The organism is Streptomyces sp. Da 82-17 (assembly GCF_046098215.1).
In the GTDB taxonomy this organism is placed as follows: domain Bacteria; phylum Actinomycetota; class Actinomycetes; order Streptomycetales; family Streptomycetaceae; genus Streptomyces.
This window is the reverse complement of the sequence record NZ_JBJURH010000022.1, coordinates 111,428-158,960: the sequence shown is the minus strand read 5'-3', so window position 1 is coordinate 158,960 and position 47,533 is coordinate 111,428. Positions and strand designations below refer to the sequence as shown.

Here is a 47,533-nt window from a genome sequence, read left to right as displayed (position 1 = left end):
AGTGAGACTTTAGCGGAATCCTCGTCCCGAACCTAATCGGGGCTGCGTCCTTTCGAACGCGGATTCCACATTCCGCAAAAGCGCACGAAAAGAAGACCGCGACGATGCGCGGTTCGATCCTTGGGTTCTTGCTGAATGGCTGTCCGGGGACCAACCGAAGTCGGCGCTCACGTCGGACAACTCGAAGGACTCTACGTAGGCCGTATGGCCCTGTCAACCTCGGGCCGCGGTCGCTATGGTGGCTCTGTGACTACGCACGCGTGCACCCAGCAGTGGTGGGCCGCCTGACGGCGGCCGTACTCACGTGTGCATCAACGGCCGCCGCCTCGGCGGCCGTTTGCGTATCCCCTTCCTGAGGACCGCGGCTCGGCCGGCGGACGGCGGCGGCCACGACTCAGGAGGACGAAGACAAGTGACGCGGATCTTCAGCGGCATCAAGCCGACCGGGCACCTGACGTTGGGCAACTACCTGGGCGCGCTGCGCCAGTGGGTCGAGGTGGACCAGCACCGCGCGGAGTCCCTGTTCTGTGTGGTGGACCTGCACGCGCTGACGATCGAGCACGATCCCGCGCGGGTGCGCCGGCTCAGTCGGCAGGCCGCGACGCTGATGCTCGCGGCGGGGCTCGACCCGGAGAAGTGCGCGGTGTTCGTGCAGAGCCATGTCGACGAGCATGCGCGGCTCTCGTATCTCCTGGAGTGCGTCGCCAACGACGGGGAGATGCGGCGGATGATCCAGTACAAGGAGAAGTCCGTCCTGGAGCGGGAGCGGGGCGGGAGTGTGCGGCTTTCGCTGCTCACGTATCCCGTGCTGATGGCGGCGGACATCCTGGCCTACGGGGCCGACGAGGTGCCCGTGGGTGAGGACCAGACGCAGCACGTCGAGCTCACCCGGGATCTGGCGGTGCGGTTCAACCAGCGGTACGGGCACACCTTCGTGGTGCCGCGGGCCACGCCGCCGAAGGTCGCCGCGCGGGTGATGGATCTGCAGGACCCGACGTCGAAGATGGGCAAGTCGCACGACTCGACCGCAGGGATCGTCTATCTGCTCGACGAGCCCGAAGTCGTACGCAAGAAGGTGCTGCGGGCCGTGACCGACAGTGGGCGGGAGGTCGTGTACGACCGGGAGGCCAAGCCCGGGGTGTCGAATCTGCTGGAGATTCTGGCGGCCTGTGAAGGGCGCGGGCCCGAGGAGTTGAGCGGGGCCTTCGATTCGTACGGGGAGTTGAAGAAGGCGGCCGCCGAGGCCGTGGTCGAAGTGCTGCGGCCGGTGCGGGAGCGGCATCGGGAGCTGTGCGCCGATCCGGCCGGGGTCGATGCCGTGCTGCGGGCCGGGGCCGAGCGGGCGCGGGCGATGGCGCGGCCGACGGTCGATGCCGCGTACCGGGCGATGGGGCTGATGCCTGCCTGAGGCGGCGGGCGCGGCGCCGTTCTACACGTACGTGGAACGGCGCCGCGGCTGTCCTCAGCCGTTGCCGGAGGCGAGCTCGCGGCTGCGGTCGCGGGCCGCTTCGAGAGCGGCGATCAGGGCCGCGCGTACGCCGTGGTTCTCCAGCTCGCGGATGGCGTTGATGGTGGTGCCCGCGGGGGACGTGACGTTCTCGCGGAGCTTGACCGGGTGTTCGCCGCTGTCGCGGAGCATCACGGCGGCGCCGATGGCGGCCTGGACGATGAGGTCGTGGGCCTTGTCGCGGGGCAGGCCGAGGAGGATGCCGGCGTCGGTCATGGCCTCGACGAGGAAGTAGAAGTACGCCGGGCCCGAGCCGGACAGGGCCGTGCAGGCGTCCTGCTGGGCCTCGGGGACGCGGAGGGTCTTGCCGACGGCGCCGAAGATGGCCTCGGCGTGGGCCAGGTCGTCCGCGCTGGCGTGGGAGCCGGCGGAGATGACGCTCATGCCCTCGTCGACGAGGACCGGGGTGTTCGGCATGACGCGGACGACCGGGGTGCTGCCGGGGAGGCGTTCCTCGATGAACGCCGTCGTGATGCCGGCCGCGGCGCTGATGACCAGGCGGTCCGCGGTGACGTGCGGGGCGAGTTCGTCGAGGAGTGCGCCCATGTCCTGCGGCTTGCAGGCGAGGATCAGGGTGTCGGCCCGCTTGGCGGCGTCGGCGTTGCTGACCGGGTCGACGCCGTAGCGGGTGCGGAGTTCCTCGGCGCGTTCGGCGCGGCGGGTGGTGACCAGCAGGTCGGCGGGGGCCCAGCCGGCCCGGATCATTCCGCTGAGCAGGGCCTCACCGATCTTGCCGGTGCCGAGGACTGCGACTTTCTGGGTCATGAGCGGGTGCCTTCCGGTGAGTCGTCCACCGTCATCCTCGCATCGCGGCCGCACGCCCGGCCCGGCTGTCCGATGGGCGGTACGGCTCAGGGGGTGCGGCGGCGGAGGGTGGCTGCGCCGAGGGCGAGGACCAGGAGGGCGCAGGCGGCGACGACGAGGACGTCACGGATGAAGTCGGCGGTGACGTCGGTGTGCGCGAGGACTTCGTTCATGCCGTCGACCGCGTACGACATGGGGAGGACGTTCGAGATCGCCTCCAGGACCGGGTGCATGGTGTCGCGCGGGGCGAAGAGGCCGCAGAGCAGGAGCTGCGGGAAGATCACCGCCGGCATGAACTGGACGGCCTGGAACTCGGAGTTCGCGAACGCGGAGACGAACAGTCCGAGTGCCGTGCCGAGCAGCGCGTCCAGGAGGGCGACCAGGAGCAGCAGCCAGGGCGAGCCGACGACGTCGAGGCCGAGCACCCACAGGGCGAGGCCGGTCGCGAGGGCGGACTGGACGACGGCGAGGAGGCCGAAGGCCAGGGCGTACCCGAGGATCAGGTCGGCCTTGCCGAGGGGCATGGCGAGGAGGCGTTCCAGGGTGCCGGAGGTGCGCTCGCGGAGGGTGGCGATGGACGTCACCAGGAACATCGTGATCAGCGGGAAGATGCCGAGCAGGGAGGCGCCGATGGTGTCGAACGTGCGCTGGCTGCCGTCGAAGACGTAGCGCAGCAGGAGCAGCATCACGCACGGCACGAACAGCATCAGTGCGATCGAGCGCGGGTCGTGGCGGAGTTGGCGCAGCACGCGCGCGGTGGTGGCGAACGTACGGGGCGCGGAGAAGGCGGTGACGCGGGCGGGGGCGGTTTGAGGGGCTCGGGTCGTCATCGCGCCTGCTCCTGTCGGTCGGGGGTCGTACGGTCCGTGCCCGCGCGGGCGTCGGGCCCGGCGCCGGACTCGGCGTGCGCCCGGGCGTCGGCCTCGTCGACCAGGCGGAGGAAGGCGGACTCGACGCTTCCGGTGGTGCCGCTCAGGGCGTCCGGGGTGTCGTCGGCGAGGATCGCGCCCTCGCGCATGAGGAGGAGGCGGTGGCAGCGCTCGGCCTCGTCCATGACGTGCGAGGAGACGAGGAGGGTGGTGCCGCGGTCGGCGATGGTGTGGAAGAGGTTCCACAGGTCGCGCCTGAGCACCGGGTCGAGGCCGACGGTGGGCTCGTCGAGCACGAGGAGTTCGGGGCTGCCGAGCAGGGCGACGGCCAGCGAGACGCGGCTGCGCTGCCCGCCGGAGAGGGTGCCGGCGAGGGCGTCGCGGTGCGAGGTGAGGTCGACGTCTTCGATGACGCGGGCGACGTCGGCGCGGCGGCGGGCGGCGGACGCGCGGCCCGGGTCGAGGACGGCGGCGAAGTAGTCCAGGTTCTGGCGGACCGTCAGGTCGTCGTAGACGGACGGGTCCTGCGTGACGTACCCGATGCGGGAGCGGAGGTCGGGGGCGCCGGCGGGGCGGCCGAGGGCCTGGAGCGTGCCGGTGACCTTGGCCTGGGTGCCGACGATCGCGCGCATCAGGGTCGTCTTGCCGCAGCCGGAGGGGCCGAGGAGGCCGGTGATCTGGCCGCGCGGCACGTCGAAGGCGAGGTCGCGCAGGACGGTGCGGCCGCCGCGTACGACGGAGAGGGCGGTGGCGTGGACTGCGGCGTGGCTTGCGGTGGGCACGGGGGCGTCACCTCCGGAACGACGGCTACGAGTACCGAGAGACGTAATTCATCACGTGATGAATAATCCTCCCGGCCGGGCCGGGGCGTCAAGGGAGGGGACCGGTCGGCCGCCGGCGGCTACGTGTGCTTCTTGGTGCGGTTGGCCGGGTTGCCCGCGCGGCGCGAGGTGCGGCGCGCGTACTGCTTGCGGGCCGTCTCGTACTCGGCGCGGCGGAGCTGTTCGCCGGGGGCCTCGGTGAAGGTGCGCAGGAAGTACGCGAGCAGGGCGCCGATGAAGCCGATGGCGAGCATCGAGCGGAGGGACTGCTGGGTCTGCGGGTCCGGGCGGCGGCTGTACCCGTCCCAGGTGCGGCGGAAGGCGAGCGCGCCGCAGATCGCGAAGACGGCCACGACCAGTACGTCGACGAAGGCGCCGACCTGCGCGATCTCCAGGCCCTGGTACGCGAAGCGGAGCAGCAGGCAGCCGCCGAACGCGAGGGAGAGCGAGCCGAGGGCGACGGCGGCGCGGCGCAGGCCGTACTTGCCCGAGTGGTCCACCCAGGTCGTGCCGAAGAAGCGGATGGGCTCGGGCTCGGGGCCGCCGGAGGACGCGGTGGCGGGGCGGGGCGCCGGTTCGGGTGTGTCGCTCACGGTGCCGATTATCGCCCGCGGCGGCGGTCGCTGCCGGTGCACGGCGGTGAGTCTGTCGTGGCCCGGCTGTCAGTCCGTCGTGGCTGCCCGTTGGTGGCGCGCGGCGGCGGTGGTATGCGGAGCACGCGCTACCGCCCCCGAGGGCGGCCGTTGTCGGCGCGGCGCGCTAGTTTGGTCGGGCGGCCGGGCGCGAACGGCCGGGGGCGACTGGGGGAGGTCGGCGGCAGTGCGGCTGCGGTCAGGGGATCCGGAGGCGATCGGCGGCTATCCGCTGGAGGCACGGCTCGGCGCGGGCGGCATGGGCACGGTCTATCTGGCGCGTACGGCGTCGGGGCGGCGGATCGCGATCAAGCTGATCCACCAGCAGTTCGCGGACGACGAGGAGTTCAGGACCCGGTTCCGGCAGGAGGTCTCGGCGGCCCGGCAGGTCAGCGGCGCGTTCACGGCGGCCGTGGTCGACGCCGACCCCGAGGGCGCGCACCCCTGGATGGCCACGGCGTACATCGAGGGCCCCACGCTCACCGAACGGATCGCGGCGGGCGGGCCGTTGGGCGGCGCCGAGCTGCGCACCCTCGCCGTCGGCCTGGCCGAGGCGCTGCGGGACATCCACCGGGTCGGCGTGGTCCACCGCGACCTCAAGCCGTCCAACGTGGTGCTCTCGGCGGAGGGCCCCAGGGTGATCGACTTCGGCATCTCACGCGCCGCCGACCACCAGACGCTGACGATGACGGGGCGGGTCATCGGCACGCCGCCGTTCATGTCGCCGGAGCAGCTGCAGTCGCCGCGGGACGTCGGCCCGGAGTCGGACGTGTTCTCGCTGGCGACGCTGCTCGTGTACGCGGCGACGGGGCAGGCGCCCTTCGACGCGGACAGCCCGTACCTGACGGCGTACCAAGTGGTGCACGAAGAGCCGGAGTTGGGTGCCGTGCCCACCGCGGTGCGGGCCCTGGTCGAGCCCTGCCTGGCGAAGGACCCGGCGCGGCGGCCGTCCACGGACGAGCTGCTCGGACAACTCCTGGCGCTGCCGGAGGACTTCGGCGAGAGCGGCGGTACGGGCACGGCTGCCGCGGGAACGGCCGCGGGACTTTCCGTGGACTCGGCGACGCGGGTGCTGGGCGGGGCTCGGGGGCTCGCGGCGGACGGGACGCGCGGGCTCGCGGAGGGCGGCGGGGGTCCGGGGCGGCTGCCGGACGAGGTGGAGCGGCGTACGGGTTCGCGGACGCTGACCGGCATCGGGCCCGGCCTGCGCAGGCGTTGGCGGTCCGTGCTCGCCGCCGCCGTCGCCGTGGCGGCCGTCGCGAGCGGCGTCGCCCTGCTCGGCCCGGACCGCGGCGCGGGCACGCAGAACGCGGCGCGGGGCGAGGACGGCGGTGCGGGGGCGCCCGGGAAGCCGCTGCCCGAGGGGTTCGAGCCGTGGCAGGTGGCCGTGCCCGGCGGCAAGAACATCCCGGACGAGCTGCGCTGCGTGACGCGCGGCGCGGATGTGTACTGCGGGGGCGGCGGGGTCGTCGCCACCCGGCTGCGGGCGGCCGACGGCAAGCGGCTGTGGGCGGTGCGGAGCCCGGGAGTGCCGGTCTCCGGGATGCACTTCGTGGGGGTTTCGGGGGCGTCCGACGCGAAGGGGGCCGCCGAGGGGGCCGACCCGAAGGGGGCCGACGGCGAGGGCGCCGACTCGACGGGCGCCGGCAGCGAGGGCACCGCCGCCGACAGCACCGCTTCCGCCAAGAGCAACAGCCGGAGCGGAAGCGGCAGTTCAGATCTCACCGTGATCGGCTACCGCGTCCCCGCCGGATCCGGCTCCGCCCAGGCCGTCGCGCTGACCGAGGGCGGCGAGGAGCGCTGGTCGGCGCCGCTCGGCGGGGAGTCGACGCTGCTGACGGGCCGTACGCAGAGCGCGGAGCTGTACCGCGGGGACGTGCTGAGCGTGGACCCGGCCGGCACCCGGATCGAGGCGCGCCGGGCGGGCGGGCACGGCGAGCTCCGCTGGTCCCGCGCCTTCCCGCCGGGCACGCAGTGCGCGCCGTACGCGCCGAACCCGCGCGCGGAGCGGCTCTACGCGCTCTGCGCCTCGACGGCCGAGGTGGAGTCCGTGCAGGTCACGCGGCCGACGCTGCGGCTGATCGACCCGGCGGACGGCCGGCTCGGCGAGCCCGTGCAGCTGCGCGGCCGGTGGCGTCCGGCCGGTGAGGCGGACGGCAGGCTGGTCCTCGTGGAGGAGCGGATGGAGGGCCTCGACTTCGCCGGGTACGGGGCGGTGGCGCTGTTCGACCCGCGCACCGGCAAGGTCACCGAGCATCCGCTGCGCGGACCGTCCGGTGACCCCGTCGAGGTGACCGAGGGCGCCGACCCGACGGTGGTCGCGGGCGCGCTGCACCTCGTGGAGCGAAGCGGACGGGCGCACTCCGTGGACCCGGCGACGGGTCGGGTGCGGTGGTCCCGGCAGACCGGCGTCGAGTGGGCCTCGGCGCCCGTCGCGGCGGACGGAGTGCTGTACTTCGGCTCGGCCAGCGGACGCGTCGCCGCCCTCGACGCGGAGGACGGCGAGCCGCTGTGGGCCACGCAGCCCCGCGTCGAGAGCCCGGGCAACGAGATGGGCGCGACGGCCCGGATCACCCCGGCCGGCCGCGCCGTGATCGTGAGCGCGGGCGGCAACACGCTCTTCGGCTTCGACACGAAGAGACCGCCGCAGGACGACTGACCGGAACCGGAGCGGGAGCGGGAGCGGAACCGGAGCGGGGCCGGAACCGACCCCGGGCCGGCAGACCCCGGCCGCCCGGAGCCTCAGCAGCGCGGCGCCACGTACCCGTCGCTGCCCGTCCGCACGTACGCGTCCGAGACGTACCGCCCGCTGCCTATCCGGTCCCAGATGGCCGTGGTCCCCATCGGGCCCGTGACCGTCTGGCCGGAGGCCTGGCACATCAGCGTGACGCGGGTACCCGCGCTGAGGGTGCCGACCTTGGCGTACGAAGTGCCGGGCCCCGAGCGGACGTTGACGTCGGCGACGACCGTGTACGTACGCGTGCTCGCCGCGGCGGTCTGCATCGCCGAGACCGAGTCTCTGATCGTGACCTGCTCACTCATGCTGCTCTCCCCCGTGTGAACCCGTGAACCCGTGAACCGTGTCCGCGGCACGCCTCTGCGCGTGCCGTCCCCCATGACGACGAACGGTGGGCCCCCGCCAGTTCCCTGGAGGGGGCCCACCGCAACAGGCAGAGATTCAGCCGAGCTTGCTGACGTCCCGCACCGCGCCCTTGTCGGCGCTGGTCGCCATCGCCGCGTACGCCCGCAGCGCGGCCGAGACCTTGCGCTCGCGGCCCTTCGGGGCGTACGTGCCGCCGAGCGCGGCCTCGCGACGGCTCAACTCGTCCTCGGCGACGAGGAGTTCGATCTGCCGGTTGGGGATGTCGATGCGGATGCGGTCGCCGTCCTCGACCAGGGCGATCGTGCCGCCGGAGGCCGCCTCGGGCGAGGCGTGACCGATGGACAGGCCCGAAGTGCCGCCGGAGAAGCGGCCGTCGGTGATCAGCGCGCAGGCCTTCCCGAGCCCGCGGCCCTTGAGGTACGAGGTCGGGTAGAGCATCTCCTGCATGCCCGGGCCGCCCTTCGGGCCCTCGTACCGGATGACGACGACGTCGCCCTCCTTGACCTGCTGCGTGAGGATCTTCTCGACGGCCTGCTCCTGCGACTCGCAGACCACGGCCGGGCCCTCGAACGTCCAGATCGACTCGTCGACGCCGGCGGTCTTCACGACGCAGCCGTCCACCGCCAGGTTGCCCTTGAGGACGGCGAGGCCGCCGTCCTTCGAGTAGGCGTGGGCGACGGAGCGGATGCAGCCGCCCTCGGCGTCCGTGTCCAGGGTGTCCCAGCGCTCGGACTGCGAGAAGGCCTCGGCGGAACGCTTGCAGCCGGGCGCCGCGTGCCACAGCTCCAGGGCCTCGGCGGAGGCGGTGCCGGAGCGGACGTCCCACTCGGCCAGCCAGCCGTCGAGGTCGGCGGAGTGCACCGAGTGCACGTCCTTGTTGAGCAGCCCGCCGCGGTTCAGCTCACCGAGCAGCGCGGGGATGCCGCCGGCGCGGTGCACGTCCTCCATGTAGTACGTGCGGCTGCCCGCGACGTTCGGCGCGACCTTGGACAGGCAGGGCACCCGGCGCGAGACGGCGTCGATCGCGTCGAGCCCGAACGGAACCTCGGCCTCCTGGGCGGCGGCGAGCAGGTGCAGGATCGTGTTGGTCGAACCGCCCATGGCGATGTCGAGCGCCATGGCGTTCTCGAACGCGTTGTACGTGGCGATGTTGCGCGGCAGGACGGACGCGTCGTCCTCGTCGTAGTACCGCTTGGTGAGCTCGACGACCGTGCGGCCGGCGCGCTCGTACAGCTCCTTGCGGGCCGTGTGCGTGGCGAGGACGGAGCCGTTGCCCGGCAGGGACAGGCCGATGGCCTCGGTCAGGCAGTTCATGGAGTTGGCCGTGAACATGCCGGAACAGGAGCCGCAGGTCGGGCAGGCGTTCTCCTCGATGCGGAGCATGTCCGCGTCGGAGACGTTCTCGTTGACGGCCTCCGACATGGCGTCGACCAGGTCGAGCGTGCGGACCGTGCCGTCGACGAGGGTGGCGCGGCCGGACTCCATCGGGCCGCCGGAGACGAAGACCGTCGGGATGTTCAGGCGCAGGGCGGCGTTGAGCATGCCCGGGGTGATCTTGTCGCAGTTGGAGATGCAGATCAGGGCGTCGGCGCAGTGCGCCTCCACCATGTACTCCACGCTGTCGGCGATCAGGTCGCGGGAGGGCAGCGAGTAGAGCATGCCGCCGTGGCCCATCGCGATGCCGTCGTCGACGGCGATCGTGTTGAACTCGCGCGGGATGCCGCCCGCCTCCTTGATCGCCTCGGAGACGATCCGGCCGACCGGCTGCAGATGCGTGTGGCCCGGCACGAACTCGGTGAAGGAGTTGGCCACGGCGATGACCGGCTTCCGGCCGATGTCCGCGCCGGGTACACCGGAGGCCCGCATAAGGGCGCGGGCGCCCGCCATGTTGCGGCCGTGGGTGACAGTGCGCGACCTCAGCTCGGGCATCGCCGCTCGCTTCCTTCTCCAGGCCCCGCGGCACATCGGCGGGACCTACTACGGGTCAGACTCATTCGAGAGTACGCCCAAGATCCAAGATCCGGACAGCCTGTCCGGATTGCGGGACGCCGCGCTCACGTACCGGGCAGGCTCGGGCTCACGTACCGGACAGCCCGCGCGGCCGTGCGTGCGCGCTCACTCCTGGGTCAGATAGCGCTGCAGCGTCGGCGCGACCTGGGCGATGATCTCCTCCTGGTCCACGGACGCCAGCGGCTCCACCTTGATCACGTACCGCACGAAGGCGATCCCGATCATGTGCGAGGCGGCGAGCTCGGCGCGGAACTTGGGGTCCGGCACGTCGAGGTCGCCCGCGACGCGCTCCAGGACCCGGCGCAGCACGAAGGAGCGCAGCGCCTTGGCGGCCGCCTCGTGCGTCACCGCGGAGCGGATCACGGCGAGCAGCGGGGCGCGCGTGGCCGGGTTCTCCCACACCGAGAAGAAGAACCGGGCGAGCCGCTCACCGACCTGCTCGGGCCCTTCGGCGAGCACGGCGGGGACGACCAGGGCGGGCTCGAAGCTGACCTCGATCGCGGCGGCGAAGACCTCGTCCTTGCTGCCGAAGTAGTGGTGCACGAGCGCCGCGTCGACCCCGGCGACCTTGGCGATGCCGCGTACGGAGGTCTTGTCGTAGCCGCGCGCCGCGAACTCGGAGCGGGCCGCCTGCAGGATCCGCTCGCGGGCCGCGGGCCCCTGCTCCCGCTCGGTGCGCGAGGGCCGGCCGCGGCGCCGCGGAGGCTCGGCGGGCCCGGAGGACCCGGAGGACCCGGAGGACCCGGAAGACCCGGCCGACCCGGAGGACCCGGCCGACCCGGCGGTCACGCGTGCTCCGACGACGCCTGCGGGGCCCGGTTCAGCGCGGACGCGAGGTGGAGCCGGGTGAACGCGAGGGCCTCGGCGAGGTCGGCCTCCCGCTCGGCGCTGGACATCGCGCGGCGGGTGTTGACCTCGATGACCACGTGCCCGTCGAAGCCGCCCAGGGCGAGCCGTTCGAGGAGCTCGGCGCAGGGCTGGGTGCCGCGCCCCGGCACGAGGTGCTCGTCCTTGCCGGAGCCGCGGCCGTCGGCGAGGTGGACGTGGGCGAGCCGGTCGCCCATGCGGTCCACCATCTCCAGGGCCTCGGCGCGGGCGGTCGCGGTGTGCGAGAGGTCGACGGTGAAGTGCCGGTAGTCGTCCTTGGTGACGTCCCACTCCGGGGCGTACGCGAGCATCTCGCGGTCGCGGTAGCGCCACGGGTACATGTTCTCCACCGCGAACCGCACGTCCGTCTCGTCGGCCATCCGCCACAGTCCGCTGACGAAGTCGCGCGCGTACTGCCGCTGCCAGCGGAACGGCGGGTGCACGACGACGGTGGACGCGCCCAGCTTCTCCGCGGCGGCCTGCGCGCGCTGCAGCTTGACCCACGGGTCGGTGGTCCAGACGCGCTGCGTGATCAGCAGGCAGGGCGCGTGCACGGCGAGGATCGGGATGCCGTGGTAGTCGGAGAGGCGGCGCAGGGCCTCGATGTCCTGGCTGACGGGGTCCGTCCAGACCATGACCTCGACGCCGTCGTACCCGAGGCGCGCGGCGATCTCGAAGGCCGTCGCCGTCGACTCCGGGTAGACGGAGGCCGTGGACAGGGCGACCTTCGCATCCGGGATGCGCACCACTGGTTCTGCCACGAAGGACAGGGTACGGGCCGCGGCGCCCCGCCCGGCAGGCGACCTCCGGCCGTGCCGCGCCGCCTTCCCGGCGCTCGCGCGGCCGGGCCAGGACGGGTCAGGCCGTGGTCGTGACCGCGCTCTCGTCCAGCTGGGGGCCCTCCGGGAGGTGGTCGAGGCGGCGCAGGATGACGCCCTCGCGCAGCGCCCAGGGGCAGATCTCCAGGGTCTCGACGCCGAACAGGTCCATCGCCCCCTCGGCGACGAGCGCGCCCGCGAGCAGCTGGGCGGCGCGGCCCTCGGAGACGCCGGGCAGTTCGCCGCGCTCCTCCGCGGTCATCGCGGCGAGCTGCGGAACCCAGTCCTCCAGGGACTTCCGCTTCAGCTCCCGCTGCACGTACAGCCCCTCGGCGGAGCGCGCGGCCCCGGCGAGCCTGGCCAGCTGCTTGAAGGTCTTCGACGTGGCGACCACGTGGTCCGGCTTCCCGAACCGGCTGAACTCGCCGACGGTACGGGCGATCTGGGCCCGCACATGGCGCCGCAGCGCCTTCACGTCCTGCGGGTCGGCGGGGTCGTCGGGCAGCCAGGCGGAGGTGAGCCGGCCGGCGCCGAGGGGCAGCGAGACGGCCGCGTCCGGGTCCTCGTCGATGCCGTACGCGATCTCCAGGGAGCCGCCGCCGATGTCGAGGACGAGGAGCTTGCCCGCGGACCAGCCGAACCAGCGGCGGGCCGCGAGGAACGTGAGCCGGGCCTCGTCCTCGCCGCTGAGCACCTGCAGCTCGACGCCGGTGGCCTCCTTGACGCGGCGCAGCACGTCGTCGGCGTTGCTCGCCTCGCGGACCGCGGAGGTCGCGAAGGAGAGCACTTCCTCGCAGCCCTTGTCCTCGGCGGCCTCCAGCGCGTCCCGCACCGTCGTGATCAGCCGGTCGACGCCCTCGGGGCCGATGGCGCCGGCGGGGTCGAGGAGTTGCGCGAGCCGCAGCTCCGCCTTGTGCGAGTGCGCGGGCAGGGGGCGCGCGCCGGGGTGGGCGTCGACCACCAGCAGATGCACCGTGTTCGAACCCACGTCGAGGACACCGAGTCTCATACGGAAAACGCTACTGCCCTCCGAAGGCCCGCCGGTCCCCTCCACCAGGTCCGCACGCATACCCTGGATTCGTGGCCAAGACGAAAAAGGCGAAGACCGACAAACCCGCCAAGGCGCCCAAGAAGAACGGGAAGAACGCCGAGGACGCCAACGCCAAGAACGCCAAGCACGGCAAGAACGGCAAGAAGGCCGCCGCCGCGGTGCCGGACGAGCAGGGCCTCGACTTCGCCCGCGCCTGGGTCGAGTTCCCCGATCCCGCCGACGACGAGCAGGTGTTCCGCTGCGACCTGACGTGGCTGACCTCGCGCTGGACGTGCATCTTCGGCAGCGGCTGCCAGGGCATCCAGGCGGGCCGCGCCGACGACGGCTGCTGCACGCTCGGGGCGCACTTCTCGGACGAGGACGACGAGAAGCGCGTGGCGAAGCATGTGGCCAAGCTCACCCCGGAGATCTGGCAGCACCACGACGTGGGCACGCAGACCGGCTGGATCCAGGAGGACGAGGACGGCGAGCGCCAGACCCGCCGCTTCGAGGGCTCCTGCATCTTCCAGAACCGCCCCGGCTTCTCCGGCGGCGCGGGCTGCTCGCTGCACATCCTGGCGCTCCGCGAGGGCCGCGAGCCCCTGGAGACCAAGCCGGACGTCTGCTGGCAGCTCCCGGTCCGCAGGACGTACGAGTGGATCGACCGGCCGGACGACACCCGGGTGCTGCAGATCTCCATCGGCGAGTACGACCGCCGCGGCTGGGGCCCGGGCGGCCACGACCTGCACTGGTGGTGCACGTCGGCGACGTCGGCGCACGGCGCGGGCGAGCCGGTGTACGTCTCGTACCGCCCGGAGCTGATCGAGCTGATGGGCAAGGAGGGGTACGAGCGCCTGGAGCAGCTCTGCGAGGAGCGGCTCGCTTCCCAGCTCCCGCTGGTGGCCCCGCACCCGGCGGACCCGTCCTGAGGTCTTGGGCGCGCAGCGTTGAGCGCGCGGCGGCCCCGGCAGGACTGCTGAACCGTCACTGCCGGGGCTGCTGAACCGTCTCTGCTCAGCCCGACTGGCTGGGCGATCCCGATCCCGTGCCCGTAGGACTCGTCGTCGGCTCGGTGGGCGACGGGTCGGTGGGGCTCGGGTCCGTCGGGCTCGGGTCCGTCGGCGTGGGTGACGGGTCGGTCGGGCTCGGGTCCGTCGGCGTGGGCGTCGGGTCGGTGGGGCCGGGGTCGGTCGGCGAGGGGTCCGTGGGCGTCGGCGAGGTCGGGCGGCCCGGGTCGCTGGGCGAGGGCGAACCCGCGCCGCGGCCGTCGATCACGACCACCGAGTTCCCGGGGCCGATCCGCACGCGCGCGTGCCACGTGCCCGCCGGCTCCCGGCTCTCGTCGACGTACACCCGGAGCGTCGTCGACTCCCCCGGTTCGAGCACTCCGGACGTCCGGCTCAGCCACAGCCAGGACGCGCCCTCGAACGCCGACCAGCGCACCGGGGCGCCGCCGGACGCGGTCAGCGTGATCAGCGTCGAGTCGCCGCCGCCGGGCTGCGCGTCCACGGTGAGGCGGCCGGGGCCCACGCCCGTGCGCGACGGGGCGGCGCCGGGGCTGATCACCTCGACCGACACGTCCGGCGTCGAACTCCCTTCCGTGAAGCGGGAGTCGGGCTCGCTGCGCGCGTTGCCCGCGTTCTCGTAGTGGTCCGCGCGGTCGCCGTCGGCGCCCGCGCCGCCCTCCTCGCTCGCGGTGACCGAGCGGCCGTCCATGCCCTCGCCGGTCAGCGGCGCGCCCCGGTACGCCGCCCACAGGGCGAGCACGGGCGCCGCGACGACCGTGGCCACCACCGTCGTCGTCACCGCGCGGGCGCGCATCCGGTCGCGGCGGGCGGCGTGGTCCTTCGGGTCCATCGGGAAGCCCCGCCGGTCGAACCGCGGAGCGTGCGCACGCGCGCGTGGCGCCTGCGCCATCGCCCCGTGCACGGCCGCGCGCGGCGCCGGGACGACGGGCAGCGCGGCGGGCGCGGCCGCGGTGCCCGGCCAGGCGGCGGCGCCGGCCCGCTCGGCGGTGCGCCGGCAGCGCGGGCAGTCGTCGACGTGCCGGACGAGCTCGCGGCGCAGCGCCGCGCCCAGGAACACCTGCTTGTCGCCGGTGAGCCGGACGATGCCCTGGCAGGCGCCGGTCTCGACGACGGCGAGCGCGGCCCGGGTGCGCTCCACCTCGCAGGCAGCGGCGGCGAGCAACTCCCGCGCGGCGTCCCCTTCCAGCCCGAGCACGGCGGCCACCTCGCCCGCCGACAGGCCGTGCCGCACCGCGAGTTCGAGCGCCTCCCGCTGCTCCGGGGTGGTGCCGGCGGCCTCCGGCCAGGCGAGCAGCGCGAGTTCGCGGCGCCGCTCGCCGTCCACCTCGTCGGAGACGGCCGCCTTCCCGGTGCCGCTCTGCGCGGCCCGGCCCGCCACGTGCGCGCCGCCCTGGCGTTTCCGTTTGGCCTCCGCCAGACGGCGCAGGCAGGACCAGCGCGCGAGCGCGTACAGCCAGGAGCGGAGGGCGGCCGGCTTCTCCGGCGCGCGTGACGACCGCCGCTCGGCGAGCGCGAGGACGTCGCCGAGCGCGGCGGTCGCGGCGTCGTGGTCGCACAGCACGGACAGGCAGTACGTGAACAGGCCGTCCAGATAGGGCTCGTAGCGGAACGAAGGTTCCTGCTGGACGGTCCTGGGCGCACGACGGTGCGCCCGGTGTGCGCCGGTGGTCTTGGTGGGATGCTCCGGGCTACTGGTCGTCACGCGTGCGACCGTAGGGGCCGCGGCCGGTAGCAGTCCGCCCGCTTCCGCACCTTTAATCCTTACGGGTGAACAGATCCCTCGAAAGGGGACAGGAACCCCTCATTCCGTCGCGCCGGTCGAGCAGGGGCGCAAAGGAGCACGCGCCGGTGCACACCCCACCCCCGCCACGACCGCGACGCCCCACCCCGGACAAGATCCACGGACCGGCCCCGGGCCCAGAACCCGCGTTGTCAGTGGCCCCCGCTACGGTTTCGCACATGGCTGCCCGTACGAAATCCACCAAGGACCGTCCGTCGTACCGCTGCACGGAGTGCGGCTGGCAGACGGCCAAGTGGCTCGGCCGCTGCCCCGAGTGCCAGGCCTGGGGCACCGTCGAGGAGTACGGCGCGCCCGCGGTCCGCACGACGGCCCCCGGCCGCGTCACCAACTCCGCCCTGCCCATCGGCCAGGTCGACGGCCGCCAGGCCACGGCCCGATCCACCGGTGTGGACGAGCTGGACCGTGTGCTCGGCGGCGGCCTCGTGCCCGGCGCCGTGGTGCTGCTCGCGGGGGAGCCCGGCGTCGGCAAGTCCACGCTGCTGCTCGACGTCGCGGCGAAGGCGGCGAGCGACGACCACCGCACGCTCTATGTGACGGGCGAGGAGTCCGCGAGCCAGGTCCGCCTCCGCGCCGACCGCATCAACGCCCTGAACGACCACCTGTACCTGGCGGCGGAGACCGATCTCGCCGCCGTCCTGGGCCACTTGGACGCGGTGAAGCCCTCGCTCCTGATCCTGGACTCGGTGCAGACCGTCGCCTCGCCGGAGATCGACGGCGCCCCCGGCGGCATGGCCCAGGTGCGCGAGGTCGCGGGCGCCCTGATCCGCGCCTCCAAGGAACGCGGCATGTCCACGCTCCTCGTCGGCCACGTCACGAAGGACGGCAACATCGCGGGCCCCCGCCTCCTGGAACACCTGGTGGACGTGGTCCTCTCCTTCGAGGGCGACCGGCACGCGCGCCTGCGCCTGGTCCGCGGCGTCAAGAACCGGTACGGGGCGACGGACGAGGTCGGCTGCTTCGAGCTGCACGACGAGGGCATCACCGGACTCGCCGACCCCAGCGGGCTGTTCCTCACCCGCCGCGCCGAGGCCGTGCCCGGCACCTGTCTGACCGTCACCCTCGAAGGCCGCCGCCCGCTGGTGGCCGAGGTCCAGGCACTGACGGTCGACTCCCAGATCCCCTCCCCGCGGCGGACGACGTCGGGCCTGGAGACCTCCCGCGTCTCGATGATGCTCGCCGTGCTCGAACAGCGCGGTCGTATCACCGCCCTGGGCAAACGCGACATCTACAGCGCGACGGTCGGCGGCGTGAAGCTCTCCGAGCCCGCCGCCGACCTGGCCGTGGCCCTCGCCCTGGCCAGCGCGGCGAGCGACACCCCGCTGCCGAAGAACCTGGTCGCGATCGGCGAGGTCGGCCTCGCGGGCGAGGTCAGAAGGGTCACCGGCGTCCAGCGCAGGCTCGCCGAGGCGCACCGCCTGGGCTTCACGCACGCGCTCGTACCGAGCGATCCGGGCAAGGTCCCGCCCGGTATGAAGGTCACCGAAGTCGCCGACATGGGGGACGCGCTGCGCGTCCTGCCGAGGTCCCGTCGCAGAGAGGCCCCACGGGAGGCGGAGAACCGCCGGTAGACTTTGCCCCGGTCTCGCCCATCCGTACGAACCAGGGGCCGTACGAGCAGGGGCTGTACGGCACCGCGCACCAGGCGTTGCGTACACACCGAGGGCAAGGAAACCGCGACCGGAGGAGTGCAGTGGCAGCCAATGACCGGGCGGCAGCTCCCGGCAAGTCGGGTGGGGGCACCGGCGCTGACGGGCTGATGCGCGCCTCGCTGAGCGCGGTCGCGCCCGGCACGGCGCTGCGCGACGGCCTGGAGCGCATCCTCCGCGGCAACACCGGCGGACTCATCGTGCTCGGCTCGGACAAGACCGTCGAGGCGATGTGCACCGGCGGCTTCGTGCTGGACGTGGAGTTCACCTCGACCCGGCTGCGCGAGCTGTGCAAGCTCGACGGCGGCATCGTGGTCTCGTCGGACCTCTCCAAGATCCTGCGGGCCGGTGTGCAGCTGGTGCCGGACCCGACGATCCCGACGGAGGAGACCGGCACCCGGCACCGCACGGCGGACCGCGTCAGCAAGCAGGTCGGCTTCCCGGTGGTCTCGGTCTCCCAGTCGATGCGCCTGATCGCGCTGTACGTCGACGGGCAGCGCCGCGTCCTGGAGGACTCCGCCGCGATCCTGTCCCGCGCCAACCAGGCCCTGGCCACCCTCGAGCGGTACAAGCTGCGCCTGGACGAGGTCGCGGGCACGCTCTCCGCGCTGGAGATCGAGGACCTGGTGACGGTCCGGGACGTGACGGCGGTCGCGCAGCGCCTGGAGATGGTCCGCCGCATCGCCACGGAGATCGCCGAGTACGTGGTGGAGCTCGGCACCGACGGCCGCCTCCTCGCCCTGCAGCTCGACGAGTTGATCGCGGGCGTCGAGCCGGAGCGCGAACTCGTCGTACGCGACTATGTGCCGGCGCCGACGGCGAAGCGTTCCCGCACGGTCGAGGAAGCGCTGCACGAACTGAACGAGCTGACCCACCCCGAGCTGCTCGAACTGCCCATAGTGGCAAGGGCGTTGGGGTACACGGGCTCGCCCGAGACGCTCGACTCGGCGGTCTCGCCGCGCGGCTTCCGGCTCCTCGCGAAGGTGCCGCGGCTGCCCGGCGCGATCATCGACCGCCTGGTGGAGCACTTCGGCGGCCTGCAGAAGCTGCTCGCCGCGAGCGTGGACGACCTGCAGACGGTCGACGGCGTCGGCGAGGCCCGAGCCCGCAGCGTCCGCGAGGGCCTCTCCCGCCTGGCGGAGTCCTCGATCCTGGAGCGGTACGTCTAGGCGGGCCGGGTCTTACGCCGACCGCGCACTGCCGCTGTCCGGGGCTCGGTCGCTTCCGGGGCTGCGCCCCGGGCCCCTGCCGGGCAGTCGTCGTTCGTCCGACCCACCGTCGTGGCTGAGGCTTGCGCAGTTCCCCGCGCCCCTGTCGGGCGCCCCTACGCCTCCTTCAGCACGAACGACGCCCGTACCGTCGGCATGCCCGGGGTCTTCGCCTCGACCAGGTACGTGCCGGGCTTGGCGGAGCCGGGGCGCGGGGTCGCGCACTCCTTCTCGCTCGGCTTGCGGTCCCACGTGACCGTGTGCGTGAACTTCCCGCCCTGCGCCACCTTCAGGAACACATGGCGAGGGCCCTTCGGGCAGTCGTCCGAGGCGAACAGGACGTCCCCGCCCTCCGCCTGAGAGATCGTCAGGACCGTGCCCTCGGGGCCGACGTCGAGCTTGCAGGGCGAGCCCGAGGTGTTCTCGGCGACCAGCTCGAACTTCGGCTTCTGGCCGGGCTCGTACTCGTTACGGACGCTGCGCATGGTCCACATCACCTGCGCCGGCGTGCAGTTGGCGAGCGCCGAGCCGGCCGGCACCTGCGAACCGGAGCCGTCCTGGACGCCGTTCTCGCCCACGTCGCCCGTGGCGCCGCCGGTGCCGCCGGCCGTTCCGCCCGTGCCGTCACCGGCTCCCGAACCGTCTCCCGAGCCCTCGCCCGCGCCCGATCCGGAACCGCCGCCGTCGCTCGACTCGTCGCGCCCGCCCGGCTGTTCACTGATCGCGGGGCCGGAACCGGAAGGTCCGGGAGTGATGGAGGGCGCGGGCGCCTTGCCGTCGGGCGTACCGGATCCGTCGCCGCCGCTGCCGCCACCGCCGGTCACGGCCCACACCACGAGGAGCGCGAGCACCGCGACCACGGACAGCAGAACTGCCCTCCGGCGCCAGTAGATGGAGGAGGGAAGCGGCCCGATCGGATTGCGCAGAGATCCCACGGCCCAAACCTTACGAGAGATCGGCCCCGACTCGGCCCCCACCCGCCGCCCCGGGCCCGGACTTTTACGGATCATCAGCCCGCAGACCGACCTTGCGGCGGACCGGACCCTGACTTTCGTCAGGTGCGTTTCTGGACGTTCGCGAGATGTGGGCTGGTCGGAGCGGTCCGTAGCGTCCACGACCATGGATGGCATGGAAAGCAACACTCCGGTCGACACCTCCGACCTCTACCGCGACATCATCGGCTTCGCCCACGACACCCCCGCCTGGCTGCAGACCGTGGCCGAAGTCTGGACCGAGGCCGGGCTGTTGCTCTTCGGCGTGCTCTTCGTGGCCGCCTGGTGGCGCGCCCGCCGCGGCGACCAACGCGCCCTCGCGATAGCCGTGCTCGCGCCGCTCGGCACCGCTTTCGCCTATGTGGTCAGCGAGTTGTTCAAGTCGGTCGTGGACGAGGAGCGGCCGTGCCGGGCGGTCGCGGGTGCGGCGGCGCCGCTCGTGGACTGCCCGCCGGTCGGCGACTGGTCCTTCCCCAGCAACCACTCGACGATCGCGGGCGCCGCCGCCGTCGCCCTGCTGCTCGCCTGGCGCGGGCTCGGCTGGCTGACGTTGCCGATGGCGGTCCTGATGGCCTTCTCCCGGGTCTTCGTCGGCGTCCACTACCCGCACGACGTGGCGATCGGCCTGCTGCTCGGCGCGCTCGTGGCCGCCCTCGTGGTGCTGCTCGCCGCCCGCCCCGGCGCCCGGGTCGTCGCGGCGATGCGGGGTTCGTCAACGGACGTGGTCCGCTGGTTCGCCGGTCCCGGTGACACGGCGACGCGGGCTGACGTCCCCGCGTACCCGGCTGCTTCCCCGCAGCCCGGGGCGTACCAGGGGGAGCGCACGCACTGAGGCGACGGGGCGGTGGACGGAGTACGGCACGGCGATGTCCCCGCCCCCAACTCGACCGTGGGACACTCGCCGTGCCATGACTGCGACCGCTTCCACACCCCAAGCACCCGACGCACCCGACGCGTCGCACTCGCTCCACGCGCCCGTCATCGCGTGGTTCGACGCGCACGCACGCGACCTGCCCTGGCGCCGCCCCGACGCGGGCCCGTGGGGCGTGATGGTCAGTGAGTTCATGCTGCAGCAGACCCCGGTCAGCCGGGTCCTGCCGGTGTACGAGCAGTGGCTCGCCCGCTGGCCGCGCCCCGCCGACCTGGCGAAGGAGCCGCCCGGCGAGGCGGTCCGCGCCTGGGGCCGGCTCGGCTACCCGCGCCGCGCGCTGCGCCTGCACGGCGCGGCCGTGGCGATAACGGAGCGGCACGGCGGCGACGTACCGCGCAGGCACGCGCAGCTGCTCGCGCTGCCCGGCATCGGGGAGTACACGGCGGCGGCCGTGGCCTCGTTCGCGTACGGGCAGCGGCATGCGGTGCTCGACACGAATGTGCGCCGGGTGTTCGCGCGGGCGGCGACCGGCGTGCAGTACCCGCCGAACGCCACCACCGCGGCCGAGCGCAAGCTGGCCCGCGCGCTGCTGCCCGAGGACGAGGCGACGGCGGCGCGCTGGGCGGCGGCCTCGATGGAGCTCGGGGCGCTGGTCTGCACGGCGAAGAACGAGGACTGCGGGCGCTGCCCGATCGCCGCCCAGTGCGCCTGGCGGCTGGCCGGCAAGCCGGCGCACGAGGGCCCGGCCCGGCGCGGCCAGACGTACGCGGGCACCGACCGGCAGGTGCGCGGCAAGCTGCTCGCCGTGCTGCGCGAGGCCGTCGCGCCGGTGCCGCAGGCGGTGCTCGACCGGGTGTGGGACGAGCCGGTGCAGCGGGCCCGCGCGCTCGACGGGCTGGTGTCGGACGGCCTGGTGGAGCCGCTGCCGGGCGGTCTGTACCGGCTGCCGCTGAGCTGACCTCGTACGGCGTCGCGGAATCGACGACCAAGGCCCGCGTGACTCCCGGTCGCGCGGGCCTTCGCATGCCCCGGCGACGCCACTGGCCGCGTACGCCTGGGAATCGTTTCCCTACACGGCTCCTACACCGCCCGTATCCGGGCCGAATCCGGCATAACACCGGGGATTTTTAGGCGCCGCTTACCCCTGTTACACAACCGAGGGGTAGCCGTGCGCCCGCCGCAGGCTGCTTCGCGAAGCGCCGTTACACCGCCTCCGTAGCTTCGGAGATGTTCCGGAGAGGACTCCGGTTCCACGTCCGATGCAGGTGAGAACGGAGGCGGTCGAGAATGGCGCAGGGCGAGGTGCTCGAATTCGAGGAGTACGTCCGTACGCGGCAGGACGCCCTGTTGCGGAGTGCCCGCCGTCTCGTGCCCGACCCGGTGGACGCGCAGGACCTGCTGCAGACGGCGCTGGTGCGGACGTACCACCGCTGGGACGGGATCGCCGACAAGCGGCTCGCGGACGCCTATCTCCGCCGCGTGATGATCAATACGCGGACCGAGTGGTGGCGGGCCCGGCGCCTGGAGGAGGTCCCCACCGAGCAACTGCCGGACGCCAGCGTCGACGACTCCACGGAGCAGCACGCGGACCGCGCCCTCCTGATGGACGTCCTGAAGGTCCTCGCCCCGAAGCAGCGCAGCGTGGTCGTGCTGCGACACTGGGAGCAGATGTCGACCGAGGAGACGGCCGCCGCCCTCGGAATGTCGGCCGGTACGGTCAAGAGCACGCTGCACCGGGCGCTCGCCCGCCTCCGTCAGGAGCTGGAGAGCCGCAACGCCGAGACCGGCGCCGGCGGCGTGCTCGGACGTGAGGAGCGGGAGCGTTGCACGGCCTGAAACGGCGCGGTGGGGCGAAGGCGGGGAGTGCGGCTGCGGCGGCGCTCGCCGCCCTCGCCCTTTCGGTGTGCGCCCTCGCCTCCTGCAGTACGGGCGGCACGGGCACGCGGGACGAGGGCCCGGCCCGCAGCGACCAGGTCGCGCAGGGCTCGCCGGTCCCGTCGGCGACGCCCGGCAAGGAGCACACCGTGGACCCGGTCCGCCTGGTGCGCGAGGACCCGAAGGTCAGCAAGGCGGTCAAGGCCGACCTGAAGCCCTGCGCGGGCGACGCGTACCCGGTGGACGTGGCGTACGGCAACCTGACCGGCGGAGCCCGCAACGACGTCGTGGTCAACGTCCTGACCTGCGGAGACGCCATCGGCATCGGGTCGTACGTCTATCGCGTCAAGGACGGGGCGTACGAGAATGTGTTCCGCACCGAGGAGCCCGCGTCGTACGCCGAGATAGACCGGGACGGCCTGACGGTCACGCGGCAGACGTACGAGAAGGACGACTCGGTGGCCCTGCCCTCCGGTGAGGACATCACCCTCTACGAGTGGCGGGACGACGCCTTCGTGCAGACCAGCCACTGGACCAACCGATACGGCAGCGCGGGCGGCGACGTCAGACCCGCGCCCGAGGAGAACTGAGAGCGAGCGGATGGCCGAGCAGACCCATGTCCTGTTCGTCGAGGACGACGACGTCATCCGCGAAGCCACGCAGCTCGCCCTGGAGCGCGACGGCTTCGTGGTGACCGCCATGCCGGACGGCCTGTCGGGCCTGGAGGCGTTCCGGTCGAACCAGCCGGACATCGCGCTGCTCGACGTGATGGTGCCGGGCCTCGACGGGGTCTCGCTGTGCCGCCGCATCCGGGACGAGTCGACGGTGCCGGTGATCATGCTGTCGGCCCGCGCCGACTCCATCGACGTGGTCCTCGGCCTGGAGGCCGGCGCCGACGACTACGTGACGAAGCCGTTCGACGGCGCCGTGCTCGTCGCCCGGATCCGCGCCGTCCTGCGGCGGTTCGGGCACGCGGGCGGGCCGGCGGGCGGCTCGGCCGGCGCGGGGAGTTCGGGCGACGAGGGCGCCGGGCGGATGAACGGCGGCGTGCTGCGCTTCGGCGACCTGGAGGTGGACACGGAGGGCATGGAGGTGCGGCGCGGCGGCGCCCATGTCGCCCTGACGCCCACCGAGATGCGGCTGCTCCTGGAGTTCTCGGCGGCGCCCGGCACGGTCCTGTCCCGCGACAAGCTCCTGGAGCGGGTGTGGGACTACGGCTGGGGCGGGGACACCCGCGTCGTCGACGTCCATGTGCAGCGGCTGCGCACCAAGATCGGCCAGGACCGGATCGAGACCGTCCGCGGCTTCGGCTACAAGCTCAAGGGATAGAGGCAGCACAGGGGATGAGGCTGACCGGACTGCCCAAGGGGCTGCGTACGGGCCTTCGCTGGAAGCTCAGCGCCGCGATCGCGCTGGTCGGAGCCCTGGTGGCGGTCGCGCTCAGCCTCGTCGTGCACAACGCCGCGCGGGTCTCGATGCTGGACAACGCCCGCGATCTGCAGGACACCCAGCTGCAGATGGCGCAGCGGCTCTACGAGTCGTCGAAGAGCCCGCGCTTCCAGAGCAAGATCGACGACCCGGAGCTGCCGCCGGAGCTGCGCGCCAAGGCGGAGGCCGGGCGCCGCGCCACCCACATCGAGGAGACGGACGGCGCCCCGGACATCTGGGCGGCGACCCCCGTCAGCGGCGGCCACATCCTCTCCCTGCACTCCCGCTTCACCGACCGCAGCGCCACCGTGATGAAGGACCTCGACCAGGCCCTGATCATCGGCTCGATCGCGGTCGTCTTCGGCGGCTGCGCCCTCGGCGTGCTGATCGGCGGCCAGCTCTCCCGCCGCCTGCGCGAGGCCGCCGCCGCGGCGCACATGGTCGCCCAGGGCGAGACCGAGGTCCGCGTCCGCGACGCCATCGGCGGGGTCGTGCGCGACGAGACCGACGACCTGGCCCGCGCCGTGGACGCCATGGCCGACGCCCTGAAGCAGCGGTACGAGGCGGAGCGCCGGGTCACCGCCGACATCGCGCACGAGCTGCGCACCCCGGTCACCGGACTGCTCACGGCGGCCGAGCTGCTGCCCGAGGGGCGGCCGAGCGAGCTGGTCAAGGACCGGGCGCAGGCGCTGCGCACCCTGGTCGAGGACGTCCTGGAGGTGGCCCGGCTGGACGGCGCGTCCGAGCGGGCCGAGCTGCAGGACATCACGCTCGGCGAGTTCATCACGCGCCGGGTGCGGGCCATGTACCCGGACGTGGAGGTGCGGGTGGTGCACGAGTCCGAGGTGACGACCGACCCGCGCCGCCTGGAGCGCATCGTCGGCAACCTCCTGGCCAACGCGACGAAGCACGGCGGCGCCCCGATCGAGATCTCGGTCGAGGGCCGGGTCATCCGGGTACGCGACCACGGCACCGGCTTCCCCGAGGACCTGCTCGCCGAGGGCCCGAGCCGCTTCCGCACCGGCTCCACCGACCGTGCGGGCCACGGGCACGGCCTCGGCCTGACCATCGCCGCGGGCCAGGCCCGGGTCCTCGGCGCCCGCCTGACGTTCCGCAACGTCGGCCCGGAGAACGGCGAGGGCCCGGCCGAGGGCGCGGTCGCCGTCCTCTGGCTCCCGGAGCACGCCCCGACGAGCACGGGCAGCTACCCGATGCCGGACCTCGGCAAGCTGGGGCTCGCGCCGGGGGCGTGAGGGCTCCGGGCCGGTGCCTCGGCGGTCACCGGTGCGGTCACCCCCATTCCTTCGACAGGTCCAGCTCCTCGTTGCGCTCGGTCAGCGAGTACCAGTTCCCGTTGTCGTCGCGGAAGATCGCCTCGATGCCGTACGGCCGCTCCTTCGGCTCCTGCAGGAACTCCACTCCGCGGGCGCGGAACGTCTCGTAGTCCCCGCGGCAGTCGTCCGTGCGCAGGGCGCAGGCGCCGATGACGCCCTTGGTGACCAGCTCGACCAGCGCCTTCGCCGACTCGGGGTCGACGCCGTGCCCGTCGGGCCGCATCAGCGCGAGCTCGACGTCCGGCTGGTCCTTGGCGCCCACGGTGATCCAGCGCATGTCGCCCATGGCCATGTCCGTGCGGACCTCCATGCCGAGCTTCTCGGTGAAGAAGGCCTTCGTCCGCTCCTGGTCGAGGGTCCAGACGGTGGTGATGCCGACGCCTTTGATCATGTCGTGCTCCCGGTGCGAAGGGGTGGAACGGTCTCTTCCCCGTCACCGTAGGCAGCTGGTCCGTCAGGGGGCTTCTCGAATTTTGCTGCGCCCGTCCGCCCCTTCCGCCTGGTCATCTGCTGGGCCCGTCCGCCCCTTCCGGCGGGTCCGGCGCCGCCCGGTCCGGCTTGAACCCGCCGGCCCAGAGCAGCGCGTAGCACCCGGGGATGAGCGCGGCGCCGCGGCCTACGTTCGCCCGTCTGTACGCGCTCGGGCTGAGCCCCGTCTGCTCTCTGAAGCGGGTCGAGAACGTGCCGAGGCTGCTGAAGCCGACCAGGTGGCAGATCTCGGTCACCGCCAGATCCGCCGTACGCAGCATCTCCGCGGCGCGCTCGATGCGGCGGCGCGAGAGGTACTGCCCCGGCGTCTCCCCGTACACCGCCTTGAAGGCGCGGACGAAGTGCGAGCGCGAGTAACCGGCGTGGGCCGCCGTCGCGTCGAGGTCCAGGTCCGGGTCCGCCCAGTCCCGGTCCATGGCGTCCTTGGCCAGGCGAAGCTGCCGCAGATGCGCGACGTGCGCGGTCACGGGCGTACGCGGCGGGGGCCGGTGCGCGGGTTCGGGTGCTTCCACGCCTCCGATGCTGGCACGCCCCACTGACAACGCCCCGTCGCCGAGCCGTAGTTGGGCCCGTACGCACGAAGGCCCCCGGAGCACACGGCTCCAGGGGCCTCGCCCTACCACCGGGCGGCCGGGAAGGGCAGGTCAGGCAGCGGCCTCGGCCTTCTCCGGAGCCTGCGCCTCCGCCTTCTTCTGCGGGCCCGCCCCCTTGAGCGGCACCTCCTTGACGAACAGCGCCGCGAGGAACGCCGCCACCGCGATCGCCGAGCCGAGCAGGAACGCCGCGTGCGTGCCGGACGACACCGCGAACTGGTACGCCTCCCGCATCGCGTCCGGCAGCTTCGCCAGGCTCGCCGCGTCCAGCTGGGCGTTGGGCAGTGCGCCGCCGCCCCCGGGCACCCGCTCGGCCATCTCGTGGGCGACGCGGTCGTTGAAGAGCGCGCCCATGACGGCGACGCCGAAGGAGCTGCCGAGCGTGCGGAACAGCGTGGTCGAGGAGGATGCGACGCCCATGTCCTTCATCTCGACGCTGTTCTGCGCGACCAGCATCGTGATCTGCATCAGGAAGCCCATGCCCGCGCCGAGCACCGCCATGTAGATCCCGGAGGTCAGCCGGGACGTGCCGGTGTCCATCTGCGCGAGCAGGAACAGGCCGGTCACCATCAGGGCGCCGCCCGCGATCGGGAAGATCTTGTACTTGCCGCTGTTGGTGGTGACCCGGCCCGCGATCAGCGAGACCACCATCATCGCGAGCAGCATCGGCAGCAGCAGCAGCCCGGAGTTGGTCGCCGAGGCGCCCTGCACGGACTGCTGGTAGAGCGGCAGGAAGAGGACCGCGCCGAACATCACGAAGCCGGTGATGAAGCCGATCACGGACATCAGCGTGAAGTTGCGGCTGCGGAAGATGTGCAGCGGCATGATCGGGTCGGCCGCCCGCGTCTGCGAGTACAGGAACGCGCCGAGCGCCACCACACCGAGCACCGACAGCCCGACGATCATGGCCGAGCCCCAGGCGTACTCCGTACCGCCCCAGGTCGTGACCAGGACGATCGCGGTGATGCCGACGGTCAGCAGGGCCGCGCCGAGGTAGTCGATCCGGGCCTGCGCGCGCTTCTTCGGCAGGTGCAGGACGATCGTGACCATGGCGAGGGCGACCGCGCCGAGCGGCAGGTTGATGTAGAACGACCAGCGCCAGCCGAGGTGGTCGGTGATGGTGCCGCCGACCAGCGGGCCGCCGATCATGGCGAGGGCCATCACGCCGGCCATCATGCCCTGGTAGCGGCCGCGCTCGCGGGGCGGGATCAGATCGCCGATGATCGCCATGACGCCGACCATCAGACCGCCGGCGCCGAGACCCTGGACCGCGCGGAAGCCGATCAGCTGGCCCATGTCCTGGGCCATGCCGGAGAGCGCCGAGCCGATCAGGAAGATCACGATCGAGGTGAGGAAGGTGCCCTTCCGCCCGTACATGTCGCCGAGCTTGCCCCAGATCGGGGTCGACGCGGCGGTGGCGAGCGTGTACGCGGTGACCACCCAGGACAGATGCTCCAGGCCGCCGAGCTCGCCGACGATGGTCGGCATCGCGGTACCGATGATCATGTTGTCCAGCATCGCGAGCAGCATCGCGATCATCAGAGCCAGCAGCACCACCCGCACGCTGCGCTTCGGCGGTTCGCCCGCCTTCTCCGGCTCGGCCGCCACCGCGGCCTCGGATATCGCCATCGAGATCACTCCCCGTACTTACTTGCCGCCCGGCTAGTTGGTTACGATACGGGAAGCTAGACCGTTAACTTGCCGGGCGTCAAGTAAGTTCATGTTCCGTACGCACGCGTCACGCGTTCATGTCACGTACGACGACGGCCGAGCGCAGCCGCAGGAGACCACGATGAGCAGCAACGCAGGCGCCCGCCCCCGCCGGGGCAACACGCGGCAGCGCATCCAGGACGTCGCCCTGGAGCTCTTCGCCGAGCGTGGGTACGAGAAGACCTCGCTGCGCGAGATCGCCGAGCGGCTGGACGTCACCAAAGCGGCGCTCTACTACCACTTCAAGACCAAGGAAGACATCCTCGACAGCCTCTTCGAGGACCTGACCAGACCGATCGACGAGCTGATCGAATGGGCCGGCGAGCAGCCGCGCACGCTGGAGACCAAGCACGAGATCCTGCGCCGCTACAGCGAGGCCCTGACCGGGGCGGAACGCCTCTTCCGGTTCATGCAGGAGAACCAGGCCACGATGCGCGAGCTGCGCACCGGCGAGGACTTCAAGACCCGCGTGCTGCGCCTCCTCGACGTGCTGCACGAGCCGGACGCCCCGCTGACCGACCAGGTCCGCTGCTTCAGCGCCCTGTTCTCGATGCACGCGGGGATGTTCGCCCTGAAACACGTCGAAGGCGACCCCGAGGAGAAGCGCAGGGCCATCCTCGAAGTCGCCACCGATCTGGTCACCCAGGCCCACAAGGGCCGGGGGACGGAAGCCGGCTGAGACACCGGCCGGACCGTCGGGTCAGAACGTCACGCCGAGCGAGCGCATGAAGCTGACCGGGTTGATCGCCGTGCCGTAGTTGGCGGACGTACGGATCTCGAAGTGCAGGTGCGGACCGCTGGAGTTGCCGGTGTTGCCGGACCGGGCGATCTCCTGGCCGGTCTTCACCTTCTGGCCGACCTTCACGCCGACCTTGGACAGGTGGGCGTACTGCGAGTAGCGGCCGTTCTCGTGCTTGATCACCACGGCGTTGCCGTACGCGGGACCGTCACCGGCGCCGTTCGGGCCGGCCTTGACGACGGTGCCGTTGTGGACGGCGGAGACCTTGGTGCCGACCGGGACGGCGAAGTCCTGGCCGGAGTGCTTGGCCGACCACATGCCGCCGGCCTGGGCGTAGCTCGCGGTCAGCGTGTAGTTCTTGACCGGGTTGCCCCAGCCCGACGCCTTCTTCTTGGCGGCCGCGGCCTGAGCCTTGGCCTGCGCCTCGACGGAGGCGGCGGCACCGGTGAGGTGACCGCTGCCCTTGTCGGCCGCCATCGAGACACCCGCGCCGAGCGTCGCCGCCACGCCGACACCGGCGGCGACAACGGCCGCCCGGGTACGGAACGACGACTTGGCTATCTGAGACTCGGCACGCTTCGACATCACGGATGACCTCCAGGGAGTGGGGGCGGTCCGGACGTCTGCGTCCGGAGCAAAGACATGAACTGACCCGGCCGAACGAACCTCTGCGACCGGGCTGCCCCACTTTGGTAACCCGACCCCCCAGCCGGGCTCAAACACCCCATCTACTACCAAAGCTCGTACGGAGGCGAGGGAACGATGCCCTCTTGACGCCTTTTGGGCGGCCTTCCTGAGACCTTTGGAAATGATCCACGAAGTGGTGTTTAGCCCCACTTCGGGAGGCTATGACCGTGCATCTAGCCCACGCTTGCCCGGAAGTGCCCCGATTCGGGACTTTGGTCCCGAGGGTTGCTTCCCGAAGGTCCCCCGGCCCCGGGGACCAACCTCCACTATTCCGGCTAGTACCCCTCGAAAGGCCTGTGCGTCATGTCACCGGAGGCCAAGATCGAACCCCTCCCGGATGTGACCCGGGCTACTCGAACCCCAAGGTCAGCGAGGGGTTCGAAGCCTCGTCGAACGGCCGGCGAGGGTCGCCCGCCGGGGCGACTGGGGACCATCCGCCGGGGCTGGCTGACGGGGCTGGCTGACGGCACTGGCCGACGGGACTGGCCGACGGGGGCCGGCCGACGGGACTGGCCGACGGGGGCCGGCTTCCAGGCCTCGCCCGGCCCCGGCCGCCTCCCGGCCGCTTCCCGGCCGCTTCCCGGTCGCCGCGCACAAGCCGACTGGTGTGCCCCCGGCCGCATGAACAGCCGACGGGGCTCAGCCCTTGGCCGCTGCCCGGCCACTGACCCGGCGCTTCCCAGGCGCCACGCACGCCGCCGGGTTCCCAGGCCGCCGGAACCGGCCGCTCCCCGGACGCCGCGCAAGGCCCGGCTGAGGCGCACCCAGGCAGCCGCGAACAGCCGACAGGGCTCAGCACCTGGCCGCTCCCAAGCGCCGCGCACACCGCCGGGCTGCCTGGCCACTGGGACCCGCCGACGAGGCTCCCCCCTGGCCCCTGACCAGCCGCTCCCCGAGCGCCGCGCACGGCCGCCGCCGGGCTTCCCAGGCCGCTGGGGCCGGGCAACGAGGCTCAGCCCCCTGGCCCCCAGCCCATTGACCGGCCGTCCCCCCGGCGCCGCGCACGGCCCACCGCCCTCCCGGGCCGACAGGGGCCAGCTCCCGGGCCGCCGGGACCCCCGCCGCTGGCTCCGGCGCGCCCGGACCGCCAGGGGCCAGCCGACGAGGGCAGGCTTCCAAGCCTGACGGAACGGGGCCGCGCCCCGAACGACGCCGCGCACCGCCGACGGAGCACCCCCAGAGGCCCGACGGGGCCAGCCACCCCAGCCGCTGCGAACAGCCCGACGGGCGCCCAGCACCCAGGCCCCAGACCGCCGCCCCGACGCCCCGCCGCCCACCGAAGAGCCCGAGGAACGGCTGCCGTTGCCGTACCGCCCGCCCCCCCCCATGCGGCACAGACCCGAAAAGGGGCCGGCCCCGAACCGATGTCTCGGTTCGGGGCCGGCCCCTGAAGGTGTGCTGCTGACGACTCAGCCCTTGGTGAGGTCCGGACCGGACCCACCCGCGGCCGCGTCCACCGGAGGCACGTCCGGCAGCGTCGACTTCTCCTCGCCGCGGAAGGTGAAGGTCTGCTGCTCGCCCTCGCCCTCCGTGTCGACGACCACGATGTGACCGGGGCGCAGCTCGCCGAAGAGGATCTTCTCCGACAGGCTGTCCTCGACCTCGCGCTGGATCGTGCGACGCAGCGGCCGCGCGCCCAGGACCGGGTCGTACCCCTTCTTGGCGAGGAGCTCCTTGGCGGACTGGGAGAGCTCGATGCCCATGTCCCGGTCCTTCAGGCGCTCGTCCACCTTGTCGATCATCAGGTCGACGATCCGCAGGATGTCTTCCTGGCTGAGCTGCGGGAAGACCACGACGTCGTCGACACGGTTGAGGAACTCGGGGCGGAAGTGCTGCTTCAGCTCGTCCGAGACCTTGTTCTTCATCCGCTCGTAGTTGGTCTTCGTGTCGCCCTGGGCCGCGAAGCCCAGGTTGAAGCCCTTGGAGATGTCCCGGGTGCCGAGGTTGGTCGTCATGATGATGACCGTGTTCTTGAAGTCCACGACCCGGCCCTGGGAGTCGGTCAGGCGACCGTCCTCCAGGATCTGCAGCAGCGAGTTGAAGATGTCCGGGTGGGCCTTCTCGACCTCGTCGAACAGGACCACGGAGAACGGCTTGCGGCGCACCTTCTCGGTGAGCTGACCGCCCTCTTCGTACCCGACGTATCCGGGCGGGGAGCCGAAGAGGCGCGAGACCGTGTGCTTCTCGCTGAACTCCGACATGTCGAGGGAGATCATCGCGTCCTCGTCGCCGAAGAGGAACTCGGCGAGCGCCTTGGACAGCTCGGTCTTACCGACACCGGACGGGCCGGCGAAGATGAACGAACCGCCGGGACGCTTCGGGTCCTTGAGGCCCGCACGCGTACGCCGGATGGCCTTCGACAGCGCCTTGACGGCGTCGTCCTGGCCGATGACGCGCTTGTGCAGCTCGTCCTCCATGCGGAGCAGGCGCGAGGACTCCTCCTCGGTCAGCTTGAAGACCGGGATGCCGGTGGCGGTCGCGAGGACCTCGGCGATCAGCTCGCCGTCGACCTCGGCGACGACGTCCATGTCGCCGGCCTTCCACTCCTTCTCCCGCTTGGCCTTCGCGGAAAGGAGCTGCTTCTCCTTGTCCCGCAGGGACGCGGCCTTCTCGAAGTCCTGCGAGTCGATCGCGGACTCCTTGTCCCGGCGGACACCGGCGATCTTCTCGTCGAACTCGCGGAGGTCCGGCGGCGCGGTCATCCGGCGGATGCGCATCCGGGAACCGGCCTCGTCGATCAGGTCGATCGCCTTGTCCGGCAGGAAGCGGTCCGAGATGTACCGGTCGGCCAGGGTCGCGGCCTGGACGAGGGCCTCGTCGGTGATCGAGACGCGGTGGTGCGCCTCGTACCGGTCGCGGAGGCCCTTGAGGATCTCGATGGTGTGCGGCAGCGACGGCTCCGCGACCTGGATGGGCTGGAAGCGGCGCTCGAGCGCGGCGTCCTTCTCCAGGTACTTGCGGTACTCGTCGAGCGTGGTGGCGCCGATGGTCTGGAGCTCACCGCGGGCCAGCATCGGCTTCAGGATCGACGCGGCGTCGATGGCGCCCTCGGCGGCACCCGCACCCACGAGCGTGTGCAGCTCGTCGATGAACAGGATGATGTCGCCACGGGTGCGGATCTCCTTGAGGACCTTCTTCAGGCGCTCCTCGAAGTCACCGCGGTACCGCGAGCCGGCGACCAGCGCGCCGAGGTCCAGGGTGTAGAGGTGCTTGTCCTTGAGCGTCTCGGGCACCTCGCCCTTGACGATGGCCTGGGCGAGGCCCTCGACGACGGCGGTCTTGCCGACGCCGGGCTCACCGATCAGGACCGGGTTGTTCTTCGTACGACGGGACAGCACCTGCATGACCCGCTCGATCTCCTTCTCGCGCCCGATGACCGGGTCGAGCTTGGACTCACGAGCGGCCTGGGTGAGGTTCCGGCCGAACTGGTCGAGGACCAGGGACGTGGAGGGCGTGCCCTCGGCAGGACCGCCGGCGGTGGCGGTCTCCTTGCCCTGGTAACCGGAGAGCAGCTGGATGACCTGCTGCCGCACCCGGTTGAGGTCGGCGCCCAGCTTGACCAGGACCTGGGCGGCGACGCCCTCGCCCTCGCGGATCAGGCCGAGCAGGATGTGCTCCGTGCCGATGTAGTTGTGGCCCAGCTGAAGGGCCTCGCGGAGCGACAGCTCCAGGACCTTCTTGGCACGGGGGGTGAAGGGGATGTGCCCGGACGGGGCCTGCTGGCCCTGGCCGATGATCTCCTCCACCTGCTGGCGGACCGCCTCGAGCGAAATCCCGAGGCTCTCCAGGGCCTTAGCGGCGACACCCTCACCCTCGTGGATCAGGCCCAGGAGGATGTGCTCGGTGCCGATGTAATTGTGGTTGAGCATCCGGGCTTCTTCCTGAGCCAGGACGACAACCCGCCGCGCGCGGTCGGTGAACCTCTCGAACATCGTTAATCGCTCCTCAGAGCGGTCAGGCAGTAAAGGGGTCGGTCCCCTCCCTGTCCTTCCGCAGCTTAGTCCCGCAAGCGGGGACCGCTCATTCCAACTGCCGACACCCGGCCCTGCTTCCCGGGGGATCTCCTGCCACGAACGCCGACATCTGCTCCAACTCGATGGTGCGAGACGATGTTCCCGCAGGCCAGGCAGTTACCCCCATCGCCAGTACGCCGATGGCGAACGTGAGACGTCCGAGCCTGCGTGTCGCCCCTCCCCACTAGGAATGTCTTACCCGTACGGACTGACACTCCATGCGGCACGCACCGGTTCCCTCCGCTACGGGCGAACACCCTTGCGCCCCTTGAGTCCTGCGAGCGCCCCCGTCGCGGACACGGCACGCAGTCAGGTCTGCACGCTGCGTAACCCGGAGCGCTTCGGGGAGTTGCTCCAGGCATGCCGCCCACGATTCCGCTCCCCCGCCGACCGGCCGCCCCCGGCGACCCGGTGCAGCAGTGGTACGAGAACGAGCTCGGCTGGGCGACGGCCGCCGGGCCGCCGGCTCAGCTGGTGACGGGGCTGCGCTTCGACGCCCTCGAGGTCCCGGCCGACGCGGGCTTCGCCGTGCTGCGACGGCTCGGCGCGACGGCCGCGGCGGGCCCGGTGGCGCTCGCCGGGAACACGGTCCGGTTCCTGGTCGCCGCGGGCAGCGCGGAGGAGCTGCCGGCGCTGCTCGAATGGCTCGAGTGGGGGGTACTGGCCCGCGATCTGCGGGCCGTCGGCGCGGGCGGTCTGATTCCCGCCCCGCTGCCGCCGGGCCGGCCCGGCCCCCGGGAAGCCGCCGTGTGGCTGCGACCCCCAGGTCCGGGGCGCGAGGTGGAGCCGACGCTGCCGACGCTGTCGGCTCTCACCGGTCTCGGGAGGCAGGAGGGCGCTCCCGATCTCGTACGACTCGTGGAAGCGGCGGCGACGCAGTGCCACCGACTCCGGTTGCTGCGCGCGAGCGCTCAGCCGTTGGCCTTCTCGTAGGCCTCGCGGATGGAGGCGGGGACACGGCCGCGGTCGTTGACCTCGTAGCCGTTCTCCTTGGCCCAGGCGCGGATCTGCGCCGTGTTCTCGCCGCCGCCGGAAGCGGCGCGCGCCTTGCCGCGCCCACCGGCGGAACGGCCTCCGGTGCGACGACCACCCTTGACGTAGGGCTCGAGGAGTCCCCGGAGCTTGTCCGCGTTGGCGGTGGTGAGGTCAATCTCGTACTGCTTGCCGTCCAGAGCAAACGTCACGGTCTCGTCCGCCTCGCCGCCGTCGAGGTCGTCGACAAGAAGGACCTGAACCTTCTGTGCCACCGGATTTCCTTTCATCGATAACTTCAGGTCCCGATCGAGCGGCGCGTCCGCTGCTGTTTCCCGGGCCCCGGTTATATGGAGTACGTCGAAAGCAAACCGCTTTTGCCGGAAAAACACAAACCCCCGGTTGAGGCCCAGACCTCAAGAGCCCTTGAAACATGCGCGTTTCGGACATAGCACCGCCGCTACCGGCGGTCATCCGCACTCTCGGTATTAAGCGATGCGCGCGGTCAGAGGTGCAGAAGCATCCGACTGTTCCCCAAGGTGTTCGGTTTCACTCGTTCGAGACCGAGGAACTCCGCGACGCCTTCGTCATAGGAGCGGAGCAGCTCGCTGTACACATCTGTGTCGACCGGTGTCTCACCGATCTCCACGAAGCCGTGCTTGACGAAGAAGTCCACTTCGAAGGTGAGACAGAAAACCTTGCGCACGCCCAGCCAGCGCGCGGTCTGCAGCAACTTGCCGAGGAGTTGATGGCCCACTCCGGAACCCTTGACATCGGAGTTCACCGCGAGTGTGCGCACTTCGGCGAGGTCTTCCCACATCACGTGCAGGGCCCCGCAGCCCACCACCTGTGCGTTGTCGTCGCGTTCCGCGACCCAGAACTCCTGGATGTCCTCGTAAAGCGTCACCGTGGCTTTGTCGAGGAGGATGCCGTCGTCCGCGTACGCATCGATGAGGTCACGCACCGCGGGGACATCACTGGTGCGCGCCCTGCGGATGGTGACGGCTTTTGCGGGTGCATCGGGATACGCGGGGATCTCTGCTGGCATGTCCGGACGCTATCGCCCCGATCCGCCCTCTGCCGCGCCGGGGTTCTCCGGGCCCTGCACCATGCGAACGGCGTCGTTGAGGGCTTCGCGTTGTTCCGGCGACATCATGCCGAAGAAGGCGACGAGAGCGGCCGCAGGGTTGTCGCTCTGCGACCATGCGTCGTTCATGAGCGCGGCGGCGTACGCGGCACGCGTGGAGACCGCCTCATATCGATAGGCACGGCCTTCCGCCTCTCGCCGTACCCAGCCCTTCTGATGGAGATTGTCCAATACGGTCATGACCGTCGTGTACGCGATGGACCGTTCCTGCTGGAGATCTTCCAGGACTTCCCGAACCGTGACCGGGCGGTTCCACTTCCAAACCCGCGTCATGACGGCGTCTTCGAGTTCTCCCAAGGGGCGAGGCACACCAGAAGAATAGTGGGAGTTGTCCCGATTTCGGGAGCAAAAAGGGCGTACGGCTCGAAAATAACTGAGCCGTACGCGCGGGGTGCTGCTGCGGGGAAGGTCAGGCGTCGCCGGTCTTCGGGGCGCCCTGCTGAGGCTGGCGGACGCTCTCGGCCCGGGCGACCGCGGCGTCCACGGCCGCGTCCTCCTTGGCCTTGTTGGCGCCGCCCTGGCTCTTGACGATGGTCACGATGAGGGCGCTGAAGAAGACCGCCATCACTACGGGGGGCAGGAGCGCGGAGACGTAGTCCATGCCCCCCAGAGTAGCTATCCGGCGGCGAGCTTCTGCGGCGGGGCGGGCGGTTCGTCCCGCTCGCCCGGTGCCGCCGGGCGCCGCTTCGGCGGGAAGACCTCGGCGGGCGTGGGCACGGGGCGGCCCGGCGCCGGGCGCTGCGGGGCGGGCTTCTTCGGGTCCCCGGCCGGCTTGCCGTCCTCGGCGCGACCGCCGGGCAGGGCGAGGAGCCGGGTGCGCGAGGCCGGTACGCGGACGGCGGGCTCGGTGCGTACGTCGTGCTCGGCGAGGGTGCGACAGCGGTCCAGGAGGGCGGCCGCGACCGGGTTGCCGCGCAGCGCCCGCAGGGCGGCGAGGTCGTCCACCTCCGGGCGGTGGCCGGCGGCGAGGGCGTCGGCGAGGAGCTGGAGGTAGCCGGCGGCGGTGCCGGGGAGCGCGGCGCGGTAGCGGCCGAGGTCGGCGACGAGGAACGCGCGCAGGCGGGCGGACTCGTCGAGGGCCTCGTTGATGCCGTCGGAGAGATCCAGGCAGTCCTGGACGTCGGCGACGGAGGCGGCCTTGCTGGGATGGAGGGCGACGGCGAGGGCGCGTCGGAGCACACGCAGCTCGTCTGCGCTGAACGCCATGCCGCCGCGGGATCCGTATGGCGTGGGCATGGGCCGACGATACGCGCTAATCGGACAAAAACGCCTAAACACTACGGGGGTGGCGCGCCGGGCGCGCGCGGGTGCCGCGCGCGCCCGTACGACGGCTGCTGCTCCCGAGCGGCTCAGCTGCGGGAGACGTTGCGCTCGTGGACCAGGCGGAGGCCGATCAGGGTCAGCCAGGGCTCGTGCTCGTCGATCACCGTGGACTCGCCGAGGACCATCGGGGCGAGGCCGCCGGTGGCGATCACGGTGACGTCCTCGGGGTCGTCGGCGAGCTCGCGGGCCATGCGGTTCACGACGCCGTCGACCTGGCCGGCGAAGCCGTAGAGGATGCCGGACTGCATGGCCTCGACGGTGTTCTTGCCGATCACGCTGCGCGGGCGGGCCAGCTCGATCTTGCGGAGCTGGGCGCCGCGCACGCCGAGGGCGTCGACGGAGATCTCGATGCCGGGGGCGATCACGCCGCCGACGTACTCCCCGCGGGCCGAGACCGCGTCGAAGGTCGTGGCCGTGCCGAAGTCGACGACGATGGCGGGGCCGCCGTAGAGCTCGACGGCGGCGACCGCGTTGATGATGCGGTCCGCGCCGACCTCCTTCGGGTTGTCCATCAGGATCGGCACGCCGGTCTTGATGCCGGGCTCGACGAGGACGGCCGGGACGTCGCCGTAGTAGCGGCGGGTGACCTCGCGCAGTTCGTGCAGGACGGACGGGACGGTGGCGCAGATCGCGATGCCGTCGATGCCGTCGCCGAGCTCCTCGCCGAGCAGCGGGTGCATGCCCATCAGGCCGTTGAGCAGCACGGCCAGCTCGTCGGCGGTGCGGCGGGCGTCGGTGGAGATGCGCCAGTGCTCGACGATCTCGTCGCCGTCGAAGAGGCCGAGGACGGTGTGGGTGTTGCCCACGTCGATGGTGAGCAGCATCAGAGGGCCTCCGCCCCGGCCGCTTCGCCGTCGGCCTCGCGCAGGTCGAGGCCGATGTCGAGGATGCGGGACGAGTGGGTGAGGGCGCCCACCGCGAGGTAGTCGACGCCCGTCTCCGCGTACGCGCGGGCGTTGTCCAGGGCGAGGCGGCCGGAGGACTCCAGGAGGGCGCGGCCGTCGACCAGGGAGACGGCCTCCTCGGTCTCGGACGGCGTGAAGTTGTCCAGGAGGATGAGGTCGGCGCCCGCGTCCAGGACCTCGCGCAGCTGGTGCAGGGTGTCGACCTCGACCTCGATCGGCAGCTCCGGGAAGCGCTCGCGCACCGCGCGGAAGGCCTCGGCGACGCCGCCGGCCGCGACCACGTGGTTGTCCTTGACCAGGGCGGCGTCCGACAGGGACATGCGGTGGTTGACGCCGCCGCCGCAGCGCACCGCGAACTTCTCCAGGGCGCGCAGGCCGGGGGTGGTCTTCCGGGTGTCCCGGACCTTGGCCTTCGTACCGTCCAGGACGTCCGCCCACGCGCGCGTGGCGGTGGCGATGCCGGAGAGGCGGCACAGGATGTTCAGGGCGCTGCGCTCGCCGGTGAGCAGGTCGCGGGTGCGGGTGGTGACGCTGAGGAGCTTCTGGCCGGCCAGGACGCGGTCGCCGTCCTCGACGTGCCGCTCGACCTCGAAGGCCTCCGTGCAGACCACCGACAGGACCGCCTCGGCGATCCGCAGGCCGGCCACGACGCCGTCCTCACGCGCGGTGAAGTCGCCGGTGGCGACGGCCTCTTCGGGGATGGTGGCGACCGAGGTGACGTCCACGCCGCCGTCGAGGTCCTCGGCGAGGGCCATGTGCGCGATGTCCTCGACGAGGACCGGGTCGAGGCCGTCCTGGACGATGAGGGCGGCGAGCGCGGGGTCGAGACCGCACTCCATGACGGTCTCGTCGGCGTCCGCCGCACAGCCGCAGCCGTCGCCGCAGCCGCCGGTCTCGGCGAGGGGGAGGTCGGGGGTGCCGGGGGTGCTCACTTCGGTCACTGCTCCTGGAGAGGGGTGGTCTGCGGGCGGGTCGGGTGCGGCCTGGCCGGCGGGAAGTCGGCGGTCTCGGTGGGCTGCACCGCGAGGGTGCGGTCGGGCCGGAGGCGTACGACGAGGTGGCGGCGCCAGTGCGCGTCGTCGCGGTCGGGGTGGTCCTCGCGCCAGTGGCAGCCGCGGGTCTCCTCGCGGCGGAGCGCGGCGGCGACGAGCACGCGCGCGACGCACAGGAGGTTGGTCGCCTCCCAGGTGTCGGTGCCGGGCTCGGCGGTCTTGCCGTGCTCGGCGAGGGCGTCCCGGGCGGCGGCGTGGATCGCGTCGAGCTGTTCGGCCGCCGCCTTCAGGGACGCGGCGGAACGGAGCACTCCGGCGCCCTCGGTCATGATCCGCTGGATCGCGAGGCGGGCCTCGGTCGGCAGCAGCGGGTGGGCGGGCGGACCGGCCTGCTCGACGGGGGCCGGGACGCGGCTCGCCGGGGTGTCGCGGACGATGTCGTCGGCGATGCGCTCGGCGTAGACCAGGCCCTCCAGAAGGGAGTTGGAGGCCAGCCGGTTCGCGCCGTGCACGCCCGTGCAGGCGACCTCGCCGCAGGCGTACAGGCCGGGGACCGTCGTCCGGCCGTGCCGGTCGGTGCGTACGCCGCCGGAGGCGTAGTGCGCGGCCGGGGCGACCGGGATGGGCTCCGTGACCGGGTCGATGCCGTGGGCGCGGCAGGCCGCGAGGATCGTCGGGAAGCGGTGCTCCCACATCTCGGCGCCGAAGTGTCTGGCGTCCAAGTACATGTGGTCGGCGCCCAGTTGCTGCATGCGGCGTGTGATGCCCTTGGCCACGATGTCCCGCGGCGCCAGCTCGGCCAGCTCGTGCTGCCCGACCATGAACCGCACGCCGTCCGCGTCCACGAGATGCGCGCCCTCGCCCCGCACCGCCTCGGAGACCAGGGGCTGCTGGCCCTCCGCGTCCGGGCCGAGGAACAGCACCGTCGGGTGGAACTGGACGAACTCCAGGTCGCTGACCTCGGCGCCCGCGCGCAGCGCCAGGGCCACGCCGTCCCCCGTCGACACCGAGGGGTTCGTCGTCGCCGAGAAGACCTGGCCCATGCCGCCGGTGGCGAGCACCACCGCGCGCGCGTGCACCGCGCCCACGCCGTCGTGCTGGCCCTCTCCCATCACGTGCAGGGTGACGCCGGCGGCGTGGCCCTCGGAGTCCGTCAGCAGGTCGAGCACGAGGGCGTTCTCGATGGTCTCGATGCCCCGCGCGCGGACCGCCTCGACCAAGGCCCGGGAGATCTCCGCGCCGGTGGCGTCCCCGCCCGCGTGCGCGATGCGGCGGCGGTGGTGGCCGCCCTCGCGCGTGAGGGCGATCCCGCCGCCCTCGGCCTTGTCGAAGTCGGCGCCGGTCTCGATCAACCGCCGTACGGCGTCCGGGCCTTCGGTCACGAGGGTGCGCACCGCCTCCTCGTCGCACAGCCCCGCGCCCGCCACCAGGGTGTCGTCCAGGTGCTGTTCGGGGCTGTCGCCCTCGCCGAGGGCCGCCGCGATGCCGCCCTGCGCCCAGCGCGTGGAGCCCGCGTCCAGGCGGGCCTTGGTGACGACGACGGTCCGCAGACCGCTCGCCGCGCAGCGCAGCGCCGTGGTCAGCCCGGCCACGCCGGAGCCGACCACGATCACGTCGGCCGCGCGGGCCCAGCCGGGGGCCGGGGCGTGCAGCCGTATGCCGGTGGTTGCGGGGACGGCGGTCATACGGCGGCTCCGGGGGTGCCCTCGTCGGTGTCCTGGTCGGTGCCCTGGTCGGGGTCCTGGTCGGGGTCCTCGGGGGCGAACGTCAGGGGCAGGTTGTCGATCAGGCGGGTCGTGCCCACGCGCGCGGCGACGGCGAGCACGGCCTCTCCGGTGAACCCGTCCGGCACCTCGGTGAAGTCGGCCGGGTCGACCAGCGCCAGGTAGTCCAGGACCAGCGGGGGCCGCAGTCGCGCCGCGTCGTCGAGCACCGCGCGGGCGGCGGTCCGCACCGCGCCGGGGCGGCCGAGCGCGGCCTGCGACACCGCGTGCGCGTCGGCGGCGGCGCGGGCCTCGCCGAGCGCGGTCAGGGCGTCGGCACGCGCGCGTGAGGCGGGCGCGGCCTGGGCGCGCGCGGACAGCGCCTGCTGGGCGGCGAGGCGCTCGCGGCCCGCGAACAGCGCGGTGGACAGGGCGAGCGCGGTGCGGCGCTCGTCCGCCGAGAGGTAGCGGTTGCGGCTGGACAGGGCGAGGCCGTCCGCCTCGCGCACCGTGGGCACGCCGACGATCTCGACCGGGAAGTTCAGGTCCCGCACCATCCGCCGGATCAGGGCGAGTTGCTGGGCGTCCTTCTCCCCGTAGAGCGCGATGTCGGGCGCCGTGAGGTGCAGGAGCTTGGCGACGACGGTGAGCATGCCGTCGAAGTGGCCGGGGCGCGCGGCGCCTTCGAGGCGCTCCCCCATCGGGCCCGCGCTGATCCGCACCTGCGGCTCGCCGCCCGGGTACACCTCGTCCACGGCGGGCGCGAACACCACGTCCGCGCCTGCCTGTTCGGCCACCTTGAGGTCGGCGTCGAGCGTGCGCGGGTAGCGGTCGAGGTCCTCGCCCGCGCCGAACTGGAGCGGGTTCACGAACACGGTGACGACGACCTGGCCGTCCGGGCCCGCCACCTCGCGCGCGTGCCGGACGAGCGTGGCGTGGCCCTCGTGCAGGGCGCCCATGGTCATGACGACGGCGCGGCGGCCCTCGTGGGTGAGCGCGCGGAGTTCGCCCGCGGTGTGCAGCAGTCGCGTGGGTCGGGTCATCGCGCTGTCCTGTTCGTTCGCCGTGGCTGCGCGGTCGTACGTCTGCGCCTGTTCCTGCGCGTGGGGCTGTGCCGGTGTGCCGGGGGGTGTCTGTGCGCCGGCCGGCTGCGCCTGTGCGCCCGGCTGTGCCTGGGCCGTCATCGCTCGTCCCCGTCCGTACCGCTCGCCGGGTCGGCGGGCCGGTCCGTGCCGCTCGCGAGTACGTCGAGGAGGTCCTCCGCGAGTTCCGGCTTGAGCAGGCCGTGCGCCAGGGCGCGGTCGGCGGTGGCGCGGGCCATCGCCAGGTACCCGGCGACGGTGCCGGGGGCGTGCTTGCGGAGCTCCGCGACGTGCGCCGCGACCGTGCCCGCGTCGCCGCGCGCGACCGGGCCGGTGAGCGCGGCGTCCCCGGACCGCAGGGCGTTGTCGAGGGCCGCGCCGAGGAGCGGGCCGAGCATCCGGTCGGGGGCGGCGACGCCGGCGCGGCCCAGCAGCTCCATGGCCTCGGCGACCAGCGTGACCAGGTGGTTCGCCCCGAGTGCGAGCGCCGCGTGGTAGAGCGGGCGGGCCGACTCCTCGATCCACTCGGGCTCGCCGCCCATCTCGATGACCAGGGCCTCCGCGGCGAGCCGCAGCTCCTCGGGCGCCGTCACACCGAACGAGCACCCGGCGAGCCGCTGCACGTCCACGGGCGTGCCGGTGAACGTCATCGCGGGGTGCAGGGCGAGCGGCAGGCCGCCGGCGCGGAGCGCGGGTTCGAGCACGCCCACTCCGTACCGCCCCGAGGTGTGCACGATCAGCTGGCCGGGGCGGACGGCGCCGGTCTCGGCGAGGCCCTGGACGAGGCCGGGCAGGGCGTCGTCGGGGACGGTGAGCAGCACCAGCTCGGAGTGGGCGAGGACCTCCGACGGGGACATCACCGGGACGTCGGGCAGCAGTGCGGCGGCCCGGCGCACCGAGGCGTCGGAGACCGCGGACACGGCCACGGGGCGGTGCCCGGCGAGCTGCAGCGAGGCCGCGAGGGCGGGTCCTACGCGGCCTGCTCCGACCACGCCGACCGCGAGCCGGGCCGGCCGATCCGCTGGATTCTGGGGTTCCGCATGCGGTGTGTTCACTCGACGAGAGCCTTCCGTTCCAGTCCGCTCGGGGTACCGGACGATTTCTCGTCATGCTAACGCGAGGGGGTTCCGGGGTCTCCCGGCTGTCCACAGGCTGTGCGGTATGTACGACCGCCGCCGCGGCCGTCGTCCACAGGGGTTGCGCGGACCGGATCGTTGTCCACAGGGTGTGGGCGACAGCCGTGGCGGAGGCCTGCTCAGTGCGCCGTACCGCCCGTTCTCAGGAAGCGGGACAGGGCGAGGCGGAGGCGGCCTCGGGCCGGGCGTTCGCGGACGACGGCCTCGAAGCGGCGGTGGTCGCGCAGTTCGCGGACCGTGCGCCAGTCGTCGCGGCCGGGCGCGGGCGGCTGCGGTGCGCCCTGCTGGGCGGCGCGGTAGGAGTCGAGCAGGTACTGCTGGGTGACGCTCATGACAGGTCGCCTCTCGGGATGGGGCTCGGGTGAAGTGGGTGCGAGGGCCCCGCGGAAAGCCCGTGTCCCGTCGACGAGTTCGGGTGGGGCGAACCGTGTCGACGCGTTCAGCCTGCGTGGGCGGCGGTCGGCCTGTCGCGTCGATTGACGGGAGCCGTCAATCGACCGGGGCGTTGTCGTACCCGCCGTGCACCATGGGGTCATGAGCGTGACCATCGACATCACGGGACTGCCGCCGGAGCGGATCTCCGTCGTGCCCTCGCCCCTCGCGGAGCTGGGCATGGCGCTGCACGCGCTGAGCGAGCCGGGCCATCACCCGGGCCTGCAGGGCTGGGTCACGGCCGTCTCGGCGGGGCTGGACGCGTGCCTCGCGGACCGGCTGTGCGAGGCGGACTTCCTGTGGCGTACGACGTTCTCCGACGTGTTCGCGCCGTTCGCCGGAATGCCCGGGCGCAGAGCCCTGCCGGGGGCCACGCTCGCCGACGAGCTGGACCTGCTCGACACGTTGAGCGACGAGACGTTCGTCGACATCGCCCTGGAGTTCACCTGCCAGTTGGCGTACGACTCGGTGACGCCCGACCCGTTGAACGACCCGGCGGTGCGCAAGCGGGCCCTCGACCTCGCGGCCACCCGCGGTGCGCCCCAAGTCCGGTTCACCCGGCGCCTGTTGGACGACCCGCCGCGGATCCGGGCCTGGTTCCGGCAGTTGATGGAGGAGTGCGAGGAGGCGTTCTTCGCGGATGTCTGGCGGCGCGTGGAGCACCAGTTGGCGGCGGACGCGCGGCACAAGACGGAGCTGCTCCGCCGCAAGGGCCTGCGGGAGACGCTCGGCGCGGTGTCGGCGGCGGTGTCCCTCGACGAGCGGGGCGAACGCATCACGGTGGACAAGCTGGCCGAGGGCCGGACGGCGACGGGCGACGGCGGCCTGGTCCTGGTGCCGACGAGCCTGGGCTGGCCGCACCTGATGGTCCTGCACCGGTACGGCTGGCAGCCGGCGATCACGTACCCGGTGAGCGGCCCCCGGCCGATGGCGGCGGCCTCCGTCGAGGAGCTGACGCGGCGCATGGAGGCACTGGCGCACCCGGTGCGGATGCGGCTCTGCCGGCACCTGGCGCGCGGCGCGTGCACGACGAGCGAGCTGGTCGACGCGCACGGCATGACGGCCCCGGAGATCTCCCGGCATCTCACGGTCCTGAAGAAGGCCGGGCTGCTCACGGCCCGCCGCCGCGGGCGGTACGTGCAGCATCAGCTGGACCTCTCGGCCGTCGCCCGCCTCGGGAGCGACTTCATCGAGGGGGTGCTGCGCTAGGGGCCCGCTGCGCTAAGGGCCCGCTGCGCCAGGTGCCCTCGGGGCGGGGCCCGGGATCAGGCGGCCCCGCCGCCGCCCGCCCGCACCAGCCCCGTCTCGTACGCCAGGACCACCACCTGCACGCGGTCGCGCAGGGACAGCTTGGTCAGGATGCGGCCCACGTGGGTCTTGACCGTGGCCTCCGAGAGGACGAGGCGGGCGGCGATCTCGCCGTTGGAGAGGCCCTGGGCCACCAGGATCATGACCTCGCGCTCGCGGTCGGTGAGCCGCTCCAGTTCCTTGTGCTGCGGCTCGCGGCCCGTCTGCGGCAGCATCGGCGCGAAGCGGTCGAGGAGGCGCCGGGTCGTCGAGGGCGCGACGACCGCGTCGCCGCTGTGCACCGCGCGGATCGCGCCGAGCAGCTCGCCGGGCGGCACGTCCTTGAGCATGAAGCCGGAGGCGCCGGCCTTCAGCCCGGAGAAGGCGTACTCGTCCAGGTCGAACGTCGTCAGGATCAGCACCTTCGGCGGGTTCGGCCCCGCGCAGATGCGGGCCGTGGCCTCCACGCCGTCGAGCCGCGGCATCCGGACGTCCATGAGGACCACGTCGACCGCCGTTGCGCGCAGCACCTCGAGCGCCTCGGCGCCGTCGCCGGCCTCCGCGACGACCTCCATGTCCGGCTGGGCCGCGAGGACCATGCGGAACCCGGTGCGCAGCAGCACCTGGTCGTCGACGAGCATCACGCGGATCGGCATTTCCGGTTCGACCTCCGGGAGGAGCAGGGGCAGGAGCTGGAGCTGGAGATTTGGGTGGGGTGAGCTGCTGAGCGGGACGTCAATGGGCGGGCTTCAGCGGCAGCAGGGCGCTGATCCGGAACCCGCCGCCGGGCCGCGGCCCCGCGTCCAGGGTGCCGCCGACCATGCCGACGCGCTCCCGCATCCCGATGAGTCCGTGACCGCGTCCGTCGGCGCCCCCGTCCTCGTACAGCTCGTGCGGCGCGCCCTTGCCGTCGTCCTCGACGAGCAGGCCGAGCCCGTCGTCGAAGTACACGATCCGGACGCTGGCCCCGGCGTTGTCGCCGCCGTGCTTGCGGGTGTTGGTGAGCGCCTCCTGCACGATGCGGTACGCGGTCAGCTCGACGCCGCTGGGCAGCGGGCGGGGGGTGCCCTCGATCCGGAAGTCGACGGTCAGGCCGGAGCTGCGGACCTGCTCGACCAGCTCGTCGATCTGCTGGACGTCGGGCTGCGGCACGTACTCGCCGCTCTCCTCGTGCTCCCCGGTGCGCAGCACGCCGAGCAGCCGGCGCATCTCCGCGAGCGCCTGCCGACCCGTGCCCGAGATCGTCTCCAGGGCCTTCTTCGCCTGGTCGGGCGCAGTGTCCATGACGTACGCGGCGCCGTCCGCCTGGACCACCATCACCGAGACGTTGTGCGCGACGACGTCGTGCAGCTCGCGGGCGATGCGGGCGCGCTCGGCCGCCACCGCGACCTTGGCCTGCGCCTCCCGCTCCTGCTCCAGGCGGGTCGCGCGCTCCTCGAGCTGGGCGAAGTACGCGCGGCGGGTGCGGATGGAGTCGCCGAGGGTCCAGGCGAGCGCGAACGGCACCATCGTGAACCCGGCGATCAGGACGTTGCCCCAGACGCCGCTGTACTCGTTGGGCCAGGCGATCTGCGAGATCGGCGCCGCGCACAGGCCGCCGACCAGCGCGAACCGCCGCGCCCAGGACGCCCCCTCGGCTGCCACCGTGTAGATCAGCACCAGCATCGCGAAGTCGGCGGGCAGCACGCTCACGTCGGTGAGCAGCTGCAGGACGCCGACCCCGGCCGTGAGCAGCAGCATCTTCTCCGGCCACTTGCGGCGCAGCGCCACGGCGAGGCTCAGGAGCAGGCAGACCACGACGGTCGCGACGCCTGGCTCGTGCCCCTCGCCCTGCGGCCCGGAGGCCAGCCCCACGACCGACACCATCAGGAGGACGACAGCCCAGAAGCTGTCGACGCCCGTGGGGTGTCTGCGGAGGAACTCATAGAGGCGCTGCACATAACCCAGCGTAAGTACGGGGCGCTCGTGCAGGGGTCAACCGCAGGTTCGATCCCGTACGACACCTCGTACTCCCCAAGGTGGAGGGCGCATAGCCTTTCCGTCCTGAGCGGCAGTGGCGGGCAAGCAGGACGAGGTGCGGTGTGGCGGGCGGTACGGGAGCGGCGGACAGGGCGGGCGCGGCGGGCGGTACGGGAGCGGCGGACGCTGCGGGTGCGTGGCCTCGGGGCTGGCGGGCCGCGGCCGAGGAGGCGCTGTACGGGCCGGGCGGGTTCTATCTGCGGCCGGAGGGCCCGGCCGGGCACTTCCGTACGTCGGTGCACGCCTCGCCGCTCTTCGCCCAGGCCGTGGCCCGGCTGCTGTGCCGGGTCGACGCGGCGCTCGGCGGCCCGGCGGAGCTCGCGTTCGTCGACGTGGGCGCGGGCCGGGGCGAGCTCACCGCCGGAGTGCTGCGCGCGCTGCCCGCGCGGGTCGCGGCGCGCGTACGGGCGTACGCGGTGGAGCGCGCGCCCCGGCCGGAGGGAGCCGACGACCCGCGCATCGAGTGGACCGCCCAAGTCCCGCGCGGCGTGACCGGGTTGCTGTTCGCCAACGAGTGGCTGGACAACGTCCCGGTGGACGTCGTCGAGGTCGACGCGGAGGGGACGGCGCGCCTGGTCCTGGTCGACGCGGACGGTACGGAGAGCCTCGGGCCCGAGCCGTCCGGCGCCGACGCCGCGTGGCTGGCGAAGTGGTGGCCGCTGCCGCCTGAGCCCGGTCTCCGTGCCGAGGTCGGCGGACCGCGCGACGCGGCCTGGGCGGCAGCCGTGGGATGCCTGGAGCGGGGCCTCGCCGTGGCCGTCGACTACCGGCACACGCGCGGGGCGCGGCCCCCGTTCGGCACGCTCACCGGTTTCCGGGAGGGCCGCGAGTGCCGGCCCGTGCCGGACGGGTCCTGCGACCTGACCGCCCATGTCGCGCTCGACGCGTGCGGCCGCACCGATTCCGGGTTCGCTTCCGGCGCCGAGCTGACCGACCAGCGCACCGCCCTCACCGCGCTCGGCGTCTCCGGCGGCCGGCCCCCGCTGTCCCTGGCGAGCAGCGACCCCGCCGCGTACGTCCGGGCCCTCGCGCACGCGGGCGAGGCCGCCGAGCTCACCGCGCCGGGCGGGCTCGGCGACTTCGGCTGGCTGCTCCAGCCGGTGCGCATCGGACTGCGGGGCCTACTTGTCGATGTCGCCGACGACGAAGAACAGTGACCCGAGAATCGCCACCATGTCGGCGACCAGCGTCCCCGGCAGCAGCTCGGTCAGCGCCTGGATGTTGTTGTACGAGGCGGACCGCAGCTTGAGCCGGTACGGGGTCTTCTCGCCCTTGGACACCAGGTAGTAGCCGTTGATGCCGAGCGGGTTCTCGGTCCACGCGTACGTGTGCCCCTCGGGCGCCTTCAGGACCTTCGGCAGACGCTGGTTGATCGGGCCGGGCGGCAGCTCCGCGAGCCGGTCGAGGCAGGCGTCGGCGAGGTCGAGGGCGTTGTGCGTCTGCTCCAGGAGGACCTCGAAGCGGGCCAGGCAGTCGCCCTCCTGCCGCGTCACCACCTTCAGCTCCCGCTGCAGCTCCCCGTACGCGAGGTACGGCTCGTCCCGGCGCAGGTCGAAGTCGACGCCGGAGGCGCGGGCGATCGGTCCGCTCACCCCGTACGCGTGCACCGCCTCGGGCGTGAGGACGCCGACGCCCCGGGTGCGGCCGCGGAAGATCTCGT

The 47,533-nt window shown here is 72.6% G+C and carries 45 protein-coding genes (1 of these 45 only partly in view); 15 read left to right on the top strand and 30 right to left on the bottom strand.

The window, feature by feature from the left end; all coding sequences use genetic code 11:
- Positions 1-412 precede the first annotated feature (412 nt).
- The gene (gene trpS, locus ACIDOF_RS30485; protein WP_409009383.1) at positions 413-1,408 is read left to right on the top strand and encodes a tryptophan--tRNA ligase; all 996 of its coding nucleotides are present in this window, start codon (positions 413-415) and stop codon (positions 1,406-1,408) included.
- Positions 1,409-1,462: 54 nt separating this feature from the next.
- Here the strand turns inward: trpS and proC are convergent, their stop codons facing one another.
- The 4 genes from proC to ACIDOF_RS30465 form a co-directional block, all read right to left on the bottom strand.
- On the bottom strand, positions 1,463-2,272 hold the full coding sequence (proC, locus tag ACIDOF_RS30480; RefSeq protein ID WP_409009382.1) for a pyrroline-5-carboxylate reductase: 810 nt from the start codon (positions 2,270-2,272) through the stop codon (positions 1,463-1,465).
- A gap of 86 nt (positions 2,273-2,358) precedes the next feature.
- Positions 2,359-3,141 carry an ABC transporter permease gene (locus tag ACIDOF_RS30475; protein ID WP_409009381.1) on the bottom strand — a complete coding sequence of 261 codons (783 nt, stop codon included), beginning with the start codon at positions 3,139-3,141 and terminating at the stop codon, positions 2,359-2,361.
- The gene (locus tag ACIDOF_RS30470) at positions 3,138-3,962 is read right to left on the bottom strand and encodes an ABC transporter ATP-binding protein (RefSeq protein ID WP_409009380.1); all 825 of its coding nucleotides are present in this window, start codon (positions 3,960-3,962) and stop codon (positions 3,138-3,140) included. The genes ACIDOF_RS30475 and ACIDOF_RS30470 overlap by 4 nt, the downstream gene beginning before the upstream one ends.
- Positions 3,963-4,081: 119 nt before the next feature.
- Positions 4,082-4,594: an EamA/RhaT family transporter gene (locus ACIDOF_RS30465; RefSeq protein WP_409009379.1), complete on the bottom strand. Its 513-nt coding sequence runs from the start codon at positions 4,592-4,594 to the stop codon at positions 4,082-4,084.
- 226 nt (positions 4,595-4,820) lie between these two features.
- Between ACIDOF_RS30465 and ACIDOF_RS30460 the strand changes: the two genes are divergently transcribed.
- Entirely contained in the window at positions 4,821-7,292 is a 2,472-nt protein-coding gene (locus ACIDOF_RS30460; protein ID WP_409009378.1) for a protein kinase domain-containing protein, read from the top strand.
- An 83-nt stretch (positions 7,293-7,375) separates the two neighbouring features.
- Here the strand turns inward: ACIDOF_RS30460 and ACIDOF_RS30455 are convergent, their stop codons facing one another.
- The 5 genes from ACIDOF_RS30455 to ACIDOF_RS30435 all read right to left on the bottom strand — a co-directional run bounded on the left by ACIDOF_RS30455 (position 7,376) and on the right by ACIDOF_RS30435 (position 12,440).
- Positions 7,376-7,675 carry an SH3 domain-containing protein gene (locus tag ACIDOF_RS30455; RefSeq protein ID WP_409009377.1) on the bottom strand — a complete coding sequence of 100 codons (300 nt, stop codon included), beginning with the start codon at positions 7,673-7,675 and terminating at the stop codon, positions 7,376-7,378.
- 136 nt (positions 7,676-7,811) lie between these two features.
- The gene (ilvD, locus tag ACIDOF_RS30450) at positions 7,812-9,665 is read right to left on the bottom strand and encodes a dihydroxy-acid dehydratase (protein ID WP_409009376.1); all 1,854 of its coding nucleotides are present in this window, start codon (positions 9,663-9,665) and stop codon (positions 7,812-7,814) included.
- Between the two features lie 186 nt (positions 9,666-9,851).
- Positions 9,852-10,535, bottom strand: coding sequence for a TetR family transcriptional regulator (locus tag ACIDOF_RS30445; protein WP_409009375.1), 684 nt, complete (start codon positions 10,533-10,535; stop codon positions 9,852-9,854).
- The gene (locus tag ACIDOF_RS30440) at positions 10,532-11,374 is read right to left on the bottom strand and encodes a sugar phosphate isomerase/epimerase family protein (RefSeq protein ID WP_409009374.1); all 843 of its coding nucleotides are present in this window, start codon (positions 11,372-11,374) and stop codon (positions 10,532-10,534) included. Before ACIDOF_RS30440 ends, ACIDOF_RS30445 begins: the two co-directional genes overlap by 4 nt.
- A gap of 97 nt (positions 11,375-11,471) precedes the next feature.
- Positions 11,472-12,440, bottom strand: a complete 969-nt coding sequence (locus tag ACIDOF_RS30435; protein ID WP_409009373.1) for a Ppx/GppA family phosphatase — start codon at positions 12,438-12,440, stop codon at positions 11,472-11,474.
- A gap of 71 nt (positions 12,441-12,511) precedes the next feature.
- Between ACIDOF_RS30435 and ACIDOF_RS30430 the strand changes: the two genes are divergently transcribed.
- Positions 12,512-13,390: a hypothetical protein gene (locus tag ACIDOF_RS30430; RefSeq protein ID WP_409009372.1), complete on the top strand. Its 879-nt coding sequence runs from the start codon at positions 12,512-12,514 to the stop codon at positions 13,388-13,390.
- 85 nt (positions 13,391-13,475) lie between these two features.
- On the opposite strand, the gene ACIDOF_RS30425 is transcribed toward ACIDOF_RS30430, so the two are convergent.
- Positions 13,476-15,191 (bottom strand): BACON domain-containing protein, encoded by a 1,716-nt coding sequence (locus ACIDOF_RS30425; RefSeq protein WP_409009371.1) that lies wholly within the window; start codon positions 15,189-15,191, stop codon positions 13,476-13,478.
- A gap of 257 nt (positions 15,192-15,448) precedes the next feature.
- Here ACIDOF_RS30425 and radA point away from each other — a divergent pair, with 257 nt between their 5' ends.
- Complete coding sequence (gene radA / locus ACIDOF_RS30420) at positions 15,449-16,858, top strand: DNA repair protein RadA (protein ID WP_409009370.1); 1,410 nt, start codon at positions 15,449-15,451, stop codon at positions 16,856-16,858.
- A 122-nt stretch (positions 16,859-16,980) separates the two neighbouring features.
- Positions 16,981-18,105 carry a DNA integrity scanning diadenylate cyclase DisA gene (disA, locus tag ACIDOF_RS30415; protein ID WP_409009369.1) on the top strand — a complete coding sequence of 375 codons (1,125 nt, stop codon included), beginning with the start codon at positions 16,981-16,983 and terminating at the stop codon, positions 18,103-18,105.
- Positions 18,106-18,260: 155 nt separating this feature from the next.
- Here disA and ACIDOF_RS30410 read toward each other — a convergent pair whose 3' ends face one another.
- A complete protein-coding gene (locus ACIDOF_RS30410) occupies positions 18,261-19,079 on the bottom strand; it encodes a hypothetical protein (protein ID WP_409009368.1) in 819 nt (272 codons plus the stop codon).
- Positions 19,080-19,272: 193 nt separating this feature from the next.
- Between ACIDOF_RS30410 and ACIDOF_RS30405 the strand changes: the two genes are divergently transcribed.
- The 6 genes from ACIDOF_RS30405 to cseC all read left to right on the top strand — a co-directional run bounded on the left by ACIDOF_RS30405 (position 19,273) and on the right by cseC (position 24,563).
- A complete protein-coding gene (locus ACIDOF_RS30405; RefSeq protein WP_409009367.1) occupies positions 19,273-19,968 on the top strand; it encodes a phosphatase PAP2 family protein in 696 nt (231 codons plus the stop codon).
- A gap of 76 nt (positions 19,969-20,044) precedes the next feature.
- Positions 20,045-20,965, top strand: coding sequence for an A/G-specific adenine glycosylase (locus tag ACIDOF_RS30400; RefSeq protein WP_409009366.1), 921 nt, complete (start codon positions 20,045-20,047; stop codon positions 20,963-20,965).
- Between the two features lie 329 nt (positions 20,966-21,294).
- Complete coding sequence (locus tag ACIDOF_RS30395; RefSeq protein ID WP_409009365.1) at positions 21,295-21,843, top strand: SigE family RNA polymerase sigma factor; 549 nt, start codon at positions 21,295-21,297, stop codon at positions 21,841-21,843.
- Positions 21,831-22,472, top strand: a complete 642-nt coding sequence (locus tag ACIDOF_RS30390; RefSeq protein WP_409009364.1) for a hypothetical protein — start codon at positions 21,831-21,833, stop codon at positions 22,470-22,472. The genes ACIDOF_RS30395 and ACIDOF_RS30390 overlap by 13 nt, the downstream gene beginning before the upstream one ends.
- 10 nt (positions 22,473-22,482) lie before the next feature.
- On the top strand, positions 22,483-23,211 hold the full coding sequence (gene cseB, locus ACIDOF_RS30385; protein ID WP_409009363.1) for a two-component system response regulator CseB: 729 nt from the start codon (positions 22,483-22,485) through the stop codon (positions 23,209-23,211).
- 14 nt (positions 23,212-23,225) lie between these two features.
- On the top strand, positions 23,226-24,563 hold the full coding sequence (gene cseC, locus ACIDOF_RS30380) for a two-component system sensor histidine kinase CseC (protein ID WP_409009362.1): 1,338 nt from the start codon (positions 23,226-23,228) through the stop codon (positions 24,561-24,563).
- Between the two features lie 37 nt (positions 24,564-24,600).
- On the opposite strand, the gene ACIDOF_RS30375 is transcribed toward cseC, so the two are convergent.
- The 3 genes from ACIDOF_RS30375 to ACIDOF_RS30365 form a co-directional block, all read right to left on the bottom strand.
- Entirely contained in the window at positions 24,601-25,035 is a 435-nt protein-coding gene (locus tag ACIDOF_RS30375; RefSeq protein ID WP_409009361.1) for a VOC family protein, read from the bottom strand.
- A gap of 112 nt (positions 25,036-25,147) precedes the next feature.
- Positions 25,148-25,645 carry a helix-turn-helix transcriptional regulator gene (locus tag ACIDOF_RS30370; protein ID WP_409009360.1) on the bottom strand — a complete coding sequence of 166 codons (498 nt, stop codon included), beginning with the start codon at positions 25,643-25,645 and terminating at the stop codon, positions 25,148-25,150.
- Positions 25,646-25,777: 132 nt separating this feature from the next.
- Complete coding sequence (locus ACIDOF_RS30365) at positions 25,778-27,355, bottom strand: MDR family MFS transporter (protein WP_409009359.1); 1,578 nt, start codon at positions 27,353-27,355, stop codon at positions 25,778-25,780.
- A 163-nt stretch (positions 27,356-27,518) separates the two neighbouring features.
- Here ACIDOF_RS30365 and ACIDOF_RS30360 point away from each other — a divergent pair, with 163 nt between their 5' ends.
- Entirely contained in the window at positions 27,519-28,115 is a 597-nt protein-coding gene (locus ACIDOF_RS30360; RefSeq protein WP_409009358.1) for a TetR/AcrR family transcriptional regulator, read from the top strand.
- Positions 28,116-28,136: 21 nt separating this feature from the next.
- Here the strand turns inward: ACIDOF_RS30360 and ACIDOF_RS30355 are convergent, their stop codons facing one another.
- Together ACIDOF_RS30355 and ACIDOF_RS30350 are read right to left on the bottom strand one after the other, a co-directional pair.
- Positions 28,137-28,760 carry a M23 family metallopeptidase gene (locus tag ACIDOF_RS30355; protein ID WP_409009357.1) on the bottom strand — a complete coding sequence of 208 codons (624 nt, stop codon included), beginning with the start codon at positions 28,758-28,760 and terminating at the stop codon, positions 28,137-28,139.
- 1,511 nt (positions 28,761-30,271) lie between these two features.
- On the bottom strand, positions 30,272-32,794 hold the full coding sequence (locus tag ACIDOF_RS30350) for an ATP-dependent Clp protease ATP-binding subunit (RefSeq protein ID WP_409009356.1): 2,523 nt from the start codon (positions 32,792-32,794) through the stop codon (positions 30,272-30,274).
- Positions 32,795-33,235: 441 nt separating this feature from the next.
- On the opposite strand from ACIDOF_RS30350, the gene ACIDOF_RS30345 reads away from it, so the two are divergent.
- A complete protein-coding gene (locus ACIDOF_RS30345; RefSeq protein ID WP_409009355.1) occupies positions 33,236-33,808 on the top strand; it encodes an SCO3374 family protein in 573 nt (190 codons plus the stop codon).
- Here ACIDOF_RS30345 and ACIDOF_RS30340 read toward each other — a convergent pair.
- From ACIDOF_RS30340 to ACIDOF_RS30290, 11 genes are all read right to left on the bottom strand, one after another.
- Entirely contained in the window at positions 33,787-34,122 is a 336-nt protein-coding gene (locus tag ACIDOF_RS30340; RefSeq protein WP_409009354.1) for an Lsr2 family protein, read from the bottom strand. The genes ACIDOF_RS30345 and ACIDOF_RS30340 overlap by 22 nt on opposite strands.
- A gap of 230 nt (positions 34,123-34,352) precedes the next feature.
- Complete coding sequence (locus ACIDOF_RS30335) at positions 34,353-34,895, bottom strand: amino-acid N-acetyltransferase (protein WP_409009353.1); 543 nt, start codon at positions 34,893-34,895, stop codon at positions 34,353-34,355.
- A 9-nt stretch (positions 34,896-34,904) separates the two neighbouring features.
- Positions 34,905-35,303 carry a BlaI/MecI/CopY family transcriptional regulator gene (locus tag ACIDOF_RS30330; protein WP_409009352.1) on the bottom strand — a complete coding sequence of 133 codons (399 nt, stop codon included), beginning with the start codon at positions 35,301-35,303 and terminating at the stop codon, positions 34,905-34,907.
- A gap of 100 nt (positions 35,304-35,403) precedes the next feature.
- Positions 35,404-35,595: a hypothetical protein gene (locus tag ACIDOF_RS30325; protein WP_409009351.1), complete on the bottom strand. Its 192-nt coding sequence runs from the start codon at positions 35,593-35,595 to the stop codon at positions 35,404-35,406.
- 14 nt (positions 35,596-35,609) lie between these two features.
- A complete protein-coding gene (locus tag ACIDOF_RS30320) occupies positions 35,610-36,230 on the bottom strand; it encodes a hypothetical protein (RefSeq protein ID WP_409009350.1) in 621 nt (206 codons plus the stop codon).
- 113 nt (positions 36,231-36,343) lie between these two features.
- Entirely contained in the window at positions 36,344-37,141 is a 798-nt protein-coding gene (locus ACIDOF_RS30315) for a type III pantothenate kinase (protein ID WP_409009349.1), read from the bottom strand.
- Positions 37,141-38,163, bottom strand: a complete 1,023-nt coding sequence (gene nadC, locus ACIDOF_RS30310; protein ID WP_409009348.1) for a carboxylating nicotinate-nucleotide diphosphorylase — start codon at positions 38,161-38,163, stop codon at positions 37,141-37,143. Before nadC ends, ACIDOF_RS30315 begins: the two co-directional genes overlap by 1 nt.
- Positions 38,160-39,899 (bottom strand): L-aspartate oxidase, encoded by a 1,740-nt coding sequence (locus ACIDOF_RS30305; protein WP_409009347.1) that lies wholly within the window; start codon positions 39,897-39,899, stop codon positions 38,160-38,162. The genes nadC and ACIDOF_RS30305 overlap by 4 nt, the downstream gene beginning before the upstream one ends.
- The gene (gene panC, locus ACIDOF_RS30300; protein ID WP_409009346.1) at positions 39,896-40,960 is read right to left on the bottom strand and encodes a pantoate--beta-alanine ligase; all 1,065 of its coding nucleotides are present in this window, start codon (positions 40,958-40,960) and stop codon (positions 39,896-39,898) included. Before panC ends, ACIDOF_RS30305 begins: the two co-directional genes overlap by 4 nt.
- 137 nt (positions 40,961-41,097) lie before the next feature.
- The gene (locus ACIDOF_RS30295; protein WP_409009345.1) at positions 41,098-42,054 is read right to left on the bottom strand and encodes a Rossmann-like and DUF2520 domain-containing protein; all 957 of its coding nucleotides are present in this window, start codon (positions 42,052-42,054) and stop codon (positions 41,098-41,100) included.
- A gap of 200 nt (positions 42,055-42,254) precedes the next feature.
- Positions 42,255-42,467, bottom strand: coding sequence for a hypothetical protein (locus ACIDOF_RS30290; protein ID WP_409009344.1), 213 nt, complete (start codon positions 42,465-42,467; stop codon positions 42,255-42,257).
- A gap of 202 nt (positions 42,468-42,669) precedes the next feature.
- Here ACIDOF_RS30290 and ACIDOF_RS30285 point away from each other — a divergent pair, with 202 nt between their 5' ends.
- Positions 42,670-43,776, top strand: coding sequence for a DUF5937 family protein (locus ACIDOF_RS30285; protein ID WP_409009343.1), 1,107 nt, complete (start codon positions 42,670-42,672; stop codon positions 43,774-43,776).
- 56 nt (positions 43,777-43,832) lie between these two features.
- Here ACIDOF_RS30285 and ACIDOF_RS30280 read toward each other — a convergent pair whose 3' ends face one another.
- A complete protein-coding gene (locus ACIDOF_RS30280; protein ID WP_409009342.1) occupies positions 43,833-44,510 on the bottom strand; it encodes a response regulator in 678 nt (225 codons plus the stop codon).
- Between the two features lie 79 nt (positions 44,511-44,589).
- Positions 44,590-45,792: a sensor histidine kinase gene (locus ACIDOF_RS30275; RefSeq protein ID WP_409009341.1), complete on the bottom strand. Its 1,203-nt coding sequence runs from the start codon at positions 45,790-45,792 to the stop codon at positions 44,590-44,592.
- A 143-nt stretch (positions 45,793-45,935) separates the two neighbouring features.
- Between ACIDOF_RS30275 and ACIDOF_RS30270 the strand changes: the two genes are divergently transcribed.
- Positions 45,936-47,030, top strand: a complete 1,095-nt coding sequence (locus ACIDOF_RS30270; RefSeq protein ID WP_409009340.1) for an SAM-dependent methyltransferase — start codon at positions 45,936-45,938, stop codon at positions 47,028-47,030.
- Here the strand turns inward: ACIDOF_RS30270 and ACIDOF_RS30265 are convergent.
- A protein-coding gene (locus tag ACIDOF_RS30265) for an NADH-quinone oxidoreductase subunit D (protein ID WP_409009339.1) crosses the window boundary here: on the bottom strand, positions 46,995-47,533 show its 3' end. It continues 613 nt past the right edge of the window; 539 of the gene's 1,152 nt are visible here — the last part of the coding sequence; its start codon lies beyond the right edge, outside the window; its stop codon occupies positions 46,995-46,997. The two genes, ACIDOF_RS30270 and ACIDOF_RS30265, sit on opposite strands and share 36 nt — an antisense overlap.

Bases quoted from the DNA above. Each gene is read 5' to 3' on its own strand.
- proC (WP_409009382.1), bottom strand. From the start codon at position 2,272: ATGACCCAGAAAGTCGCAGTCCTCGGCACCGGCAAGATCGGTGAGGCC.
- ACIDOF_RS30475 (WP_409009381.1), bottom strand. From the start codon at position 3,141: ATGACGACCCGAGCCCCTCAAACCGCCCCCGCCCGCGTCACCGCCTTC.
- ACIDOF_RS30455 (WP_409009377.1), bottom strand. From the start codon at position 7,675: ATGAGTGAGCAGGTCACGATCAGAGACTCGGTCTCGGCGATGCAGACC.
- ilvD (WP_409009376.1), bottom strand. From the start codon at position 9,665: ATGCCCGAGCTGAGGTCGCGCACTGTCACCCACGGCCGCAACATGGCG.
- ACIDOF_RS30435 (WP_409009373.1), bottom strand. From the start codon at position 12,440: ATGAGACTCGGTGTCCTCGACGTGGGTTCGAACACGGTGCATCTGCTG.
- radA (WP_409009370.1), top strand. From the start codon at position 15,449: ATGGCTGCCCGTACGAAATCCACCAAGGACCGTCCGTCGTACCGCTGC.
- ACIDOF_RS30405 (WP_409009367.1), top strand. From the start codon at position 19,273: ATGGAAAGCAACACTCCGGTCGACACCTCCGACCTCTACCGCGACATC.
- ACIDOF_RS30400 (WP_409009366.1), top strand. From the start codon at position 20,045: ATGACTGCGACCGCTTCCACACCCCAAGCACCCGACGCACCCGACGCG.
- ACIDOF_RS30395 (WP_409009365.1), top strand. From the start codon at position 21,295: ATGGCGCAGGGCGAGGTGCTCGAATTCGAGGAGTACGTCCGTACGCGG.
- cseB (WP_409009363.1), top strand. From the start codon at position 22,483: ATGGCCGAGCAGACCCATGTCCTGTTCGTCGAGGACGACGACGTCATC.
- cseC (WP_409009362.1), top strand. From the start codon at position 23,226: ATGAGGCTGACCGGACTGCCCAAGGGGCTGCGTACGGGCCTTCGCTGG.
- ACIDOF_RS30375 (WP_409009361.1), bottom strand. From the start codon at position 25,035: ATGATCAAAGGCGTCGGCATCACCACCGTCTGGACCCTCGACCAGGAG.
- ACIDOF_RS30365 (WP_409009359.1), bottom strand. From the start codon at position 27,355: ATGGCGATATCCGAGGCCGCGGTGGCGGCCGAGCCGGAGAAGGCGGGC.
- ACIDOF_RS30360 (WP_409009358.1), top strand. From the start codon at position 27,519: ATGAGCAGCAACGCAGGCGCCCGCCCCCGCCGGGGCAACACGCGGCAG.
- ACIDOF_RS30355 (WP_409009357.1), bottom strand. From the start codon at position 28,760: ATGTCGAAGCGTGCCGAGTCTCAGATAGCCAAGTCGTCGTTCCGTACC.
- ACIDOF_RS30350 (WP_409009356.1), bottom strand. From the start codon at position 32,794: ATGTTCGAGAGGTTCACCGACCGCGCGCGGCGGGTTGTCGTCCTGGCT.
- ACIDOF_RS30345 (WP_409009355.1), top strand. From the start codon at position 33,236: ATGCCGCCCACGATTCCGCTCCCCCGCCGACCGGCCGCCCCCGGCGAC.
- ACIDOF_RS30335 (WP_409009353.1), bottom strand. From the start codon at position 34,895: ATGCCAGCAGAGATCCCCGCGTATCCCGATGCACCCGCAAAAGCCGTC.
- ACIDOF_RS30325 (WP_409009351.1), bottom strand. From the start codon at position 35,595: ATGGACTACGTCTCCGCGCTCCTGCCCCCCGTAGTGATGGCGGTCTTC.
- ACIDOF_RS30320 (WP_409009350.1), bottom strand. From the start codon at position 36,230: ATGCCCACGCCATACGGATCCCGCGGCGGCATGGCGTTCAGCGCAGAC.
- ACIDOF_RS30315 (WP_409009349.1), bottom strand. From the start codon at position 37,141: ATGCTGCTCACCATCGACGTGGGCAACACCCACACCGTCCTCGGCCTC.
- ACIDOF_RS30305 (WP_409009347.1), bottom strand. From the start codon at position 39,899: ATGACCGCCGTCCCCGCAACCACCGGCATACGGCTGCACGCCCCGGCC.
- panC (WP_409009346.1), bottom strand. From the start codon at position 40,960: ATGACCCGACCCACGCGACTGCTGCACACCGCGGGCGAACTCCGCGCG.
- ACIDOF_RS30290 (WP_409009344.1), bottom strand. From the start codon at position 42,467: ATGAGCGTCACCCAGCAGTACCTGCTCGACTCCTACCGCGCCGCCCAG.
- ACIDOF_RS30285 (WP_409009343.1), top strand. From the start codon at position 42,670: ATGAGCGTGACCATCGACATCACGGGACTGCCGCCGGAGCGGATCTCC.
- ACIDOF_RS30280 (WP_409009342.1), bottom strand. From the start codon at position 44,510: ATGCCGATCCGCGTGATGCTCGTCGACGACCAGGTGCTGCTGCGCACC.